Origin of the sequence: Streptomyces sp. RPT161 (assembly GCF_027533845.1) — a bacterium.
In the GTDB taxonomy this organism is placed as follows: Bacteria; Actinomycetota; Actinomycetes; order Streptomycetales; family Streptomycetaceae; genus Streptantibioticus_A; species Streptantibioticus_A silvisoli_A.
In genome coordinates, this window is record NZ_JAPZVN010000017.1 from 1 (window position 1) to 57671 (window position 57671).

Sequence of the window (57671 nt, forward strand, 5' to 3'; positions counted from 1 at the left end):
GACATCTTTTTATGGTTGACGACCACTGTTGGAGCGGTCATGCGATCGGGCGCCCCGCCCGTGAGCGAGTGCGGCCTCGGTGAGGGTGGTGGCGGTGCGTACGACGCTGGCGATGGCGTCGTCGGGAGTGAGTCCGCACAGGTCGGTGAGGGAGAAGAGGGCTTCGGCGCTGACGGTCACGGCGAGGTCTCGTCTGAGTTGGGCAAGTGCCTCGGGGTCTGTCGTGCCGAGCACGTCCCGCAGGGGTGCGAGCGCGTGGTCGATCAGTCCGAACCGGACGCCGGGCCTGGTGGCCGCGCCTTCGGGCCGGGTGATGGTGACCGAGATCATGGCGCGCACCGCCCCTTGGCGGGCGAGTACGCCGCGGAGCAGGAACTCACAGGCGAAAGCGACGCGTTCGACGGGGTCGTCGCGGCCCGCGACCGGTGCGAGCGCTTCGGCGGGGGACGGCCACGCACCGGCCAGGGCTTCGCTGATCAGCGAGGGGAGGTCGGGGAAGTACCGGTAGGCGGTGGCCTCGGATACCCGCGCCAACCGCGCGACCTCGGGCATGGTCACCTCGTGGCCGGTGCGGATGAGTTCACCGGCGGCCCCGACGATCGCCGTACGCGTGCGCTTCTTCTGGTTGGTGCGGCCGGTGCCGGTCTGCGTCGTCATCGGTGCGGCCTCCTTCTGTTCTGCGCAGCCATCCTATTGGCACCCTCTCATTATGAGAGCGCACTTGCACAACGAGAACGAGTGCCCTACCTTCATGAAAGTCAACTCTCACGAAGGAGCTGGGCGATGAACGAGGTTTCCGTGGTCGGCCCGGACGACGGCGAGACGATCCACCTGGGACCGACACAGATGCGCATCCTCGAAGACGGCAGCACCACCGGGCACCGTCTCGGGATCGGCGAGATCACCATCGCCCCGCACACCGAAGGGCCGCCCCAGCACCGCCACGCCCAACACGACGAGGGCTTCTACGTCGTGGCCGGAACGGTGCACTTCACCATCGGGCAGACAATCCATGTAGCCCCGGCCGGAACGCTCGCGATGATCCCGCCCGGCGCCCCGCACACCTTCGCCAACCTCGGCGACGAGCCGGCCGTGATGCTCAACACCTTCACGCCCGACCTGTACGTGAACTACTTCCGCGACCTGCGGGACATGATCGCCAGCGGCCAGGAGCTGACCGCGCAGGCGACCATCGAGACGATGGGCCAATACGCCACCGTCCCCGCCACCGACTTCGCGTAACGCCCCACACCAACGAGGAGAACGCCGATGACCAGCACCGTCCACACCCTCGCCCTCGCCGAGGGCGATCTCGCGATCACCGTCGACGACCAGGGCCAGGGCCACTCGTTCCTCCTGCTGCACGGCGGCGGTGGCCCACAGACGATCGCGCCTTTCGGTCAACTCCTCGCCGAGCAGCGGCCCGCGCGGGTCATAACTCCCGTCCACCCCGGCTTCGGCGGCACCGCCCGCCCCGACTGGCTCACCGACATCCCCACCCTCGCCCAGGCCTACGCACGGCTGCTCGACGAACTCGACCTGCACGACGTCACCATCGTCGGCAACTCCATCGGCGGTTGGATCGCCGCCGAACTGGCGCTGCTCAGCTCCGACCGGATCAGTGGCCACGTCCTCGTCAACGCCGTCGGCATCACCGTTCCCGGCCATCCCATCGCCGACATCTTCCCCCTGACGCCCGCCGAGTTGTCCAAGCTCTCCTTCCACGACCCCGCGAAGTTCGCCATAGACCCCGCCACCCTCCCCGAGGCCGCCCGCGCGGTGATGGCCGCCAACCGGACCGCCCTCGCGATCTACCAGGGCCCGCACGCCGCGGGCGACCCCTCCCTACGCGAGCGGCTGGCCAAGGTCACGCGACCGACCCTCGTCGTGTGGGGCGAGAGCGACCAGGTCGTCGACGCCGACTACGGACGCGCCTTCGCCGCCGCCATCCCCCACGCCGGCTTCGAACTGCTGCACAACACCGGTCACCTGCCGCAGATCGAGTCGCCCACCCAACTCCTGTCCATGGTCTGGGACTTCGCCGGACCCCACGCCTGAACCGGGGAGTGCCGCGTGTCCGGCGCTGCCGAACCCGGCCGCATGCAGCGGGTGTCGATGACGAGGCCGATGCGGCCGACTACGACGCCGAGGCTTTGAGGCCGATGCCGCGGAGCAACGCGGAGAACTCACCCCGCAAAATGACGACGCGCTCGCCCTCGTTGCCCCGCTGGTGCCCATGAGGCCGACCTGGCAGAGCAGGCACAGCGAACGGGATGAGGACGACTACCGCTGATCCAGGGCCTACGCGGTTCGGCGGGGTTTGGCCCCTCGCCCACGGTGGGCCGCGTGCCTCACCGTTGGCGAGGACGCGCCCATCTCGTGCCGTGAAAGGGCTCGTTCCAATCCAGGTGCAGCGTCTTGGACCACGCTCCATGAGCTGTGCGCCAAGCAGTTGCTCAAGCCGCTGGATCTGCCGACTCAACGACGGCTGGGCCAGGTGCAGTTCGGCCGCCGCTCGCCCGAAGTGCCTGTGTTCGGCGACAACCACGAAGTAACGCACAAGCCGCAAGTCGAGGTTCGGCGTCGTCTCAGCGTCAGACATGCCCGGAGGCGTCCCCGCCCGACCGTTAACTTCGGCGATGCTCATCCCACATGGACGATGACGGTCAGGTCTTGGACAGTGGCAAACCACCTGCCGCGATCTCGCAGGGTGCGGACCACGCGATCCGACGGCGGGTTCATGCCCGTGTGCACGGGAGCAGCCCCCCGACGATGACGAACACTTCGCCGCGCTGCGGCTGCTGCCGATATGCGACCGGGAAAAGGCGTTGGAATGCGGGAGATGGCCTCGGCCGCTCCCTCGGGGGCGGAGCGGCCGACGGCAAGGGTGGGCCCCTTGTTCAGGAGCCCGTCTCGGTCCCGGCGGCGTAGGCGGCCTGCTGCCGCGGCGACGCCGCCACGCGGTCGACGGGGCGGGTGGTCGTGAGAAGGGTGAGGACGAGGATGGCGGCGCCGCAAGCGGTGACGAGCCAGAAGGCAGGACGTGCGGCCGCGACGAAGCCCGCGTAGGTGCCGTGGTGGAGGCCGGCGGCGAGGACGGCGCCGAGAACGGCGACGCCGAGGGCCTGGCCGAACTGCCGGCAGGTGGAGACGACGGCGGCGGCCACGCCGGCCTGTTCCTGGGGCATGCCGGCCATGGCGGCGTTGGTGACCGGGGTGTTGGCCAGGCCCACACCGATCCCGATCAGGCAGTAGGCGGGAAAGAGCAGGATGTTGCGGGTCTCCGCGTCGGCGGCGGCGAGCAGCAGGCCACCGCCGGTGGTTGCGGCGCCGGCGAGCAGCAGCGGAAGACGCGGCCCGTACGCCGCGGTCAGCCGGCCGGAGATGGGCGAGGTGAGGATGTTCATGCCAGCCATGGGCAGCAGGTACGCCCCGGCGGCCAGCGCGCTCAGCCCTCGTACGTTCTGGAGATAGAGCGTGTTGAGGAAGAGGAATCCGCCGAGGACGAAGAACGAGCAGACCGCCATGGCACTCGCTCCGCTGAACGCGGCGCTACGGAACACCCGCAGGTCGACCAGGGGTTCGGGGCGCCGCCGCTCGTAGGGGATCAGGGCGATGAGCGCGGCTCCGGCCGCGACGGCGCAGCCAAGGGTCGCCGGAGCGCTCCAACCGGTGGCGGGCACCTCGATGATGGCGTAGGTCAAGGTGGCCATCAGGATGATGACCAGGAGTTGTCCGATCGGGTCCATCCGGCGCGGGGCGGCGGCACGGGACTCGGGGACGAAGCGGGCGGCGCACACCAGGGCCGCCAGTCCGATGGGCAGGTTGAGCCAGAAGATCGAGCGCCAACCCGCGGTCTGCACCAGTACGCCCCCTACCAGCGGCCCGGCCGCCATCGCGACCCCCATCACCGCGCCCCACACGCCGATGGCGCGGGCACGGTCCCGCGGTTCGGTGAAGACGTTGGTGATGATGGACATCGCCACGGGGTTGAGCATCGAGGCACCGATCGCCTGGAGGACGCGGAAGGCGGTCAGCCAGCCCAGGCCCGGTGCCAGTCCGCACAGCAGGGAGCCGAGGGTGAACACGGCGAGCCCGGTCTGGAAGACGCGGCGGCGACCGAGCCGGTCACCGGCCGAGCCTGCCAGCATCAACAGCGCGGCCAGCACGATCAGATAGGCGTCGGTGGTCCACTGGAGGCCCGACAGCGAGCTGTGCAGATCGCGTTGCATCGCGGGGAGCGCCACGTTCAGCACGGTGTTGTTGAGGTTGCCGATGAAGACGCTGGTGCAGCAGACGGCGAGCACCAGGCGGCGGCGCCGCACGTCGCGTTCCGCCAGTCCCGCGCCGTCACGAACCTCGACGGAGACTGCCCGCTCACCGTTGTGTAGTGGGCGTCCGTGCCCCCGTCCGTGCGTCACTTCCCGTCGCTCCCCCGTGGTTTGCCGCGCGGCCCGCGCGGATCCGGTAGCCGCCGCAGGGTTCGCGGCGCGCCCTCAGCTTGCCGCCCGCGCCGCTGCCCGGGGAGACCCCCGTTGGGGGCCCTGACAAGGCCCCCCAACCGCGGCCCGTGTCGATGCATACTGCACGGGTGGGCAGCAGAACCGAACTGGGGGAGTTCCTGCGGACCCGGCGCAGCCGGATCACGCCGGAAGAGGTCGGCCTACCGTCGTCCGCCGGGATCCGACGTACCGCCGGACTGCGCCGCGAGGAGGTCGCCATCCTCGCGGGGGTCAGCATCGAGTACTACCGGCGCCTGGAACAGGGAAAGCAGCAGCGGCCGAGCGGGGCGGTACTGGCGGCCATCGCGCAGGTGCTGAAGCTCAGTGAGGACGAGCACCGGCACCTGACCGAACTCTCCCGCTCCCGGCCGAACGAGGTGGCCGGACAGACGCATCAGCGCCGGGCGTCACGCACGGTGCGGGACGAGGTACGCCGCATGCTCGACGTCGTGCTGCCCTACCCGGCCTGCGTCCTGAGCCGTTCCAGCGACCTGCTCGCCGCCAACGACCCGGCGCTGTGTCTGTTCCCGGGCATCGAGGACTGGCCGGAGCGGCGTCGCAACACCGCCCGCTACGCCTTCCTGCATCCGGCCGCCCGGCAGCTGTACGGGAACTGGGACGACGTCGCCCGTGGCGTGGTCGCGCACCTGCGCACGGCGATCGTGCTGCATCCCGGTGCGCCGGAGCTTCAGGAGCTGGTGAGCGAACTCTCCGAGCACAGCCCGGAGTTCGCGGATCTGTGGCGGCGGTACGACGTACGCACCCGTACCAACGGACGCAAGGTGTACCACCATCCGGTGGCAGGCTCCATGACACTGACCTACGAGGCGTTCGACGTGGCTCGCAGCGACGGCCAGCGACTGGTCGTCTACCAGGCGGCGCCTCACACCCGGGACCACGACGCCCTGCTGCTCCTCGCCCGCCGACCGTCCCCGCTCGCCCCGACGGCCTGGGAGTACGCGGCTCAGGCGCGGAACGGTGCCGGCGAACTGACCGCCGACCGGGGTGCGCCATGACGCTCTGCTGACCGGCGGACTCGCCCATGGTGAGGCGCCAGGACGAAGCGGTGAGCATTCCGGTTCGCCCGGCCTGTTGCCCTGTTCCGCCGGTCCTTCGTGGTGCCGTCCCGGCTGCCCTTTCCTTCCACCACTCATGACGGACGCCAGCGGAAATCGGAACAGAATTCATTCCGAGCCCGTTTGCGGGGAGAGGTACACGCTAATCCGGACGCCCGGTACACTTTTGGTAGCGGCGACATTCTCGGCTACCTGCATTTCAACTACTCACGTTCAGTCGCTCCAGGTCACTACAGCAACTCCGCCCCGAATCCGACTTTTCCGCGATTCAGAACATTCCGCTTTCCTGTGTGCTTCGCCACTCTGGATTAACTCGATTATCCGGTGCTAGCATCCCTTTCATGACGCAGGTAACGCCTGATTCCGCAGACCGCTTCAGTGGTTTCGCGGAGCAATACGACCGTGTTCGTCCGCGTCCGCCGCAGGAGCTCGCGGACATGCTCCGGCAGTGGGCCGGAGTCGCGGAGCCGTCCGTCGTCGACATCGGCTGCGGCACCGGTCTGTCGTGCACCATCTGGCCCGAGGTGACCGGTGTGGAGCCGTCCGCCGAGATGCGGGCGATAGCCGCCAGACGTGGGGTGCGCGTCGTCGCAGGCTCCGCGGAGGACACTGGGCTGCCCGGCGAGTGCGCCGACATCGTGACGGTCAGCCATGCGCTGCACTGGTTCGACGCCGCGCGGGCCTTCCCGGAGATCGCCCGCATCATGCGGCCCGGAGCGGTCCTCGCCGCCTTCGACTTCGACTGGCCGCCGGCCGTCGATCCCGAAGTGGACGCCGCCTACCGGGAGTTCGAGGCGACCCACAACGCGCTGGAGGCCGAGCGCGGCCTACGTCCCGCTTTCGCGCCCAAGAGCGAGCACCTTGAGCGGCTGCGTCACAGCGGCCTTTTCCGGCACGTGAACGAAGTGTGCCTGCACATGAGGGAATCGGGCTCTGCGGAGCGTTTCGTCGCCGTCGCCGCGAGCCAGGGTGGAGTCGTCGCACTCCTTGAGGAAGGCGTGAGCGAGCACGAACTGGGCCTGACCCGGCTGCGCGAGGTCGCCGAGCGCCGTATCACCGAGCAGAAGACATGGTGGTGGACCTGCCGGGTCCGGCTCGCGGTGCGGTAAAGGGCCGCCACGGCCGCGTGCCGCGACGGAACGGCCGCGGAACGAAGCGGAGCGGATGCGTATCTAGGGGGAAAGGCCATGGGGGAACGCGTTGTCATGCCCGAGTGCCGAGGGTATCCGCGGTTATCGGAACTCGTCCGTAGTTGCCCCGGCGGTGCCTCGGTAAAGGTCTTCACCGACCCGTGCCCGACGCCCGAACTCCTCGAAGAACGCATCCGCGGCGCGGATACGGTGCTCCATTTCTTCCATGCGCCACCGCTTGCCGCCGAGGCGCTGCTGGCCGAGCGGCCGAGGAGGGTCGTCGTGGCTGGGCCGCACGGCGGTCCCGACATCTCCCTCCTTCAGCGAGCGGGGATCGAGGTGTACGACACTCCCGGGCTGGCGGCGGACTCGGTGGCCGAGTTCGCCATCACCCTGCTGCTGATGCTGGCCCACCGGATCCCCAGCGCCGTCGGCGCCGCCGGTGACATCCCGGCCGCGGGGCGGGAGCTGACGGGGAAGACGCTGGGCATCGTGGGCTGGGGACGCATCGGTTCCCGGACGGCCCGGCTGGCGCAGGGCATCGGGATGCGGGTCGCGGCCTGGTCGCCATCACTGGACGAGGAGACCGCGCGGGCCGCCGGGGTCCGGCGCCTGCCCCTGGACACCCTGCTCGGCGGCGTGGACGCGGTAAGTCTCCATCTGCGTCAGGCCCCGGGCACCCGGCAGTTGATCGACGCCCGCCGACTCGCCTTGCTCGGCTCCGGAACGCTGCTGGTCAACACGGCCCGCGCGGGCCTGCTGGACATGGCGGAGCTGCGCCGTCGGCTGGCCGCCGGCCTGGTCGGCGGCGTCGCCCTCGACGTGGCGGAGGTCGAGCCGCTGCCGCCGGATGACCCGCTGCGCACCGACCCACGGGTGCTGGCCACCCCGCACATGGCGTGGATGACCGACGAGGCCGTCGTCCGCTTCCTGACCGCCGCCCTCGCCTTCGCCACGACCGGGCGGGACACCGGCACGGTCCGGCGGGTCGCCTGACCCGAGGACCGAGCGGAACCGCACACGACCACATGAACCGCACCGCTGCCGGGAGCCGTCCGCCGTGGCCGCGGTGAACGACGAAGGGGGATACGGATGGCCTTTCCCAGCAGTCTGCCCGCGCCCACCCGCGACGCGGTTGGCGAGAACTTCGTGGCCCGGACCCTGAGCGCCCTGGCTCGGCAGCGGGAGTTGTGCCGTGACCCCCGCCCGGTCGCCGAAGGCGTACTGCGCGACCTACTGGACCAGGCCCGCGGCACCGCTTTCGGGCGGGACCACGAACTGGCGAAGGTCACCACCGCCGCACAATGGCGGCGGGCCGTGCCCATCCGGGGCTACGAGGCGTTACGGCCTTACGTCGAGCGGCAGTTGGCCGGGGAGGCGGACATCCTCACCCGCAGCGCGCCGTACGCCTTCCTCACCACCTCCGGGTCGAGCGGGCGCCCCAAGTACATCCCGACCACCCGGCACTGGCGGGACCGGTACCGGGGCCGTGGCCTGTACGCCCAGTGGGGCCTGTACTTCGAGCGGATCGGGGAGGCCCACCACGCCGCCGACCGCGTGCTGGACCTGTCCTGGGAGCGCACACCGGTCTCCCGCAGCAGGGGCGGCTTCCCCGTCTACAGCATCTCCCGGCGCCCGGCCGCGGTCGGCGCCGAGGACTGGGTGCCACCGTGGTATGACGCGCCCTGGCTGCGCGGGGACGACGAGGAGGAGTACGCCGACAGCCTCTACCGCAAGCTGTGCCTGCTGGCCGGGTCGGACGTCCGGATGGTGGTGACGCTCAACCCCTCCAAGATCGTGGGCCTGGCGGAGCAACTGGAAGGACGCGGAGCCGAGTTGGTGGACGACGTCGCCAAGGGCACTGTCTGCGGCCGGCCGGTGCCGGGGACACTGCCCGACCCGTGGCTGGCCCGCACGCTGGAACGCAGGCTGCGGCGACGGCCGGAGGGCCTGCGCCTGTCCGACCTGTGGCCCGGGCTGTCCCTGGTGGTCTGCTGGAACTCCGCCTCGGCCGGGCTGTACCGGGACTGGCTGGAGAAGGTCACGCCCGGCATCCCCAAGCTGCCGTTCAGCACCACCGGCACCGAGGGGATCGTCACCATCCCGGTGGACGGCCACCCTTCGGCCGGTCCGCTCGCCGCCGACCAGGGCCTCTTCGAGTTCGTTCCGTACGACGAAGGCGACGGCGGAGAGCCACTGGCGCCGTGGACGCAGACCCTGTCCCCGCAGGAACTGGAGACCGGCCGCTCCTACCGGCTGGTGATGAGCCAGGCCAACGGGCTGTACCGGTACGACGTGGGGGACGTCTACACCGCGCTGGGTACGGTGGGCGCGCTGCCGCGGCTGGAGTTCGTCGGCCGGGTCGGCTTCGGCAGCTCCTTCACCGGCGAGAAGCTCACCGAGGCCCACGTCTACCAGGCCGTCCGGGAGGCCCACGACCGCGCCTGGGGGAACCTGCCGGTGTTCACCTGCGTCCCGTGCTGGGGCACGCCGCCCGGCTACGTGCTGGCGGTCGAATGGACGGCGGGACTGGGCCGGTCCGAGCGCAAGGGGTTCGCAGCCGCGGCCGAAGCGGCTCTCCAGCGGTGCAACCCGGAGTACGCGGAGAAGCGCCGCACCGAGCGCCTGCGCCCGCTGCGCGTCCTGCCGCTGGCCCCCGGAAGTTTCCTCGCCATCGCGGAGGCCCAACGGCGCCGCGGCGCGGCGGCCATGCAGATCAAGCACCACTGGCTCCAACGCGACGGCGCCCTGCTGGAGTTGATCGAGGAACTCGGACTCGCCCTGCCCGAGTGACCCGTCCACCGGGCGACGAACACGACCCCGCCGAAAGGTGACCCATCGCTGTGATCACCCAACCTGCCTCCCCGACCTTTCACCGCGTCCGCACGACCACCGCTGCGGACGGTGTCCCGCTGACCGTGCACCAATGGGAGCCCGAGGAGCCGCGCGGAGCCGTCTTCTACGTGCACGGCCTGCAAAGCCACGCCGGTTGGCTGTTCGAGAGCGGGCCCGAACTGGCCGCCCGCGGCTGCGCGGTGTACGCCGCCGACCGGCGCGGCTCCGGAACCAGCGGCGGCCAGCGCGGTCATCTGCCGTCGGCGGAGGCGGTGCTGGACGATTACGCGGCCCACTTCGACGCGGTGCGGGACCGCTGCCCGCAGGGCGTGCCGGTCACCGCGGTCGGCCAGAGCTTCGGCGGCAGTGTCCTGGGCGCGCTGCTTTCCACCGGTCGCATCGCACCCGACGCCGTGGTGCTGTGCGCGCCCGCGCTGGGGCAGCAGTACCGTCGGCACGGACGCGACGGCATGGACCGGATCCGCGAGCGGACCGGCCTTCGCCGGTCCCCGGTCACGCTGAAGGACGAGGACTACACCGCGGACCACGGCTACCTCTCCTTCATGGCCAACGACCACCTGATGTTGCGTCAGACCACGGATGGTTTCCGCGCCGCCATGGTCGAACTTGAGCTGCTGTACCGCGAGTCGGGCCCGTGGCGCTGGCACGGACCGCAGGTCCCGGTGTACTACGCGCGGCCGGAGCGGGACGCCATCATCGACCTGGACGCGGTGGCCGAGGTGCTGTCCCGGTTGTGCCCGCAGGCCGTCGAGGTGCGGTTCGCCGCCGACCACCACTACCTGGAGTTCTCCGCGGTGCGGGACCGGTTCTGGGACTGGCTGGCCGGCGTGGCGGTGCCGGGGGCGGCCGGTCGGGAGGGCTGTCTGTGACCGCCGCGCTGGAGGTGCTCGCCGTCCACACCGCGACGGTGCCCATGAGACGGATCTTCGCGCACGCCAGCCACAGCCACTCCGCTACCCGGTCGGTGCTGGTCACCGTACGGCTGCACGGCACGGAGGGCTGGGGGGAGGGCGCGCCCCGGCCCTATGTGACCGGGGAGACCCTTCAGGGCGCGGCGCGCTGTCTGCGGAGCGTGGACCCGGCCGTGCTCGGCCCACTGCTGCCCGCCGACGACTTCAGCGGCGCGGTCGACGCGTTGTCCTCCCTGGACCTGCCCCGGCTGCTGGGCGGTTCGCGCCCGGCCCCGGCCGCCGCGGCGGCGTTGGAGACCGCGTTGCTGGACGCCCTGTGCCGACTGCACGGGCGGTCGATGTCCGACGTCCTGGACGCCTGCCGCTGGGCCGCACCGGTGCTGACAGCCGCGTCGGCGCGTCGCGTCGTCAGCGAGGTGGTGGACACCAGCCGTACCCCGGCCGAGCAGTTGGGGATGCTGCCGGCCGCGGCGCGCTCCCGGCTGCGCCATGTGAAGCTCAAGGCGCTGCCGTCCCCCGAGGAGACGGCGGAGCGCGCCCGGGAGGCGCGGCGACTGCTGGGGCCCGCCGTCCGGCTCTCCGTCGACGTCAACGGCGGCTGGTCGCCGCAGGCCGCGGAGGAAGGCGCCCGCCTGCTGCGGGAGTCGGCCGCGGTGGACTGGTTGGAGGAGCCGACCACGCCCAGGGACTGGACGACCCTGAGCCGCATCCAGAGCGGCGGCATGCCGGTGATGCTCGACGAATCCGCGGTGGACGCGGTGGACCTCGCCTGGGCGGTCACCACAGGTGCGGCATCGCTGATCAACGTCCGGATCTCCAAGTGCGGCGGTCTGCTCCCCGCGTTGCGCCTGGCGTCCCTCGCACACGGGGAGGGGTTGCGGGTGCAGGTGGGGGTTCAGGTCGGCGAGGTGGGTCCGCTGTGGTCGACCGGGCGGACGCTGGCGGCACGGCTGGCCGACGTCGTCGCGGTGGAGTGCGGGCGCCAGGACGAATGGTTCCCCACCCCGCTCACCGAGCCGCGCTACACCGTGGACCGCGATCACCATCTGGCCCCACCGCCACCCGGCCCGGGGCACGGGCTGCGTCCCGCCGCCCCCCTCGTTCCGCACCTGGCCGACGTGCCGACCGCGGAACCCGAGCAGCCGTCGACCGACTGAACCGGCAGTCCGGCGATGCGCACAACAACCGCAGTCAAGGTGACCAGGAGGACAGCACGATGCATCTCGCACGCGTGATGACAGAGCACGGCCCACGCTACGGCGCGGTCGACCCGAAGGAGCGCTCGGTCCGGATCCTCGCGGACGAGTGCTTCCCGCCCGGCCCGTCGCCGCAATTCACCGGGCTGAGCGTGCCGTTGGACGGGGCACGGCTGCTGGCGCCGGTGGCCCCCGGCAAGATCGTGGTCATCGGCCGCAACTACGGGAGCCGCGCAGACGCCGCCGACACCCTGGTGCTCCATCTCAAGCCCCCCACCGCCGTCACCGGACCCGGGGAGCCGATCCTGCTGCCCTCCGGTTCGAAGGACGTCCGGTACGAGGGCGAACTGGCCGTGGTGATCGGCAGCGTCTGCCGCGCGGTGGACCCCGACCAGGCCGAGGCCCACGTCTTCGGCTACACCTGCGCCAACGACGTCACCGCCTGGGACATCGGGACCGAAGGAGGGCAGTGGACGAAGGCCAAGGGCATGGACACCTTCTGCCCGCTCGGCCCCTGGATCACCACCGACGTCGACCCGGCGGCGGCCGTCATCACCACGCACGTCAACGGAGAACTGCGGCAGCACGGCAGCACCGCAGAGCTCACCCGTGCCACCGCCGTGCTGGTCTCCGAGGTCAGCCACCTGATGACGCTGCTCCCGGGCGACTTGCTGCTGACCGGCACCCCTGGGGGAAGCGCGTCCCTGGCCGACGGCGACGAGGTGACGGTCGCCATCGAAGGCATCGGTGCCCTGCGCAACCCGGTCGTTGGACGGTAGCGCGGCTGCCCCCGGCCACGGCGACTTCCAGGATCCACCTCGCGATGTTCGACCTCGTAAGCCGACGCCTCGCCCGAGATCTCATCCCGAACTGGCGCGAGAGATCCAGCGCGCCGCGGGAATCGATCCCCACCTCGCATCGACCCGTGGCATCCGTCAGTCGTTGTACGCGCGCTTCGCCCCCTCGCTCATCGCCGTGTTCTGGAAGGCGACGCACAGCCAACGTCCCTCCCGGCGGCGCAGCACGTACGTTTGGAACTTGTCGTAGCCGAGCGCGGGTTGGGGGCCGACCCCGCCGATCGTCGTCACCACGCTCGTGTCGACGTCCACGGTCCGCACGTCGATCGGCTTCACGATCATGCGGGTGCCCTTCTGCCACACGGTGAAGACTTCGTGGTGCGTCCGCTCGATCTCCGGCCTGCCGAGGATCGCTTCGCCGATGAACGCGATGTAGGAGGCGTCCTCGGAGAACTGGGCGGCGTACGCCTGTGCGTCACCGGCGTTCCAGGCCTCTCGCACCCGGTTGAGGAACGCTTCCACCGTCTCGTCACAACTGCTGGTCACGGTTTTCTCCTTGAGGTGTCAGGGCGGTCCGTGCTGGGGCGGCCTGCGACCGCTTGCCGGGGGCCAGCGCTACTTCGCTGCCGTTTGCTCCTTCGGCTCGGGTGCGGTACGCACCTCCGCGGGCTTGCCGCGCAGCGGCACTTCCTTCACGCAGACCGCGGCGGCGAGGCCGGCGGCCGCCACGATCGAGGCCACCAGGAAGATCTGGTGGGTGCCGTGCACGACCGCCCGCAGGTAGGCGTCCTCGGCCGCACGCGGCAGGTGTGCCAGTGCCGAGCCGCCCGCATGTGCGCCCTCACCGGGTGCGCCGTTGGCAGAGGCGTGGCCCTGGACGGCCCGGGTGAACAGGGCGCCGAACACCGCGACACCCAGGGAGCCGCCGAGCGTGCGGAACAGGTTGGTGGCGGCCGAGGCGGCGCCCATGTCGCGGAGTTCGACGCTGTTTTGCGCGATGGTGTTGGCCATCTGCAGGGCGAACCCGGTGCCGATGCCGACCAGGACCATGAAGGCGCTGGTGGCGGTTCGGGAGGTGTGGGTGTTCATCGAGGACAGCAGGCCCATGCCGATCGTGAGGGAGACCGCGCCGATGATGGGGAAGATCTTGTAACGGCCGGTCCTGGTCATGACCTTGCCGGCGATGTTGGAGGCGATGACGGTGCCGATCATCATCGGCAGCAACAGCAGGCCGGAGTTGGTGGCGGAGGCGCCCTGCACGGTCTGCTGGTACAGCGGCAGGTAGAGCGTGCCGCCGAACATGGCCACACCCGAGACGACGAGCAGCACCGCCGCCAGTGGGAAGTTGCGGCTGCCGGTGAAGATCCGAAGCGGCAGCAGCGGTTCGGTGGAACGCCGCTGGGAGGCGATGAAGGCCACGAGCAGCGCCACGGTGGCCGCGGCGAGCGTGAGTATCTGCCACGAGCCCCAGGCGTACGTGTCGCCCGCCCAGGTGGCCGCCATCACGATGGTGCTGACCATGGCCGTCATCAAGGTGATGCCCAGCCAGTCGATCACGACCTTGCCGCGCCGCATGTGCGGGACGTGCAGCAGCAGTTGGCACCACACGATGCAGATCAGCCCGACGGGCAGGTTGATGTAGAAGGCCCAACGCCAGCCGAGGTGGCCGGTGATGACCCCGCCTGCCAGCGGACCGCCGATGCTGCCGACCGCCATGACGATGGCGACCATGCCCTGGTAGCGGCCACGTTCCCGGGGCGGCAGCAGGGCGCCGATCAGCGCGAAGGCGCCCGCACCAAGGCCGCCCGCGCCCACGCCCTGCAGAGCCCGGAAGATGATCAGCTCGTTCATCGTCGAGGCCGTCCCGCACAGCGCGGACGCGCCCAGGAAGACCACGATGGAGGCCAAGAACATGCCCTTGCGGTTGTACAGGTCCCCCAACTTGCCCCAGATCGGCGTGGAGCAGGCGGTGGTGAGGGTGTAGGCCGTCACGACCCACGACAGGCTGTCCACACCGCCGATGTCGTTCACGATCGTGGGCATCGCGGTGCCGACGATCAGGCCGTCGAGCTGGGACAGCAGCAGGGCCAGCATGATGCCGAGCAGCACCCAGCGGATGTTCTTGGGGACAACGGGCTGCGAAACCCCGTCGGGCGGTGCGGACTTGGGTGCGGTCATGGTGGACCACTCCTTTCGGATCGGGGCGGCACGGGTCGCCCGACGTCGAGCGGGCGATACGGCTAGTCGGTGGAGACGGCGCCACGGCGCCAGACCGCCCGAACGGACAGACCGTCCTCGACGCGGGTCGTCGGGTCGCCGTCCACCAGGACGAGATCGGCCCGCGCCCCGGCGGCGATCCGACCGCGGTCGTCCAGGCCGAAGCGCCGAGCCGGAACGGAGGTGGCGGCGCGCAGCGCCTGCACGGGCGTCAGCCCGGCCTTGACCAGGAGGCGCAGTTCGTGGTGCAGGCTCGCGCCGTGCACCACCCCGCCGTGGGCGGGGACGGGGATGGAGGCGTCGGTGCCGGCGATGATGTCGACGCCTGCGCCGTGCAGGGCGGCCACGCTCGCCAGCACCTGGTCCAGACTGCCGTCCGGGTACTTGTTGAACGTGCCGCGCAGTGTGGCAAGCCACTCAGGCGGCAGCTTGGGGCCTACCCGCGGGTCGTCGGCCAGCGCCTGGCCGGTGCCTCCCATGAGGGAGGAGCTGACCACCAGGCACGGGGTGACGAAGATTCCGGCGTCGGCGATCGCCGAGACGATCTCCTCGGTGTGCGCTCGATCGATGAACAGGTGCGCCAGGCCGTCCACCCCGACCTCGATGGCCTGCTCGGTGGCGGCCAGCGTCATCGCGTGCGCGATCACCTTCTTACCCAGCAGGTGCGCCTCCGCCACGCCGGCCTTGAGCGCCGCCGTGCTGATCATGGGCAGCCCGGGGTGTCCCATCACGGTGCCCTCTTCGATCATGACCTTGATGTAGTCGGCGCCCTGGCCGGTCATCGCCCGGACGTGGGCCACCGCCTCAGCCGGGGTCGAGACCGACGGCGGTGTCCAGCCGCCCCCGCCAGGCCGGTGCTCGGCCAACTCGGCGATCAGCTCGTGGGGATGGCCGTCCTTCGCCATCAGGGCCAGCAGGGCCGAGCGCACGTCGGCGAGGTCGTCGTCCTCGTCGATCTCCTTGCGTTGCTGCGGCGTCCAGTAGCCCTGCATCTCCAGCTCCGTGGTCACGCCGAAGACCCGCGCGAGCCTCAGTCCGTCCAGCGAGGTGTGCACGTGTCCGTCGATCAGACCCGGCAGCAGCGTGCCGCCCCGGCCGTCGACAACCTCCGCCCCGGCGGGGGGCTCCTGGCCGATGGAAACGATCTCGGTTCCCTCGATTGCCACGGTCCGCTCGGAACGAACGTGTTCGCCGTCAAAGATCCGAACATTCGTAATGAACGTGGACATGAATCGCTCCTAATGGTCGACGGGGCGGCGACCTTCAAAGTGGGCGCTGACACGACCACCGTAACGAACATGTTCGCTACGAACAAGTTCGTTACGTCGGCCGCAGCAGGACATCCGGCCAGCAATTCCCGTACCAGAGGCCAGACCCGCTTACGCTCCGCCGCGAACAGGACCAGCCCAAGGCGGCGACACGCCTTCAGCGCCAGCCTGGCGTGCCGTTGAACGGCTTGGAGTCCGCGAACATGTTCGTTAGGCTGTTTCGCATGACAGCACGCACGGCCCCGAAGAGCCGCCGGGAGCGCCCAGCCAAGCCCGCCCTGAGCCGCGCCGGGATCGTCGCGACATCGGTCGCGCTCATGAGGAGCGAAGGACTGGAGCGGGTGACGATGCGCCGCCTGGCCCAAGAACTCGACACCGGACCGGCCTCGCTGTACGTGTACTTCCGCAACACGGCCGAACTGCACGCCGCGGTCCTCGACGAGCTGCTCGGCGAAGTCGACCTCAGCTCCGTGCCGGATGACGGGCCCTGGCGCGAGCGTCTCATCGACGTCCTCACGTCCTACATCCAGGTCCTGTACGAGCACCCGAGCCTGGCCCGCTCCGCCCTTGTAGCGCGCCCGCGGGGAGAGCACTACCTCGCCCTGCTCGAAGGGCTGCTGGCGATCCTCAAGTCCGGTGGAATCGAAGGCGAACGCGCAGGCTGGGCCGTCGACCTTCTCCTGCAGTTCGCCACCGCGGCTGCCGCCGAGCACGGAAGCCGACGCCAAGCACCGGAGGCGCAGGAGGAATGGACGGCCTTCACCGAGGCCCTGCGCGCGGCCCCACCCGAGCGCTACCCGCATCTGGCAGCGACGTTCGACGACCTGTTCACCGGTACCCCGCGCGAACGCCGCACCTGGACCTTCCAGGTCCTCCTCAACGGCATCCTCACCGCGCCCGCCCCGGACACCCGCCACGCGTGAAGGCCCGGGTGCGGCCGCCGAGTTGAACCAGCCGTCCGCCGCAGCGCGTAGAACTTTCGGCGGAAGCGGCGTCCGTGCGTCCATGACTCAGCCGACGAGTCCCATCACGACCGCGCCACCGAAGAACACCGCCGCACCACCCAATGACGTCGATGGCCGGTCCGGAGCCGCCGAAGGCGGAGTAGCCGTCCAGGTGCGGGCCCGGGATGTGCGGCCGCGCTCTGCGCACGTTCCAACAACTCCTGCGCCCCTGACGGATCTCGGGCCACCATCCGGCGGGCCGCCCCGACCAGGACCGACCGCAGCCGGGTTGGTGCAGGCCCTGCTGGGCCGTGTGTCGTCCGGTCGGTTTCACCCGCACCGAGCCTGCCCGCATCGGTCGCGGTGGTCCCGGGCTGTTCACCGTGCTGGGTCGGCATCGTCCGCTCCTCAGGCCTCAACGACCCTGGTGTGGAACGCCGTTCGGTCACGATGGCACTCCGCCGGGGCACGGCGGAGGCCCAGCAGGTACGGCCGTGGTGCGAAGTCGATTCAGCGGGCGCACCCCCGTTCGCTGAGCCAGGCGGTGATGTGGTCGGCGGCGGCGGGGGCGTGCTGGTTGATGAGGGTGAAGTGGTTGCCCGGCGTGGTGAGGGTGGTGGTGATGTGGGGAAGTGTGGTCTGCCAGGGGTGCGGTCCCGTGTCCGTCCCGGGCGAGACCGGGAGGGGCTCCGAGGCCTGAAGGAGCAGAGTCGGGAAGGGGGCGGGGTCGGGGGTCCAGGTGCGGATGAGTCGTTCGGTCCACGCGTAGGCGGACAGGGTGGTGGCGGTGTAGCCGCCGGTGAGGTGCTCGCGCTCGTACAGGCCGTGCCACAGGTGTGGAAGGAGCGCGCGGGCGACGGGGGTTTGCAGGTCGTAGGTGTCCAGGAGGACGACGGCCCGCACGGGGGTGCCGTGGTCGGCGAGGTAGCGGGCGGTGGCGTGGGCGAGGATGCCGCCGGATGAGGTGCCCAGGAGGACCACCGGCTCGGCGGCCTCGCCACCGGCCCCGGCGGTGCTGTCGCTGCTGGTTTCGGCCTCCACGGCCTGTGCCAGTCCTGCCACGAGTGCTTCGCGGGTGGCGGGCAACGCCTCGTCCGTGCCGAAGCCGGGGGGCGTCAGGCAGGAGATGGCCCAGTGTTCTGGGAGGGCTCGGGCGAGTGCGAAGTAGGTGTCCGGTCCGGTCAGGGGCACGATCGGGGCCACACAGATCAAGCGGGGGCCAGAGGTGCCGGCGGTGAGCCGGTCGACGGCAGGCGGGAGGGGCTCGGTGCTCTTGGGCCTGAGGGCGGCGAGATCGGACAGCAGGGTGTCGGCGTCGTCCAGGCGGCTGGTCCGTACGGCCTCGCGGTGGAGTCGGGCGACCAGGTCCGTCGGGGATGCGCCGACGGTGCCGCGGTCGGGCGTCGGTGAGGTGGCGAGGTGGTCCAGGAGGTGGTCGGCCAGGTCGGCCGGGGTGGGGTGGGTGAGGACGACGGTGCTGGGCAGGGCTGTGCCGGTCGCCGTGGCGAGCCGGTTGCGCAGGTCGACCGCCGCGAGGGAGTCCATGCCGTTGGCGCGGAACACCGTGTCCTCGGCGACCGCGTCGCCGGATGCGTGGCCGAGCGCTGCCGCGGCCTCGCTGCGTATCAGGTCCAGGAGCAGTCGCCGCTGCTCGGTGGGCGGCAGGCTCCGCAGCCGCGTGGTGAACTCGCCGTCGCCACGGGTGGCTGCGGGCTGGGTGAGGATTTGTGCCTCGGGCAGTTCACTGAAGAAGGGGTTGGGGCCGGCTGTGGTGACGACCGGTAGGTAGCGCTTCCAGTCGATGTCGGCGACCGCCAGCGCGCTCTCCTGCTCGTGGACTCCTTGGGCGAGGGCGGTCAGGGCCAACTCGCCATCGAGGAAGGACACCCCGGTGCGGAGGAGTTGCTCGCTGTCGGATTCGCTCAGTTGCCTGCGGGCTTCGTCCCAGGGGCCGAAGAAGATCGACGTCGCGCAGGCGCCGCGGGCGCGGCGCTGTGCCGCCAGCGCCTCCAGGTACGCGCCGGCCGCCGCCTGTGCGGCGTGCTCGCCCACCCCCCACATTCCGGCCACCGACGCGGGCAGGACGAAGGCGTCCAGTTCGCTGTCGTCGAGGAGTTCGTCGAGGTGCGCGGCACCGGTCACCTTGGTGTGCACCGCGTCGGCGACATGGTCGAGACCGGCCGTGGCGAGGGGGCCGAGGGCGCGGGTACCGGCCATGTGGACCACCGAGCGGACCGGGGTGCCGTTTGCTGAGAGCTCGTCGAGTACGGCGGCCACGGCCTCCTTGTCGGTCAGGTCGCAGGGCACCGCCTCGGCGATCGTCCCCTGGGCGTTCAGCTCCGCCACGAGCTCGGCAGCGCCGGGTGCGGCGGGGCCGCGGCGGCTGAGCAGTACCAGGTGTTCGGCACCCTGCCGGGCGAGCCAGCGGGCGGTCCTGCTGCCCAGGGCTCCGGTGCCGCCGGTGATCAAGATCGTGCCGCGGGGTGTCCAGGTGGCGGGCGCGTCGGCTCGTGCGGGTGCCTTCACCAGGCGCCGGACGAGGACGCCCGACAGGCGCACCGCCGCCTGCTCCTCCCCCGGCCCCTGCGAGAGCACCGAGGCGAACCGGCCGGCCGTCTCGGCGTCGAGCCGCTCGGGGAGGTCGGCCAGTCCGCCGCGCAGCGAGGGTGCTTCCAGGGTGGCGGTCCGTGCGAGGCCGACGGTCATGGCCTGACGAGGGTTGCGTACCGGGTCGGCCGGGCCGGTGGAGACCGCGCCGCGGGTCACCGTCCACAGCGGCACCCGGGTGCCGGAGGTCATGAGGGCCTGGGTCAGGGAGACGGTCAGTGCCAGGCCGGTGGGCAGTGCGGGCCGGTCGGCGTCGGCTTCTTCGGCCGTGGCGAGGAGCGAGAGCACTCCGGCCGCGCGGTCGAGGTCGCCGAGTCGTGCCGTGAGCGTCTCGGGGTCGGTGCAGGTCTCGTCGAGGACCACGCGGCGGAACCGGGCGCCGTGTGCGGTCAGGGCGTCCAGTACGTCCGCGCCGTCGGCACTGCTGGTGCTGACGACCAGCCAGGTGCCGGTCAGGGACGGGCTGGTGGGGACGCGCAGGGGCGTCCAGGCCGTCCGGTAGCGGCAGGTGCTGACCAGGGCGTGCTGGTCCTGCCGCTCGCGCCAGGCCGACAGCGCGGGAAGTACCGTGTCGAGGGCGGCCTTGTGTTCGGCTTCAAGACCGATGAGCGTGGCGAGGGCAGCGGCGTCCTGCTGCTCCACCGCCTCCCACAGCGGCCCGTCGGCGGAGCCGGGCGTGCGAGGCGCAGGGGTGGGCGGAGCGGTCCAGTAGGACTCGTGCTGGAAGGCGTAGGTCGGCAGGTCCACCACGCGGCCACCGGTCAGCACCGTGGGCCAGTCGACGGACACGCCGTGGGCGTGGGCCTCCCCCAGCGAGCGCAGGACGCGGTCCCATCCGCCGTCGTCCCGGCGCAGGGTGCCGAGGGTGACCGCGGGGCTGCCGGCCTTCTCGATGATCTCGCTGGTGCCGACCGCGAGCACCGGATGCGGGCTGACCTCGATCATGACGCCGTGCCCCTCGCGCACCAGGCCCGTCATCGTCTCGGCGAACGACACCGCCTGGCGCAGGTTGCGGCACCAGTAGCGGGCGTCCAGTTCCTCGGTGTCCAGGCGGCCTCCAGTCACCGTGGAGTAGAACGGCACCTGCGACGCGCGGGGCCGTACGCCGGCCAGCAGCTTCAGTAGTTCGGGCTCTATCTGGTCGATGTGCGCGGAGTGGGCGGCGAAGTCCACCCCGGGAAGCCGCCAGCGCATGAGACCGGCAGCGGACAGGCCGCGCTCGACCTCGTTCAGAGCGGCCGGGTCGCCGGAGACCGTCACGATCCTCGGGCCGTTGACCGCCGCGATCGACACCGCACCGGAGATCTGGTCCAGCACCGCCTGGACCTGCTCGGGCGGTGCCATCACCGACATCATCGCGCCGCTCCCGGACAACCGTTCACGGATCAGGCGGCTGCGCAGCGCCACCACACGGGCACCGTCCTCCAGGGACAAACCGCCGCTGACGCAGGCGGCAGCGACCTCACCCTGGGAATGACCGACCACCGCAGCCGGCTCGACGCCCAGCGAACGCCACACAGCGGCGAGAGAGACCATGACCGCCCACAGCACGGGCTGCTGCACATCGGGCCGCCCCTCAAGCGGAGGTGCACCGTCCGCACTGCGCATCACGCCGGTGAGTGACCAGTCGATGTACGGGGCCAGGGCCGCCTGGCACTCGTCGACGCGGGCGGCGAAGACCGGCGAGGCGTCCAGGAGTTCGGCCGCCATCCCGGGCCAGGCCGCGTCCTGGCCCGGGAAGACGAAGACCACCGGGCCACGTGCGGGCGCGGTGCCCCGCAGCACACCGGGATGTGCGGTGCCCTGGGCCAGGGCGGCCAGGCTCTCGCGCAGCGCCGTGCGATCGTCGCCGACCAGCACCGCCCGGTGCTCGAACGCGGTACGGGTCGTCGCCAGCGAGTACCCGACGTCGACGGGCCGCAGCTTGGGGTGGTTCTCCAGGTGGGTGAGGAGTTTGTGGGCCTGGGCGCGTAGCGCGGCGGCGGACTTGCCCGACAGCGGCCACGCCACCGGGCCGCCCGATGCCGGGCCCGCGGTGAGGGGGTGGTCGGCGGCCGCCGGGGCCGGTCCGGCCAGCGCGCCGGTCCCGCCCACGGGCTGTTCGGCGGGCGTGGGGGCCTGTTCCAGGACGGCGTGCGCGTTGGTGCCGCTCATGCCGAATGCCGAGACAGCGCATCGCCGTGGTCGGCCGAGAAGGGGCCATGGCACGGCTTCGGTCAGCAGGCGGAGCGCGCCCGCGTTCCAGTCAATGCGCGAGGACGGCTCGGTGACGTGCAGCGTCTTGGGCAGCCAGCCGTGCCGCAGCGCCATCACCATCTTGATGACACCCGCGACACCGGCGGCGGTCTGGGTGTGCCCGATGTTGGACTTGACCGAGCCGACCAGCAGCGGCGGGTTGTCGCCCCGGTCCTGGCCGTAGGTGGCCAGCAGTGCGTGCGCCTCGATCGGATCGCCCAACGCGGTGCCGGTCCCGTGTGCCTCGACGGCGTCGACGTCGGACGCGGCGAGCCCGCTGTTGGCCAGGGCCTGCCGGATCACCCGCTGCTGCGCCGGACCGCTGGGCGCGGTCAGCCCGTTGGAGGCACCGTCGGAGTTCACCGCCGAGCCGCGTACGACGGCCAGCACCCGGTGGCCGTGCCGCAGGGCGTCCGAGAGCCGCTCCAGCACCAGCAGGCCGGCGCCTTCGGCGATGCCCATGCCGTCCGCCGACTCGGCAAACGCCTTGCACCGGCCGTCCGGCGCCATGACCCGGTGCCGGCTCAACGAGACCAGCACGTCCGGGCCTGCCAGCACCGTCGCACCGCCGGTCAGAGCCAGGCTGCATTCCCCCGATCGCAGCGACTGGCATGCGAGGTGGAGCGCGACCAGCGAGGAGGAACAAGCCGTGTCCACCGTCACCGACGGCCCCGCCAAGTCGAACACATAGGCCAGACGGCCGGACAGCACGCTGGGGATCGTCCCGGTGAGCTGGTATCCGTCGGCGTCCGCCGATGCTCCCGCGCCGTAGGTCTGGGAGAGCGCGGAGACGAACGTGCCGGTCGTGCTTCCCCGCAGGGACGCCGGGTCGAGCCCGGCGCGTTCGAACGCCTCCCAGGCGAGTTCCAGCAGCATCCGCTGCTGCGGGTCCATCGCAGTCGCCTCACGCGGGGAGATCCCGAAGAATCCCGCGTCGAACTCGGCAGCCCCGTCCAGGAAGCCCCCCGCCGCCGCTGAGGTCTTGCCGGCCCGCTCCGGGTCGGGATGGTGGACATCCGGGTCCCAGCCGCGGTCGGCGGGCAGCGGGGCGACAGCGTCCGTGCCCGCGGCCAGCAGTTCCCACAGCTCCTCGGGCGAACGCACCCGGCCGGGGAACCGGCAGCTCATTCCGATGATCGCGATCGGTTCGGCATCGGGCGTCCCAGCCGCCGGGCCGCGCCTCGTGGCCGGGGCCGGCACGGCGCCCTGGTGCTGCTCGCCGGTCCCACCATCCAACTTGGCCCACAGGTGGTCGGCCAGTGCTTCGGGGGTCGGGTGGTCGTAGACCAGGGTCGAGGGCAGGCGCAGGCCTGTGCGTTTCCGCAGGGCGTTCCGCAACTGGTTGGCGGTCAGGGAGTCGAAGCCCAGGTCCTTGAACGACCGCCCGGCCCCGACCGCCGCCGGGCCTGCCAGCCCCAGCACCGCGACCACCTGCTCGCGCAGCAACTCCAGCAGACGGGTGCGGGCCTGATCGCCCGTCAGCCCGGCCAGCAGGTCGGAGGCCCGGGTGGTGGCGGCGGGGGTCCGACGGGCGGGTGCGGCCGGGACCAGGCCCCGGAAGACGGCGGGGACCGTGTCGCGCGCCCGCAGAGCTGCCCGGTCGACCCGGGTCGCCACCACCGACGCCCCGCGCGCCGCGCTCGCGGCGTCGAACCAGGCCAGTCCCTGCTCGACGGAGGACACCGGCAGCCCGGCCCGGGCGATCCTGTCCATCTCCGCGGCGCTCAGCCCGGCGGACATACCAGCGTCCTGCGGCCATGGCCCCCACCCGATGGACAAGCCCGCGAGGCCTTCCGCGGCACGCCGCTGTGCCAGCGCGTCCAGGAACGCGTTCGCCGCGGTGTAGGCGGCCTGACCCGCGTTGCCCAGGACGCCGAAGACCGAGGAGAACACCACGAACGCCGTCAGGTCGCGATCGCGGGTCAGTTCGTGTAGATGCCACGCGCCATCCAGCTTCGGGCGGAAGACCGTCTCCAGCCGATCCGGGGTCAGCGCCTGGATCAGTCCGTCGTCGAGCACACCGGCGGCGTGGAGGACGCCGGTCAGCGGGTGCTCGGCCGGGATGTCCGCCAGCAGGGCGGCCAGGGCTGCGCGGTCGGAGACGTCGCAGGCGGCGACGGTGACCCGCGCGCCCTGGGCGGTCAGCTCGGCCACCAGCTCGCCGGCGCCCTCGGTATCGGCGCCCCGGCGTCCGGCCAGCAGCAGGTGACGGACCCCGTGCTCGCTGACCAGGTGCCGGGCGACCAGCGCGCCCAGGCCGCCCAGACCACCGGTGACCAGCACGGTTCCCTCGCCGCCCCACACCGCTCCCGGCACTGCCGGGTCCGGGGCTGACAGGTCCGGTGCCGACGGGACCGCCGCTGGCGAGCCCGGAACGTCGGCGGGGGCCAGGCGAGGTACCAGCAACTCGCCATTGCGCAGCGCCAGTTGGGGCTCGTCGCAGCCCAGCACAGCGCGTCGCACCCCCGCGGCGGCCGATACCGGATCCCCGCCGTCCGCGGGGTCCACATCGAGCAGCACGAAACTGCCGGGGCTCTCCTGCTGGGCCGACCGCACCAGCCCCCACACCGCGGCGGCCACCACATCCGGCACCGTTCCGGGCTCGATGGCCACCGCCCCGCGGGTCACGAACACCAGCCGGGACGGCCGCCCGACAGCGCTCCCGCCGCCGTCCTCGCCCACCAGGTGCTGCCGCAGTACGTCGAGGACAGAGGTGGTGGCGGTACGGACCGCCTCCGGCACCGGCACACCGGCAGGCGTGACGACCGGGACCAGCGCCACTTCCCCGGCCGCGGCAGGGTCGTGCCCGCCAGTCTCCGGCACCGCGGCGGCGAGCACCGGGGCGGGCAGCCACTCCAGGCGCAGCAGCGACTGACCGGCCACGGGCCGCGGGGCTTCGACGCCCTGCGGCCGCAGCGTCAACGAGCGTACGGAGAGCACCGGGTCGCCTGCGGCGTCCGCCGCAGTCAGGGTGACGGTGTCCTCGCCTGTCCTGCGCAGCCGCACCCGCAGCACCGACGCGCCCACGGCGTGCAGGCTCACCCCGGACCAGGCCGCCGGCGACATTCCGCCCGGCGCGTCGTCGAGGCCGGTCAGCGACACCAGGGGCAGCACCGCGTCCAGGAGCGCGGGGTGCAGGCCGAAGGAGCCGGCATCGTCGGCGAGGTGCTCGGGGAGCCTGACCTCGGCCAGCACCTCCTCACCGGACCGCCAGGCCGTCCGAACGACCTGCCCCGCCGACCCACGCACCAATTCGGGCCGGGACTCGTGGAAGGCGTTCAGGTCGACCGGTACGGCGCCCTGCGGCGGCCACACCCGCCCGTCTTCGAGCTCGGCCCCCGGCGCGCCGGGGGCGAGGACGCCGGTGGCGTGTACTGTCCAGGGCGCTTCGGCGGTGTCGGCGGGCCGCGCGTGAACGCCCAGCGTGCGCCGGCCACCGTCGCCGGGGCCGCCGATCGCCACCTGGATCCGCACAGCGTCCCCGCCCGCCCCGGACAGCACCAGTGGGGCGGCCAGCGTGAGCTGCTCGACCACGCCGCAGCCGACCTCGTCGCCCGCCCGTACCGCCAGTTCCACGAAGGCGGCGCCAGGGAACACCGCATGGTCGGCCAGCCACGGCTGCTCCATGGCCGACAGCCGCCCGGTGCACAACAGGCCGCCGCTCTCGGGTAGTTCCACGACTGCGCCGAGCAGCGGGTGATCCGCACGGTCCAGTCCCGCCGAGAGCACCCCGGCCGCCGAGCCCGTGCCTGTGGAGGGGATCCAGTACCGGTCGCGCTGGAAGGCGTACGTCGGCAGCGCGATGCGGCGCGCCCCGGTCCCTGCGAACAACTCGGCCCACCGCACCGGCACGCCGCGCACGTACAGCCGGGCAGCCGCCGTCACCACCGTGGACTCCTCGCCACGGTCCCGGCCCAGCAGCGACACCGCCTCGACGTCCCCCACGTCGACCAGGGTGTCCTGGGCCAGCGCGGACAGGGTCGCGTCCGGTCCCAGTTCCACGAAGGTACGGGCTCCGGCCGCGGCCGCCGCGGCGACGGCGTCGGCGAACCGCACGGTCAGCCCGACATGCTCAACCCAGTAACCGGAGGTGCAGATCCGCTCCGCGCCGATCTGCTGCCCGGTGACGGTCGAGACGATCGGGATACGAGGCTCGCCCAGGGCCAGGCCCTCGACGACGGTGCGGAAGTCGTCCAGCATCGGGGTCATCAGCGGGGAATGGAACGCGTGGCTGACCTGCAACCGCGTCACCTTACGCCCGTCGGCCGCGAACCGGTCCGCGATCGCCTCGACCGCGGTGGTCTCTCCGGAGACCACCACCGCCTGCGGGCTGTTGACCGCGGCCAGCCCCACACGCCCCCCGGAAGCGGCGAGCAGCGGCGCCACCTCGTCCTCGGTGGCCCGCAGCGCGACCATGGCGCCGCCTTCCGGCAGCGCCTGCATCAGCCGTCCGCGGGCGGCGACGAGCGTGCACGCGTCCGGCAGGGACAGCACCCCGGCCACGTGTGCCGCCGCGATCTCCCCCACCGAGTGCCCGACCAGCACATCGGGCACCGCCCCCCAGGACTCCACCAGCCGGAAGAGGGCCACCTCCAGGGCGAACAGCGCGGGCTGGGCGTACTCGGTACGGTTCAGCAGCTCCATGTCGTCGCCGAACACCACGTCGCGCAGCGGCCGCTCCAACTGCTCGTCCAGCAGCGTGCGGACCTCGTCCCACGCCGCCGCGAACACCGGGAACCGGGCGTAGAGGTCGCGGCCCATGCCCAGCCGCTGCGCGCCCTGACCCGCGAACAGCAGCGCCACGGGGCCGGGGTCGCCGACCACGGTGCCCTCGGCCACCCGCGCGGCCTGCCCGGCACCGTCCTCCATGCCGTCGGTGCCGCCCGTCTCGACCAGGAGGACCGCTCGGCACTCCAGCTCGGAGCGTGTCGTCGCCAGCGAGTAGCCGACGTCCGGCGCCGCCGCGCCGGTCTCGGCCACGAAAGCGGCCAGCCGCTCCAGCCCGGCCTCAAGCGCCGCCTCGGTACGGGCCGACACCGGCCACGGCACCACGGCGGGCCCGGCCTGCGCCGGTAGCGCGGCCGGTGCAGGCGCGGCGGGACGACCGGGCCGGTCCTGCGGCGGCTGCTCGATGATGACGTGCGCGTTCGTGCCGCTGATCCCGAACGACGACACACCCGCACGGCGGGGCCGCTCGACCCGCGGCCACGGAACGGTCCCGGTGAGCAGTTCCACCGCGCCGGCCGACCAGTCCACCTGCGACGACGGCGCGTCAACGTGCAGCGTCCGAGGCAGCACACCGTGCCGCATCGCCAGGATCATCTTGATGACGCCCGCGACACCGGAGGCGGCCTGGGTGTGCCCGATGTTGGACTTCAGCGACCCCAGCAGCAGCGGACGGTCCCGGTCCTGCCCATAGGTGGCCAGCAGCGCCTGGGCCTCGATCGGGTCACCCAGCCGGGTACCGGTGCCGTGCCCCTCCACCGCGTCCACGTCCGAGGGCACCAGGCCCGCACCGCCGAGGGCCTGGGTGATCACCTGCCGCTGCGAGATCCCACTCGGCGCGGTCAGGCCGTTCGAGGCCCCGTCGGAGTTGACCGCGGAACCGCGCAGGACCGCCAGCACGTGGTGGCCGTCCCGGATCGCGTCCGAGAGCCGTTGCAGCACCAGGATGCCCACGCCCTCGGACCATCCGGTCCCGTCCGCGGCCTCCGCGTACGCCTTGCAGCGGCCGTCGGGCGACAGACCGCCCTGCCGGGCGAACTCCACGAAGATCCCCGGCTCGGACATCACGGTGACACCACCGGCCAGCGCCAGGGAGCACTCGCCGGCCCGCAGCGCCTGCGCCGCGAGATGCAGCGCCACCAGCGATGAGGAGCAGGCCGTGTCCACGGTCAGCGCCGGACCCCGCAGCCCCAGGGCGTAGGCGATCCGGCCGGAAAGGACGCTCGGCGAGGTGCCGGTCAGCAGGTACCCCTCCGCGTCACCGGAGCTGTCCTTCAGCCGCGGACCGTAGTCCTGGGCCATCGCCCCCACGAACACCCCGGTCCGGCTGCCGTGCAGTGACGACGGGGCGATCTCGGCCCGCTCCACCGCCTCCCAGCTCACCTCCAGCGCCAGCCGCTGCTGCGGGTCCATCGCCTGCGCCTCACGCGGCGAGATGCCGAACAACGCCGCGTCGAAACGGTCCGCGTCGTACAGGAATCCGCCCGGCCTGCCGGTCGCCAGCAAGTCCGGTGCCCACCCACGGCCCGTGGGCATCTCGGAGATGGCGTCCGTCTCGGCGGAGACCAGGTCCCACAGCTCCTCCGGCGAGGTCACCCCGCCCGGGAAGCGGCAGGCCATACCCACGATCACGACCGGTTCGTCCGCCTCGACGGCGCCAGGCTCCGGCGACACGCCGCCGGTTGCCGGGCCGGTGGACTGGGCGGCCAGATGTTCCGCGAGCCGGTCAGGCGTGGGGTGGTCGAACAGCACGGTGTTGGCCATCCGCAGCCCGGTCGCGGACTTCAGACGGGTCACCAGCTCCACCGCCATGGCCGAGTCGAAGCCCAGCTCCCGGAAGGAGTGCGCCGGGTTCATCCGGTCCGCGGAGGAGTGGCCGAGCACCACCGCCGCCTCGGTACGCACCAGTCGCGCCAGACCGGCGCGCGTCCACGCGGCGTCGGATCCCGGGCGAACCGGCTCCACAACGACGGCCTGCCCGGCCCCTGCCACCGGAGCGACGGCCGCTCCCGCGGCACCACCGGGCGGCTCGGGGAGCCAGTAACGCTCCCGCTGGAACGCGTACGTCGGCAGTGCCACCCGTCGGGCGCCGGTCCCGGCGAACGACCGCGACCAGTCGACCGGCACACCACGGACGTACAACTCCGCCAGACAGGTCAGGAACCGGTCCCTGCCGCCCAGGTCCCGGCGCAGCGTGCCGACGGCCACCGCCCGGGCGTCGGCAGCGTCGATGATCTCCTGGATTCCGCCGGTCAGTACGGGGTGGGAGCTGACCTCGACGAAGAACCGGTAGTCCTGTCCCAGCAACGCCCGCACCGCCGGTTCGAAACCGACGGTCTGCCGCAGGTTGCGGTACCAGTACCCGGCGTCCATATCGGTGGTGTCCAGCCACGCGCCGGTCACCGTGGAGAAGAACGGCACCTGTGCACGGCGTGGGCCGACACCCTCCAGCGCGGCCGTCAACTCCTCACGCACCCGCTCGACCTGTGCCGAGTGCGAGGCGTAGTCCACCGCGATGCGGCGTACCCGTACGTCGGCGCCCGCGAGTTCGTCGAACAACGCGTCCAGCGCCTCCAGCTCACCGGAGACCACCACCGAGCCGGGCCCGTTCACCGCCGCGACCGAGATCCGGCCGTCCCAGCGGTCCAGCCGTGCCTCGACTTCGGCCTGCGGCAACGGCACCGACAGCATGCCGCCCTCCCCCGCCAGCCGGCGGGCGATGATCCGGCTGCGCAGCGCCACGACCCGCGCCGCGTCGTGAAGTGACAGCGCACCGGACACGCACGCCGCCGCGATCTCCCCCTGCGAGTGCCCCACCACCGCGTCCGGGACCACCCCGTGCGCCTGCCACAGCGCCGCGAGGGACACCATCACCGCCCAGGAGACGGGTTGGACCACATCCACCCGCTCCAGCGACGGCGCTCCCTCGGCCTGCCGCAACACCTCCAGCAGCGACCAGTCCACATGGGGTGCCAGCGCGGCAGCGCACTCGGCCAGCCGCTCGGCGAACACCGGGGACTCCGCCATCAACCGGACACCCATGCCGGCCCACTGCGAACCCTGGCCGGGGAAGATGAACACCGTCCTGCCCTCGACGTCGGCGGCTCCCCGCACGACGCCGGGCGCGGACTCACCGTCGGCCAGCGCTGCCAGCGCGCCCAGTGCACCCGTCCGGTCCGGCGCGAGGACGACAGCGCGCTGGTCGAATGCGGTCCGGGTGGTCGCCAGGGAGAAACCCACGTCCACCGGATCGAGGTGCTGGTTCTCCTCCAGATGGCAGGCCAGTCCGGCGGCCTGCGCGCGCAGGGCGTCCCGGGTCCGCCCCGACAGCGGCCACGGCACGGTGCCGGTGGCGTCGTCGGCGCCCGCGGTCGCAGGCGCGTTCCCGGCCGCCGGCTCGGCGGCGGACACGATCAGGTGGCAGTTGGTGCCGCCCATGCCGAACGAGGACACCCCGGCGAGTGCCCGGCCGTCGCGGTAGGGCCAGGGACGGGTCGCCGTCACCACGTCCAGGCGCCACTCGTCGAAGCGGATCCGCGAGTTGAGCCGTTCGAAGTTCAGGCTCGCCGGCAGCTCGCCCTTCCGCAGCGACAGCACGACCTTCACCAGGCCGGTGATGCCCGCGGCGCCCTCCAGATGCCCCACGTTGGTCTTCGCCGAACCGACCAGCAGCGGGCTGTCCCCGCGGCGGCCCACCCCGTAGACGGCACCGAGCGCCTCCGCCTCCACCGGGTCGCCCACCCGGGTACCGGTCCCGTGCAGCTCCACGTACTGCACCTCGGCCGGGTCCACGCCCGCACGTCGGCACGCCGCCCGCAACACCGCCTGCTGCCCCCGCGGATCGGGCGTCGTCAGCCCCTCGGCCGGGCCGTCGTTGTTGACCGCGCTCCCCTCGATGAGGCAGTAGATCTCATCGCCGTCAGCCAGTGCCCTGGCCAGCGGCTTGAGCAGCACCATCGCCGCGCCCTCGCCGCGGACGTACCCGTTGGCGCGCTCGTCGAAGGTGAAGCAGCGGCCGTCCGCGGACAGGGCACCGAGTTGGTCCGCCGCCACCGCGCTGTCCTGTACCAGGTTGAGGTGGACGCCGCCGGCCAGCGCCGTCGCCGACTCCCCGCGCCGCAGGCTCTCGCACGCCAGGTGCACCGCCACGAGCGACGACGACTGCCCGGTGTCCACCACCAGGCTCGGCCCCCGGAATCCCAGGAAGTAGGAGATTCGGTTCGCGATCACGCTGCGGTTCAGCCCGGTGAGGGTGTGGTGCCCGACGGCCGCCGGTCCCCTGCGCCGGTCCAGTGCGCTGTAGTCGTCCGCGGTCACGCCGACGAACACGCCGGTGTCGCTGCCCCGTACCGCGGCCGGCAGGACGCCCGCGTCCTCCAGGACCTCCCAGCCCAGTTCCAGCGCGAGACGCTGCTGCGGGTCCATCGACCGTGCCTCACGCGGAGAGATCCCGAAGAACTCGGCGTCGAAACGGTCGACTTCGCCCAGGAAGGCACCCCGGCCGGTCCTGTCGGAGACCGCTGCCTCGTCGCTCCACCGACCCGGCGGCACCTGCGCCACCGCGCTCACCCCGCCCGCCAGCAGCCGCCAGAACCGCTCGGGATCCTCTGCGGACGGCAACCGGCAGGCCACTCCCACCACCGCGATGGCGTTGTCCCTCGCACGGAGGCGCTCAGCGGACATGGACTCGGATCGGCTCACGGCACCGCTCCCCCAACTCTTCGTCTCAGCAGCTCGGCAGGCACGGCGGGCTCGGCGGGGAGAGAGCACGTGCCGCCACGGGCCGTTCTCCAAGAATCCGGCGGCACAGGACTGCCGTTCGAGTCGTGATCAACAATGCGCGATACTACAGGGATACCAGGGCAATACCAATAACTTTCGTTTTATCCTCGGCACACTCGCCCGACACCTCGACCTTTGCAGTTGCACACAGCGCCTCCGCCGCTACCCAGCGCGATGAAAAATCCGAATACCCCGAGCCCGACAAAACTCTTCCCGTGGCATTATTGTTGGAACACCGTCGGCCCGACAGGGCTTCCGCGGCCGAGTCGCCCGCCCCTGAGATGCCGACACACGAGCGAGCCCAAGGGGGAGGGAATGCGGCCCAGGATCGATCCGCAGGACGTGGACGAATTCGCCGTCACACCCGCCGGCCAGGCCTACGCCCGGACGGCGAAGGAGTCGCTGAACGGGCTCCTCGCGGACAGGCCCGCACCGAACGTCATGCGGACCATCGCCAACCACCCGACGCTGCTGCCCGCGATGCAGCCGCTGATGGCGCACGTGGCCGGCGAGGTCCTCCCGGCGCGCGAGCGCGAACTCGTCATCCTGCGCACGGCATGGCGCTCCCAGGCCCCGTACATCTGGGCCCACCACCACGCCGCGGGACTCTTCGTCGGGCTGAGTGAGACGGAGATCGCCCGGGTCGCCTCGGAGGACACCTCCGAGTGGACACCCTTCGAGGCCGCCCTCCTGGTGGCCGTCGACGAGCTCCACACCAGGTCCGTGATCTCGGACAGCACCTGGAAGCAACTCGCCGAGCGCTACGACGAGGAGCAGTTCCTCGAACTGCTGGCCCTCGCCGGGACGTACAAGACGCTGGCCTTCATCCTGAATTCCTCCGTCGCCCCGATCGACCCCTGGCTGGAACGCCCGGCGGTGCTGCCCGCGGACCCGGTGCAGATGAAGTCGGGAAGGCATGCGCGCCCACAGGGGCCGCGTCCGCCGACGCGGGGTAACGAGGCATGGAACCGGCGCATCGTGCTGCAGAACGGCGCGGGGCTCTCCCTGCTGACACCGACGGCGGCCCACCCCGAACCGCCTCTGCACGAGATCCTCGTCCGCTACCCGGACCTGCTGTCCACGGCCGCGAACGCGCACGACGCCGGCTCGCGGCTGCTGCTGATCCGCAGGACTCCCGCGGACGTCATGCCGGACACGGACGGCTACTCCTTCAGCGCCACCCATCTGTTCGCCGACGCCAAAGGCGTGCCGACCATCGTCGAAGTGGTGGAGCCGCACGACACGTGGAATGCGAACGACGCCCTCGGAAAAACACTCGACTACGCGGGCAGTGGGGCGCGGCACTGGCCGCTGCACATACTTCAGCGGTCACTCGACTACACAGCACAGCTGTACAGCAGCACCGAAGAGAATTTGCTACTGCAAATAGATTGCCCGATCGACAAGAGTTCGTTTCTGCGCACCCTCGAAGCGAATCTTGCCGTCGGCAGACTCCGTATGGCCATCGTGGCCAGTCAATTTCCGCCGGAATTCAACCGGGTCATCGAATTCCTCGGCCAGCAGCTCTACCCCGCGGAGGTGTACGGCGTCGAACTGCGCCGCTACTCCGACGGGGCCCACGCCGCGTACGTGCCGAGGGTGGTCGGCTGAGCGCGGCCCTCGCGGTGAGCGAAGGAGGCGGCCCGGCAGACCCCGGGCCGACCCCGGTCGGCCGTTCACTCCCGCGTTCGCCGCTTCTTCCGGATCAGCGTGATGCCGTCCGCCATGGGGACCAGGGACATCTCCACCCGCGGGTCGTCGCGGACCAGCGTGTTGAACGCGCGGATCGCGGTGGTGTCCGGGTCCTGGGCATCGGGGTCCACGACCTTGCCGAAGAACAGGGTGTTGTCGACCACGATCAGGCCGTGGTCGCCGACGAGGGTCAGCGCCAACTCGTAGTAGCCCGGGTAGCGCTGCTTGTCGGCGTCGATGAAGACGAAGTCGAACGTGCCGGGGCCCTCGTCCGCGACGAGGGACTTGAGGGTGTCCGTCGCATCACCGACGCGCAGGTCGATCCGCCCGTCGACGCCCGCCTTGGTCCAGTACTCGGCGCCGATCTGCGGCCAGCGCTCGGTGATGTCGCAGGTGACCAGCCGTCCGCCGGGCGCGAGCGCGCGGGCCAGGCACAGGGTGCTGTACCCGGTGTACGTACCGATCTCGAGGATCCTGCGGGCCGGGGTGAGACCGGCCAGCAGTGTCAGCAACTGCCCCTCCTCGGGCATGACCTGCAACGCGCTGCCCGCGGGGAGTTCCGACGTCGTCTCGCGCAGCTGCCGCAGGACCTCGTCCTCGCGCAGGGAGGACTTCCGGATGTACTCCGAGAGCCCGGCCGGGAGACCTAGCTGGTTCGCCATGCGTCATCCATCTTCTCTGATCGGACCGGTCGAGGGCGCGCCCGCGCTCAGGCGCTGAAGGCTGACGGTGTGCAGCTTCATCGTGGGCGGCGGGGCGCAGGGTGCCGGAAGCAGATGCAGCCGCTGGATGTCTTGTTGAGCGGGCGCGGGCAGCCCGGCCCGGCAGTCGCAGGACTCGTCGGTGAAGCCGGCGAGGCGGTAGGCGATCTCCATCATCCGGTTGCGCTCGGTGCGCCGGAAGTCGGCCACCAGGTGGACGCCCGCGTGGGCGGCCTGGTCGACGAGCCAGCCGAGGATCACCGAACCGGCGCCGAACGACACCACGCGGCACGATGTGGCCAGCAGCTTCAGATTCCAGACGCCCGCGTGCTTCGCCAGCAGTTGGAGGCCGACCGCGCCGTGCGGCCCGAACCGGTCGGTGAGCGTGGTCACCAGGACCTCGTGGTGTGGATCGGCCAGCAGGGTGCGCAGATCGGAGATGGAGTAGTGCACTCCCGTGGCGTTCATCTGGCTGGTGCGCAGCGTCAGTTCCTCCACGCGGGACAACTCGTCCTCGGTGGCGCGTCCGATGCGCATCTCCAGTTCCAGGGAACGCAGGAAGTCGTCGCTCGGCCCCTGGAACTCCGCCTCGGCCGACTTCCGCAGGAATCCGGCCTGGTACATCTGCCGACGGCGGCGCGAGTCCACCGTCACCGTCGCCGGGCTGAACTCCGGCAGAGCGGCGAGCTCTGGCAACCGCTCGGCGTCGTAGCAGCGGACCTGCGGCAGATGGAACTCGACTTCTGCCCGCTCCGCCGGCTGGTCGTCGACGAAGGCGATGGTGTCGAGCGCGAAGTTGAGCTCGTCGGCGATCTCCCGCACCGAGTCCGACTTCGGACCCCAGCCGATGCGCGGCAGGACGAAGTACTCGGCGACGCCCAGCGCCTCCAGTTGCTTCCATGCCTGGTCGTGGTCGTTCTTGCTGGCGACCGACTGGAGGATGCCGCGGCTGTCCAGCTCGGTGATGAGCTCGCTGACGGAGTCGGCGAGCTTCACGTCGCCGTCCTCCAGCAGCGTGCCCTGCCACAGGGTGTTGTCGAGGTCCCAGACCAGGCACTTCACGATGGGGGTCGGTTCAGCCACCGGTTCTCCTTGGCTCATGTCGCCGTCTCATCTCGCCGTCATGGACACCGCGTGGTCGGAAAGGATCAGCTGGCAGATCTCCGTACTGCCCTCGATGAGCTCCATGAGTTTCGCGTCGCGGTAAGCGCGCTCGACCGCGTGGCCCTCGTGCGCGGCCGCCGAACCCAGGACCTGCACGGCCGCGGCAGCGCCCTGCGCGGCCTGGACGGCGCTCACCTGCTTGGCGAGGACGGAGGCGACGACCATGTCGGGAGAGCCGCTGTCCCAGCACCGGCTGGCGTGTTCGCACATCCGGGTGGCGATCTGCTCACCGGTCAGCAGGTTCGCCAAGTGGCGGCCGACGAGCTGGTGTTGGGCGAGCGGTTTGCCGAACTGCCGCCGTGACCGGGCGTGTTGACGGGCGGCGTCGAGGCAGGCCCGGAGGATGCCCACGCAGCCCCAGGCGACCGAGATCCGCCCGTACGCCAGCGCGGTCGTCACCAGGAGCATCAACGGCTGCCCGCCGCCGAGTACCGCGCTGGCCGGCAGCCGCACGTCGTCGAGTCCTACGTCCGCGTGGCCCGCCGCCCGACAGCCGGACGGCCGCGGGACCCTGGTCACGGTGACGCCCGGAGCCGACGCCGGCACCACGACAGCGGCCGCCCCGGAACCGTAGCGCCCGACGACGAGGATCATGTCGGCGTATTGGGCCGCGGTCGTCCAGACCTTCTGTCCGCGGACGACGACGGCGTCACCGTCGGGTTCGATGGTGGTGGTCATCGCCGACAGATCGCTGCCCGCCTCCGGCTCGCTGAACGCGACGGCGGCAAGTTGGTCACCGGCCAGTTTCGGCAGGTACTCGGCGTGCTGCTGCGGGTTGCCCAGGCGCTGGATCGTCCACGCCGCCATGCCCTGAGAGGTCATCACGCTCCGCAGCGAGCTGCACCGGCTGCCGACGTACGCGGTGAACTCACCGTTCACCGCGCTGCTCACCCCGAGTCCGCCAGAGGCCTCCGGCACCTCCGCGCACAGCAGGCCGCGGGACGCCAGTGTGCGCAGCGCGTCGTCGGGAATCAGACCGGCCCGGTCCCACTCGGCGGCCCGGTCACCGATCAGATCGTCGACGAACTCACGGGCGTCTGCGAGCGGTTCAGGCATCGGCGGCCTGCTCGGCACCGTTCAGTCGCAGCACGAGAGCGGTCATGGCCTGGACGGAACGGAAGTTGTCCCGCTTGAGGTCGTCCCCCAGGATCTGCACGGAGAACGCCTGCTCCAGGTGGACGACGAGCTCCATGGCGAACAGCGAGGACACCAGCCCGGACTCGAAGAGGTCCTGGTCGGCGGGGACGTCCGCGCCGACCCGCTTCGAGACGAACGCCGTGATCGCCTGCCCGATCTCCTCAGCGGTGGTTACCAGGTCCTGGCTCACGAAAGCACCTCTCCGTAGTCATAGAAACCGCGCCCCGTCTTGCGCCCCAGATCACCGCGGCGCACCTTCTCCATGAGGAGTTCGCAGGGCTCGAAGGTGGAATTTCCGGTCCGCTCGGCGAGAATCCGAAGAGCGTCCGCGAGGTTGTCGAGTCCGATCAGATCGGCGGTGCGCAGCGGACCGGTCGGATGACCGAGGCATCCGTGCATCAGCCGGTCCACGGCCTCGACGCTCGCGGTGCCCTCGGCCACGATTCTGGCCGCTTCGTTGATCATGGGATGCAGCAGCCTGCTGGTGACGAATCCCGGCGCGTCGCGAACGACGACTGTTTTCCTCCCCAGCCGCTCGAGAAAGGAAAGGGTGGCGGCCATGGCGTCGTCGCCGGTCTGCGGGCCGCGGACCACCTCGACCATCTCGATGAGGTAGGCCGGATTCATGAAGTGCACCCCGGCCAGTTCCGCGGGTCGTTGCACCGACTTCGCGAGTTCGGCGATGGGGATACCGGACGTGTTGGTGATCAGCGGGACGCCGGCGCGGACCGTGCCGGAGATCTCCGCCATGACCTGCGCCTTGAGCGAGGCGTCCTCGGTAATCGCCTCGATCACCAAGGCGGCATCCGCCGCGTCCCCGCTCGACAGCGTTGTCGTCAACGTTCCGAGGGTCCGTCCGGCAGGGAAGGCGCCCATGAGTTGCCCGTGCCGCGTTTGCTGCGTGATTTCCGCCCGGGCGTCCTGCAGTACATCGTCAGAGACGTCAACCAGTACGACGTCCACCCCGCGGCCCAGCGCCAGTGCGGTGATGCTGCGGCCCATGACCCCTGCACCGAACACAGCAATCGAATCCGATTGCATATTCGCTAACACCTGCCACCAATCTTCATGTGCTTGAGCACGCCCTGACACGAGGACGGCGCGGACGGCCACAGCCTCCGGTCTCACAACCCTGACAGGAAAGCCTTTTCAGATCCTCGACGCGAGGGACCGGTAGCCGTCGATCGAATTGGTCGACTTCTCCCGAAAAATTGTGGGCGACGGTCCTCTTCGGGCCAACCCCTAGCCGCCCCAGTGCCAATCGGGGTGACCACCCGTCACCCCCCCTGCGCAGGTACGGTAATTCATCCGCCCAGGTCAGGGCCTGATCACCGGCTTCCTCCGGTGCCCGCGCTCCTCCGCCGACTCCACCGGACAGGCCTTCAGCCCACCATGATCTCTCGTGCTACTTCGCCTGGTCTACCTCGCCGCGGCCAACGCCTTCGCGCTGCTTCGGCTCCCGCCGATGCGCAGAGAGCTGTCCGTCAGAGGTCCGGCGCGATGTGATGGGCGAGGGCCACTGCCATCGTCCGCTCTGCCCACGCGTCCTCCACAGCGATGCCCACCGGCAGGCCACATGCCACGCCCCCCGAGCGGTTGGGCGGACCGATGGCCTTGCGATTTCAGGGGTACTAGCCTCGCCAGGAAGCCGTGCGCACTGGAGGGGGCAGCGTGAGATGTCGTGCCGCTGTGATCAGCCTCATCGCCGCCGCCCTGCTCGGCGCCTGCGCCGGTCCCGGACACGCGAGGCCACTGTCGGCACGCCGATCGAGTCGGCCCACACCACAGCCAACTGGGCGCCCGCACTGGCATCTTGCCTTCACTGACACGTTCAACACACCGGTGCCCGAAGGTGCCTTCTCGGACTGCAAGCACCACGTCGACACCCCGGCGGCATACTGCGGCGGCCTGCCGACGGCCGTGGCCACCAATTGGTGGGCGTATCCGGCAGGCTGGCCGGACACCGCGACACAGCGCCACTACGCGGTCGGCGGCTACTACGACCCGGCCACCACGCTCTGGATATCAGGCGGTCAACTCCACATCCGCATGTGGCGCGGAGCCACCGGTCCGGTTCACTCGGCGACCATCGTGCCGAAGCGGCTCATGGGACTGCGGTACGGCGCGTACGAGGAGAGGTGGCGGGTCTCCCACATCGCCGCGGGGTACAAGAGCGCGCACCTGCTCTCGCCGACCGACAACAACAGGTGCCCCAACTGCGAGGTCGACTTCCCCGAGGGAGAGTGGACCGGCGGAATCTACGCGTACGCCCACCACATGAACGCGGCCGACGGCGAACAGGACGGCTTCGGCATCCGCGCGACCTGGGGTCAGTGGCACACTTCGCGGATCGAGTGGACTCCCGGCGACCTGCGGTTCTACCTCGACGGCAGATTGGTCGGCGAGTCCCGCACGGCGGTTCCCGACACGCCCGCGGACTGGGACATCCAGAACGAGACCGCGCTGAACGGCCGGTCCCCCGCCCCCAGCTCATGGGCCCAGATGGACATCGCCCGGGTGCGCGGTTGGTCCTGGGGCTGACGAGCCCGGTCCGTCGGCGCGCCCGTCCACCCGCGACTCTCCACTGTCGCCACCGCGGTGGCGGAGACCGGCCCGGTCCCACTCGGCGGCCCGGCCCGCGACCAGACACGCACGGATGGGCCGAATGGCTCAATTCCAGACCTCACGCGGTCTGGTCACCCTGCCCGAATGGCACCCGATGGAATGGTGAGCCAGGTGATTCGAGCATCTGATGGCGTCCCAGGAGCAGCGCGGTGAGTATCCTCAACGAACCCCAGGGTGGCGCCGTCGGCGGGGCCACCGAGCTGCCGCCGGTACGGCGAAAGCAGCCGGGCAACGAGATCGTGAAGTGGCTGACCACCACCGACCACAAGACGATCGGCACCCTGTACCTGGCGACGTCGTTCGGCTTCTTCCTCCTCGGCGGCATCATGGCGCTGCTGATGCGCGCCGAGCTGGCCCGCCCCGGACTGCAGATCATGACGACCGAGCAGTTCAACCAGGCGTTCACGATGCACGGCACGATCATGCTGCTGATGTTCGCGACGCCGCTGTTCGCGGGCTTCACCAACTGGATCATGCCGCTGCAGATCGGCGCGCCCGACGTGGCGTTCCCGCGGCTGAACATGTTCGCCTACTGGCTGTACCTGTTCGGCTCGCTGATCGCGATCGGAGGCTTCCTCACTCCGCAGGGCGCGGCTGACTTCGGCTGGTTCGCCTACTCGCCGCTCACCGACGCGGTCCACTCGCCGGGGGTTGGCGGAGACATGTGGATCATGGGTCTGGCCCTCTCCGGCTTCGGCACGATCCTCGGTGCCGTCAACTTCATCGCCACGATCATCTGCATGCGCGCTCCGGGCATGACGATGTTCCGGATGCCGATCTTCTGCTGGAACGTGCTGCTGACCGCGGTGCTGGTAATGCTGGCCTTCCCCGTGCTGGCCGCCGCGCTGCTCGTGCTGGAGGCGGACCGCAAGTTCGGTGCGCATGTCTTCGAGCCTGGCAACGGTGGTGCACTGCTGTGGCAGCACCTGTTCTGGTGGTTCGGACATCCCGAGGTCTACATCATCGCGTTGCCGTTCTTCGGCATCGTCACCGAGATCATTCCGGTCTTCGCCCGCAAGCCGGTCTTCGGCTACATCGGCCTGGTGGCCGCGACCATCACCATCGCCGGTCTGTCCATCACGGTGTGGGCGCACCACATGTACGTCACCGGTGGTGTGCTGCTGCCGTTCTTCTCCTTCATGACGTTCCTGATCGCGGTACCGACCGGTGTGAAGTTCTTCAACTGGATCGGCACGATGTGGAAGGGGTCACTGAGCTTCGAGACACCGATGCTGTGGTCGGTCGGCTTCCTTGTGACGTTCCTCTTCGGTGGTCTGACCGGTGTCATCCTGGCCGCGCCGCCGCTGGACTTCCACGTCTCCGACTCGTACTTCGTCGTGGCGCACTTCCACTACGTGGTGTTCGGCACCGTGGTCTTCGCGATGTTCGCCGGATTCTACTTCTGGTGGCCCAAGTTCACCGGGAAAATGCTCGACGAACGCTTGGGCAAGTTCCACTTCTGGACCTTGTTCATCGGCTTCCACACCACCTTCCTCGTCCAGCACTGGCTGGGCGTCGACGGCATGCCACGGCGCTACGCCGACTACCTGGCGGCCGACGGCTTCACCACACTCAACACGGTCTCCTCCATCGGCTCCTTCATCCTCGGCGGATCCACGCTTCCTTTCCTGTACAACATCTGGAAGACCGCCAAGTACGGCAAGCCGATCCAGGTTGACGACCCGTGGGGTTTCGGGCGTTCGCTGGAGTGGGCGACTTCCTGCCCGCCGCCGCGGCACAACTTCCTGACGCTGCCTCGCATCCGCTCCGAATCTCCGGCCTTCGATCTGCACCACCCCGAGATCCCCGAACGCGAACTGGCCCCTGGCCTCGAACCCGCCCCCATCAGCGGAGAACAGCAGCCCGGAAGCGAACCCGGCGACGGTCAAGAAGGAACCGACAGGTGAGCACCGAAGCCAGCAGGACCAACAGGCGGCCGTCTGAAAGCGACCCGCATGACGGTCTGGACATCACCGAGATCGAGTCGTACCTGTCCCGGCAGGCCGAGATCAGCCAGGCCCAGCATTTCGCCGAGCGATTCGCCGACCGGATGCCATGGCTGACCGCCTCGCAACGACAAGACGTCATCCGCCACTACATCGCGGACAGGCTCCACCTCATGGACCACATCGCCTCGTGCTACCGCCACCAGCACCATCTCGACGCCCTGCGATTCCGATCGCAGAAGATGCGCCTGATCGCCACGCTGCTAGGTGTGATCACCGTCACCGCGGGCACCGTGGCGATGCTGGCCGAGATGCTAGCGGCACAACACTGAGCAGCCTGTGGTCGACGACCACCTGTCAAGGGCTGAGCCTGTACGTCTGACGGCCCGACATGGCAGACACCATGTCGGGCTGTCAGACGTTCAGCAGGTGAACGAGTGAGTTCGAGTCACCTTTCGCGGCCGTGAGGTGACCTGGCTGGATCCCTTACAGCGTGCCCGACTCCTTGATGGCGATCTTGGCGCTGGTGGCGCCGTTGCGGGAGCCGAGGGACTCGATCTTCTTGACGATGTCCATGCCCTCGACGACCTCGCCGAAGACGACGTGCTTGCCGTCCAGCCAGTCGGTGACGATGGTCGTGATGAAGAACTGCGATCCGTTGGTGTTGCGGCCCGCGTTGGCCATGCTGAGCAGGCCCGGACGGTCGTGCTTCAGCTCGAAGTTCTCGTCCTCGAACTTCTCGCCGTAGATGCTCTTGCCACCGGTGCCGTTGTGGTTGGTGAAGTCACCGCCCTGGAGCATGAAGTCCGGGATGACGCGGTGGAACGTCGAGCCCTGGTAGCCGTAGCCGTTCTCGCCCGTGGCCAGCTCGCGGAAGTTCCGCGCGGTCTTCGGCACGACGTCGTCGTACAGCTTGAACACCATCCGGCCCAGCGGCTCGTCGTTCACGGTCACATCGAAGTAGACGTTGGCTCCGGTCTCGGCCATGCCTGCGCTCCTTCATTTGGATATCGGAAAATCTTCGAGCTGGGAGCTTAACGTCCTGACGTGCGCATTTCGTGACGGGGTTCAGGGTGTCGGCGCGGTGGCGGCGTGGGCCGATGCCCTGGTGCAGAACGAGAGGGCCCTCATCACGCTCGACGCCGCTGATCCATCCCTCGCCGGATGGGGACCTGGGCCCCGGTCGCCCCGCCATGCGCACGACCCAGACGCATGGGGCGCCCCTTTCACGCTCGTCATTCCCCCCGGGCCTCAGCGGCCCCGCTCCCCGCGAGGTACCGAGGCCCTGGGCTGCGACACCTCGGCGCCGACGGCGGCGTCCTGATCATTGACGCCACCGGTTTCGCGAGGAAGGGCACCGTCTCCGCCGGAGTCCAGCGCCAGTACTCCGGCACCGTCGGGCGCACCGAGAACTGACAGATCGGCGTTCTCGCGGTCGACTGCCGATGTCCTATGCATGATCGGCTCGGGCTTGACGGCGGCGGTATTCGGCTGCCCTGGCCATGTAGTTCCTGTGCTCCTGGGCGTGGTCCGGGGGAAGGTGCGGGGCGTCTGGGGACGTGGTGGCGAAGAACCCCCGGAGTGCGTTGTTGGAACCGGTGGCGAGTTCGCCGGACCGGGGGAACATCGTTGCTTCGTAGCGTGTGATGGCTTTGTCGATGGCGTCCTCCTTGGCGATGGCCTGCGCGAGTTCGGCGGCGTCGAGGAGGGCCAGGTTGGTGCCGTGTCCGCCGAAGGGCGCCATCAGGTGGGCGGCGTCGCCAATGAGGGTGACGCCGGGGAGGTGGCTCCAGGTCAGGGGGGCGGGCAGGGCCCAGAAGGAGCGGGGTACGTAGTCGCTGTCGTTGTCGGTGAGCAGCGGACGCATGGTCGGTGACCAGCCGCCGAACTCCCGCAGGAGGAAGGCGCGGACGGTGGCACGGTCGGCGAGGTCCAGGCCGGCTTCGGTGTGCCATTCGGCTTCGGCGCGGAAGGCGATGTAGCCGCGGACCATGTTGTTGCTGTTGCGCTGGACGATTATCGCGCGGCCGTCGTTGTCGTTGGTGAACATGTGGCCGTCACCGACGAGCGCGGCGATCTCGGGGTGGCGGTTGTCGACATCGTCGAAGCGGACGTCGAGGAAGCAGACCCCGAGGTACTGCGGCACCGCGTCGGTGAGCAGGGGACGGACCTTCGACCACGCTCCGTCGGCCCCGATGACCAAGTCGGTTTGCACGCGGGTGCCGTTGGCGAACTCCAGGTGGTGTGTCCCGTCACCGGCCGGGACGGCCTGGAGCAGTTTGTGTCCCCAGCGGACGGTGCCGGGCTTGAGGTGTTCGAAGAGCATGGTGCGCAGTTGGCCGCGGTCGATCTCGGGGGCTGCCGTGTCGCCCTCGGCCGGGATGTATTCGGCCAGGAGGGTGCCGTGGTGGTCCCGGCGGGTCTTTGCCTGGCCTTCGAGGCGGGCCAGCGCCATGAAGGCGTCCATCAGGCCGGCGTCCTCCAGGGCGATCTGGCCGGCGTCGGCGTGCAGGTCCAGTGTGCCTCCCGGGTCTCGGGAGTCTACGGCGGCGTCGGCGTCGTAGACGGTTGGCTCGATGCCGTGCTGTTGCAGGATGCGGGCGCACATCAGTCCGGCGGGTCCGCCGCCGATGATCGCGATGCGGGGTGTGGTGGTCACGGGTGGAATCCCTCTTCTGTAGGGAGTGGTCGTCCGCCGCGGTGGTGCCGGTGCACGCTGTCGTCCTGCGGCCTCGCTGCGCGGCCGTCGGGATGGGAACGTGCCGTGAGGTGTGGCGGATTGGTGAGGGACGCGGTGCTCGGGTGATGGCAGGCGGCAGCCGTCGCCGCCCGGCGGAACATCCTCCGGTCGACCTCGGTCGGGCGGCCGGACACCAACACCATAAGTGGAGTCGATTAAAAAGCGCAATCGGTAAACTTAGGGATCGGATGCACTAGCGTAGTGATGTGACCGAGAGGGGGCGCTGAACGCAAGAAGGCCGCGACCCGCCAGGCGTTGGCGGACGCGGTGCTGGGGCTGCTCCTGGCGCGCGACTACGACGCGGTCGGCGTGCCGGACACCGGAACGCCGACGGGGACCGTGCGGAAGGAAGGCAAGCGGGCTCTCGACGAGTTGCAGCGGCGGCTACGCAGCGCGCCGGGCCGGGACGACCCCGAAAACACCACGCCCACAAGCTCGTTGACATCCCGCATGCCAAGTCGCGATGCCAGTCACGCCTCGTCACCAGCGAAAGTCAGGCAGAGCCCAGTTCATGACGCTCCCGTACCGAGATGCAGCCTGACCAGCGTGGATGCACTTCCGGCATCCACGGGGTCGGGGTGCTTGTCATCTTTGGGTGCCTGGTTCTCGCGCTGGTAGGCCTCGGAGGAGGGTGTCGAGGAACAGCTCGAAGCGAGGGGCGCCGTGGCCGAGGTCGAGGGGGTTTTCTTGGGCGGCGAGCCAGCTCACGACGGAGGTGATGAAGATGTACCAGCTCTGCTCGGCCAGGTCGGGCCGGACTCCGGCGTTCGAGAAGGCGGTGATGACCTCCTGCCGGAGTCGCCCGAAGGAATGGGAGGTGTGGCGGTGTGGTCGTGAGGTGCGGGTGGCGTAGCCGGGCACGGCGAGGAACTGGTCGTGCATCGCCCAGGCGACGGCCGCCAGCCAGGGCCGCCAGCTACGGCCGCGGGGGCCGCCGGGGGGAAGGATGCGCTCAATCATGACCTCGCTGATGAGGTCGAACACCTGGTCGCGGTTCTTGACCCAGCGATAGAGGGCGCCGTGGGTGACCCCCAGGCGGGCAGCCAGGTCCCGCATGGTCAGCGTGTCGAGGTTGCCGACGGAGAGTGCGGCGTCCACGATCCGCTCGCGGCTGATCTGCGCGGGACGCCCCGGACGCTGCCGGGCTGGAGTGGAATCAGCCATGGTCAGGACCATACAAGAACAACCAGCGACAGGCGCTCGCAGCGAGGATTCCTCAACAGAAGAGGGCCACCAGGAGTTAGTAACCGTTGGCCAAAAACATTTGTGTCCACTGGTCACAAACGGTGCTAGGCTCGCACCGCGTCCGGTTCAAGCTGGACATCACGACAGCCTTGGGAGGTAGCGATGGCGGAAGGCAGCGCGGTTCAGGGCACTGCGGCTGGGGGGTTCGAGTCGGTACGGGACGAGTTCGCCGCGGTCGCTGCCGCCGAGGGCGGCGACTATGCCGCGCAGGTGGTGGGATATCGGCACGGCGAGCTGGTCGTGGACCTGTGGACCGGCCCCGAGATGACCGGTGATTCACTGCTCGGTGCGTACTCCGCGAGCAAGGGTGCCGCGCACCTGGTCGTCGCGGCGCTTGTGCAGGACGGTGTGCTGGACCTTGAGCAGAAGGTCAGCCACTACTGGCCGGAGTTCGCCGTTGAAGGCAAGCGGGACATCACCCTGCGCGAGTTGCTGGCGCACCAGGCCGGCCTGGTCGGTGCGGATGGTGGGTTCACCCTTGAGGAACTCGCCGATGACCGGATCGTGGCGGAGCGTCTGGGCGCGCAGCGCCCGTACTGGCGGCCGGGTAGCGCGTTCGGCTACCACGCGCTGGTCATAGCGGCGCTGAGCGGTGAGGTGGTGCGCCGCGTCACGGGTCGCAGCATTCAGAGGCACTTCGCCGAGCGCGTACGTGACGCGTTCGCGGTGGACTTCCATCTCGGGCTGCCGGAAGACCAGGAATCCCGTTTCCTCAGCGCGCAGCCGATGCTGGCGACCCCCGAGCGGCTCGCCGCGTTGGCGGCGGGCACGACCGCCGCCAACAGCCTGCCCGGTATCGCCTTCAACCGGAATCATCCGCAGGGCCCGCAGGTGTGGGAGTTGCCGAACTTCCAGGCGGTCCGGACCAATGGCCCGGCCTCGTTTGGCGGTGTGGCCTCGGCGCGCGGCCTGGCCCGGATGTATGCGGCCTCGATCAGTTCGGTGAACGGTGCGGCGCCGCTGCTGAAGCCGAACACCGCCGCGGCGTTCGGACAGATCCAGTCCATCGGTTACGACGTGGTTCAGCGTGCGCAGAAGGCGTTCGCGATCGGCTTTCACGCCACGTCCGAGTACTACCCGGTGCTGGGCCAGGGCGCGTTCGGGCACAGCGGCGCGGGCGGCCAGCAGGCCTTCGCCGATCCGCGTAATGGTCTGGCGTACGGCTACACCCGTCGGCGGACCCCCTTCCCTGCCGCTGCCGCCCCGGAGAACGACCGCCTGATCCGCGCTCTGTACACCGCAGCCGACGCACTCCACTAGCCGGGCGCCGTCGATCCCCCACATCGGTCGCGAACCGCTCCATCTCTTCGGCCGAGACGGGACCGCGGAACTCGCGCAAGTCGCGTGAAACTCACGGGCGTCACACCGCGCGCCGCGCGTTCGCGAAAACTGAAGGCGCTTCGGGATGAACCCACGAGTCGGCAACCCTGATAAGGGGCGGTCGGCCCGTCGGTTCGCGTCAAGCCGCCGGTCCCTCACTCGCGGCCACGCCACGCCGCACGGCGCCTCGCGGACCCAGCCGAGCGCTCGGCCCCCGCCGCTCTCGGTGCCGGGGTCTACCTCGCCTTCCGACGTGAGATGGAACGCTCCTTCGCCACCACCCGATCCGTCGAGGAACATCCCGCGCGGCTCGGCACTCCCCTCGACCCCTGCGATCGTCGATCCGGGTGGGGTCGCCCAACTGGACACACGCCGACGCGACCGGCTCGGCCGCACCCTCCACGAGCATCGACATCCGGCTTGACCAGCGTGGACTTACATTCCGGCACCCTCCACCGTCACGTCAGCCGTCACCGACCACACCAAGGCCGACGGTCGGCCGACGGCCCTGCGTTTAATCAACACCGAAGTGGAGCCTGCCCGCAATAGGGGTTGGATAGGGGGCCAACAAGGGGTTGGCCTACCGGCAACAGGCGTGAAACATGTGCGGGGCACCGACGTCAAACTTGCGGGTATGCAAAAGGAGTTGACGATGCATCATTCACCCTTGGCTGGAATGGCCATGGGTGCACACTTGGCGATGGCACCGACAGGGACCGCCACCGCTGCGGTCGCTACCGCCCCGACCACGGTCACCACCGACCAGCGCTTCCACTACGGCGGCTCCAACCGCGCTGGCCGGGCGTACGGTTCGCGTGGAGCCTGTAACGGCATTCCGTTCGGCAAGGACGCGAACCAGGACTGACGCCCCAACGGGCAGCATTTTCCCTTTCGGTAGCTCCAGGGAATGGTCTGCGTTCCGAACCTGCCCAACGCACTGGGCTGATCCGAAGGTCCGAGCGAGCAGATGAGTCGGAGCCAAGGCGTTCTGTCCGCTTCGCCGTGCGGCCGCGCAACGGCGAAGCTCCGCGAAATCGCCCTGTCCACACAACGCGTCACGGAAGGTTACGATGACCAACTGCCAATCCTTTGCCGACGCTTACACGATCGGCCTGCGCGACATTCTCACCGAAGGGCGGGAGGTTCCCTCGGTGCGTGATCCGCTCTCCAAAGCCTCTGACTTCGGCCGCAACGACCGGCCGTACCGGGAGCTGATCGCCTACCAGAGAGGAATTCAGGATCCGACCTCCTGTCTGGCGGTAAGTCCGCATCTACCGATCAACCTCTCCTACTGTTTCGGGCTGCTTGCCTGGTCCCTCGACGGCCGCAACGACGTCGGCACTCCGGCGTACTACCGCCGCGGCGCGCACGAGTACTCCGACGACCAGCACACTCTGAGCGGTGCCTTCGGGCACCGGCTGCTGACCGCCAACGGCAACCAGTTGGAGGAAGTGGTCGGCCGCATCGAGCGGGACCCGGCGCACCGCCGGGCGTTCGCTCTGGTGTTGGAACCTGAGGACAACTTCCGCCAGTCACGCGAATACCCCTGTGCCGTGGGTGTCCACCTGTTCCTCCGGGACGGCGCACTGACCTGGCTCACCGTGATGCGGGCGCAGCAGGCGCTGACCGTGCTGCCTTACGATGCGTTCCTTTTCATGGGGATGCAGCAATACGCGGCATCGCTGCTGAACGTGCCCTGCGGTCCCTACATCCACCAGTCGGGCACCTTCCACTTCTACGAGAACGAGGCCGGCCTGGCCAACAAGATCGTCGAGGAGCCCGCCCTGGCGGCCAGCCTGCCCGCGTTCCCCGGTACCACGGACGGTGCCCGGGAGACCGCACGCGAACTCATCGACTTCGAACTCCGACTGCGGCAAGCCGCGGAGGCGGGCGATGTCTCCGTGGTCGACGCCATCGCCCAGCGCAAGGCGAACACCGACTTCGCCGACGTGGCTCGTGCCTGCCTGGCCACTCATGCCTATCGAAAGCTCGGCGACACGACGACCCTCGTGACCAGCCCGGCATCGAGTGACCGGGTCGCGGACCTGATCGCTGCGATCTGATCGTGCGCGAAGAACGGGATCCGCAGGTGAGGATGACGGTTCGCACTCCCCTGGAGCCCCATTGCGCTGACCGGCGGAGCGCACAGCAGGGTCTCACGGAGCGCGTCACACGACGACGGCAACTGTTCGAGTCGGCCACAGGACAGCCTGTTTACCACTACCCGGTCATGGCGGCCTTGGTACCGGTTGCCACGAGCAGAGGCGGGGAGATCGCCTACCCGGGTGACCCGATGTGCCTCTACTCCGCTCTCACGCTCACCATACGGCGGTCGGTCGCACGGATGCAGTCGGGATTACCGGATCAGCCTTCACCCGACGACGTCTATCCGGACTGGGGGCGCTATCCGGGCGATGAGTACCGCCGCGCGGCGAACGGCCCGCGGGACTCGCTGATCGCCGAGAACCCGACGACGGACGGCCACATCTTCGATCCTCGCGTCTGGGACGACGTGGCACGCGACCGGCTGGTCGCGGAACTGCGGGCGCTCCAGCCCAAGGTCGTTCTGCTCAGCGCGGTGTCGGCGGCCCACCGGTACGCACTTGAGATGGCCGAGCTGGCCAAGGCCCACGTCCCCCACTGTGTCGTGGTCATTGGCGGCAGACACGCTGACGAAACGATTCGCTACAACCGCACCCTGGGGACCGCCGAGCTGTCGTGGAGTAGCACCGTCGAGGTCATCCGTGACGGCCGTGCCCGTCAGGTTGTCGACTTCGTGGTCGCCGGCGACGGGGCACCACTGCTCGACCTGCTGCTGCAAGCGGTCTCACTGGTCGCGACGCCCGGCTTCGGTCCCACCCGGGCCGAAGAGGTGCTCGACGCCATGAGTTTGTTGGCGTCCGCCGACGAGGATCTGGCCGGATCCGGCACCGTGGTGGCCCTCTGCCCGGACGAGACGCTCGTGCAGCCGGTGCTGGGGCGCCGCCTCACCTCGACGGAACTGCCCTCTCCCTACGAGGCGTTCTCCATCCGCGCCCGATTCGGCATCTTCACCCAGGCCAACAGCTCAGTGCTCGGCAGTCGAACGGCGCACATGATGACCCTGGACGCCTGCCCGTTCAAATGCACCTTCTGTTCGGAGAGCATCCAGGTCTCCAACCGGCCCACCCGCTTCGCGGTCAGTGAGACCCAACACGCCGCCGCCCGAATCCAGCAACTGATCCACTGGGGTGCGGAGGCCGCCTTCTTCGACGACCCCGTCTTCTGGGGCGGGAACTGGAAGGCGATCACTGATTTCTGCCATGACCTGATGGATCTGTGTGCCGGGCAACCCGCAGATGTCCCCTTCGAGTGGGGCGCGCAACTCACTGTGGACGTCGTCCTCAACCGAGCAAAGTCCGCGGAGGTCAGCGCCGGGCTGGACCTGATGCGCCGCAGCGGCTGCACGTACATCTACATCGGTATCGAGAGCATGGCCCAACGCGTGATGAACAACGTGGGCAAGAACCTGCTGCGCCGCAACCCGGAGGCGTGGGTGAGCAAGGTGCGCGAGGCGCTCACCACGATCAGGAGCCATGGCATCCGGGTCGGCAGCTCGGTGCTCTTCGGGCTGGACGGCGAGGATCGGGAGACGATCAAGGAGACGATCGAGGAGATCGGCCGACTGATAGACGACGAACTACTCATCATGGCAAGCCCCAACATCCTCACCTACCACCCGGGCACCGCCATAACCGCCGCACACGGGCAGGACCGGCTGGACTACCACTCGCGTAAGGACAACCGGCCGCCCTTCACCTACTTCGAGGAGGCATACCCCGAGGTGGTCTCCAAACTGCTGACGGAGGACGACATCTGGTACATCCACGAGGCAGCGGCCAAGAGGTGGGGCAGCGTCCGCAACAGCGCGGCCGAAGCCCTGACCGGAGTGGTGTCATGAATCACGCCATGGAGAACAGGCCCGAGGGAGGGCAGATGCTCGACGTCGATCACAAGAGCTACTGGGGAAACTACTACTCCTACTTCCCCGCGCTGTCGCGGTACATCCCGCTGGGAGAGTACGCCCGTCGGGTCCGGCCGCGGGCCTGCGTACTGGGCATCTCCGACGGCAAGTTCGCCCTGCCCCTCCTCCGCGCCGGATGGGAGGTCGTCGGCGTCGAGACCGACCAACTCTTCCTCAACGGTGGCGAGTTGGACCTCGTCGACGGCCACCACGACATCGTGGGCCTGTACGACCGCATCGCCGCCGAAGGCTTCGAGGACCGGTGCAAGGTGGTGGAGCAGGACTACATGACCCTGCCCGCCGAGGCGGACTTCCAACTGGTGATGGGCAGCGGCCTGTGGTCGATGCCGCCCAACCGTCAACACACGCTCCGCGAACTCGTCCACCATGCGATGAACATGGTCGCACCAGGCGGAATCTTCTTCGGCGAGTATCTCATCGCCCTCAACGACGATGAGAGGCAGTGCGGTTACTACCCGGACACCGCGGGCATGCAGGAGATCGTCACCCGCCCGGGCTGGGAACTCTTCGAGAACGCCGACCTCGGTATCCGCGGGGAGAGCCATCTCGGGTACGAGCAATGGCACTACCACCGGTACGCGGCAGCCATCGTCCACCGTATGCCGCTGCCCAGCGCGCCCACGCCCAAGTGACGTCCATGGCCGACACGCATCACAGCGGCTGTCCCCGTGCACGCGGGGGCAGCCGCCCGGCTGTTGTGGTCACCGATCTCGACTACACCCTGCTGCGGTCGGACGGAACGGTGAGTGAGCGTGCTGTCGCCGTGCTGCGCGAAGCGGCGGCGGACGGCGCCCGGATCGTCTTCGCGACCGCCCGTCCTGCCTGGTCGGCTCGCACACTCCTGGCCGCCGCCTCCGGCATGAACGCCGCGCTGGTGTCGTCCAACGGCGCGGTCGTCAGCGAGTTGGACAGCGGCCGGGTGCTGCGTACCCGTGCGATGGCTCCCTCCACCGCGCGTGCCGCGATCGCGAGGCTCGGCTGGGACACGTGGGCCGCCGATCGGGAGAACGATCGACTGCTCGGCCCCGGTTGGCCGGACGTCCTGGCCAGTGGTGCGGCGACGGCCGAACGTGTCGCCACGCTGCCAGACGGGGCCGCCATCCTGTGCGTGATGGTGCACGGCGGCACCGACGTTCCCCCGGAGGCGCTCGGCAGGAGGGGCGATGTGGTGTGGACGTCGTCCAGCCCGGGGCTGCTGGAGATCTCCGCGCCGGAGGCGGACAAGGTGTGCGCGGTCCAGTGGATTCTCGACGACGCCGGTATCGGATGGGGTGAGGTGGTGGCGTTCGGTGACGCACCGAACGACGCGGGGCTGCTCGCGGCCGCGGGGCTCGGAGTCGCGGTGGCCAACGCGTGTCCGCAGATCCTCGCGCTCGCGGACGCGGTGACCCGGCACCATGACGACGAGGGAGTGGCCAAGTGGCTGGAAGGGGAATGCCTGTGCCCGGCGTAGGGGACGTAGCGCGCCCGCGCAAGGTGTGGATCGTGGGGGGTCCGGGCTGCGGCAAGTCGACACTTGCCAACGCCCTCGCCGAGTCGGCCGGTGTGCGACCGGTCGCCTTGGACGCGCTCTACTGGGGGCCCGGCTGGACTCCGGTGCCCACGGAGGAGTTCGTCGGCCTGCTGGGGAAGGAACTGGACGCGGAACAGTGGATCGTCGACGGCCAGTATCCGGATGCGATCACAGCCTTCGCCGATCGGGCGGACTGCCTGGTCTGGGTCGACCCGCCGTTCGCCGTGGCCTGGTCCCGACTGCTGCGGCGCACGCTGCGTCGCTGGATACGCCGGGAGCGGCTTTGGGGCGGCACACGCGAGACCCTGTGGAGTGTGATCGGGCCCCGTTCGATTCTCTGGTACGCGCTCAAGGTCCGCGCGTCCCAACGGCAGGCGAACCAAGAGCTGTTCGACCAGTTGGCGGACAGCGGAGTCCTGCTCCTCCATGCCCGGGGCAACGATGTACGGTCGCTGGTCGGACGGATCACGCGTTGACCCGGCTCCTCGGCCCTTCGCCGCCTTTCTCGATCGATCTCCGCTATCTCCACAGGAGTTGCCCATGCACGTTTCCTCCTACGACTCCTTCAGTCGGCTACCGGCGGCTGACTGGGACGCACTGACGACAGGCGCCACCATTTACTCGACCAGCGGCTTCCTGGGAGTGCGCGAAGAGGAGTTGCCGCAAGGGGCCAGCGGTCACCACCTGTTGGCACGTGATGGGAGCGGCAGGCCTGTGGCGGGCCTTGAGACGTACGCTTTCCCACGTCCGCCGCACCTGCTCTACACCCCTGCCGACATGCTGGCCGGATTGGTCGACGAGGAACGGCATGCCCGCCTCGCCGCCCGGCCGTTGGCCATTGCCGCGGGCTGGTCGGAGTTCCGCGGCCAGTTGCCGGGACGTGACGGGGTCACACCGCCGGAGCGCGCGTCGGCAGTCGACGCCTTGACCGCTGAGGCGTTCCGGTTCGCCGCCGAGGCCGGTGCGAGCGTGCTGGCGTACTACTACCTTCCGCGCGAGGAGGCGCTGGAGGTGGCCAGAGCCCATGCCGACGCCGGTGCGGTACTCCTCTACCACGATGTGGAGACCGTGCTGCCGGTCGGGCTGTGGCGGGACCTGGACGAGTATCTGGCGTGGCTGCCGTCCGGGCGGCGGCCGAGGGCCCGGCGTGAGGCCAGGGCGTTCCGGGACAGCGGGCGTACCATCCGCGAAGTGCGGTTGCCCGAGGTGGTCGGGGAGATCGCCCCGCTGAACAGTGCGTTGATGCACAAGCACGGGCATGACTACGACGAGAAGCGTGCCGCGACCGTCTACGACCGCCAGGGCCGTTATCTCGGCGGATGCAGCACGCTCCTGCTGGACGAGGACGCCGGACGGCCCGTCGGCTTCGCCCTGCGCTACCGCCAGCGCGACATGCTCTACGCGCGGGTCGCCGGCTTCGACTACTCGGTGCCGAACGTGGCGGACTACTTCAACCTGGTCTTCTACCACCCCATCGCGCAAGGCACCGGGTGCACCGACCGTGCGATCCACCTCGGACTCGGCACCTTTCAGGCCAAGTTGGCGCGCGGTGCCCAACCTCATCCGCTCTACAGCGTGTTCGTGGGGGTCGACAGGCCGCTGGACGCGGATGAGACCAGGGTTCGCGAGCGCAATCGCGCCGGCACGGCGGCGTTTGGCGCTGAGTACGGCCAGTTCGTGGTCGGCGGGCTGAACACCGACGACTGGCTGCTGGATTCCTAAGTCGATGAACGCAGATCAATGGGAGCAAGGCATGACCGACCTTCACGAGCTTACAGCGGAAGAGATCGAACTTCTCCCGTCCGAAGAGGACGTGCGGACCTACCAGGAACGTGGCTGGTATTTGTCCAAGAAGCTTCTCAGTGACGCAGAGACCGATGCCCTGACCGAAGCCAGTGAGCGCTACTACGCGGGCCACCGCGATCGCTCACTGCCCGTACGGCCGGACCGGCTGGCCGACTGGCAGCCCGCCGACGGCGAGGTGCAGCGCAACAACGACTACATCCACTACCAGGACGAGACCATAGCGAAGATCCTCCGCAAGCCTCTCATAGGAGCTGTCGCCGCCCGCCTTTCGAAGTCATCGGAGATGAGGGTGTTCCAGGCCACCCTCATCTACAAGCCGCCGATCGCCGACGAGGCGTCCAACATCGTCTCCTGGCATTTCGACAAATACTTCTGGCCGACCTGCTCCTCGGACAACATGCTCACGGCTTTCATCCCGTTCCATGACTGCACCGAGGAGTCCGGCACGATCAGCATGGTGAACGGAAGTCATCTCTGGACTCACCGGCACGGCGCCAACCGGCCGACGGGCGACCCGGAGGACCTGGGACGCGAATACCTGCTGCGGGGTGACGCCGAGCGCAATGGCGCGACGGTGGAGAAGGTCCCGGTCCACATCCCCAGGGGCCATATGACCTTCCATCACTGCCTTCTCTACCACGGTAGCGGGGCGAACCGCAGTCCCCGGCCTCGCCGGGCCATCTCGTTCCACCTGCAGGACGGGGCGAACGCGTACCGCGACTACCGGCACTCGGACGGCCGCCAACAGCCCTACAAGCACGACACCTTGGTCCGCAGGACAGCCACCGGCGTGCCGGACTACGCCGACCCGGAGTTCTGCCCGGTGTTGTGGACTTCCGGTGCGGGTGACGTCTCCGCTACGACGGCCTGACGGCGCTCAGTTGCCACTCCTTGTCGCCCGTCCCGCCGCCGGGTTGTTGAAGCACTCGGCGGCCGGGGGCGACGGCTCCCGGTCGGCGGCGTGGCCGCGTAGCGGCACCGACGCGCCAGGGTGCGCGCTCCGGTAGTGCCAGAGCTCAGCGGTGGGCCATTTCCGAGGTCGCCGCGGAGGCGTCGTCGCCGGTCACTCGACCGTCCTGGTCGGCGGTGAGCAGCTTGCGTAGCGACAACGCCAGCAGCGAGGCTGCCAGACAGCCGGTCACGACCAGGCCGACCCAGACCGTACCGCCGCCGGAGCCAAGGAGGGGGCCCGCGGTGACGGGGCCGATCACCCCGCTCACACCGAAGATCATGGAGCTGATGGAGTTGTAGCGGCCTCGTAGTTCGTCGGTGGCCAGGGCGTTGGTGACCACCGGCAGCACCGGCGAGAGCATGGTCTCACCGATACCGAAGATCGCGGCGCAGGCTGTCACCGAGAGCGCGGCCAGTATCCGGTGGTCGGCGGCGACGAAGCCACCCACGCCGAGCGCCAGCCAGGCGATCGCGAACGTCGCGCCCACCGCGGCGAGTACGGCCGATCGGCTCCGGCGGTGGAGCAGACGGATCACCAGAAGCTGGGAGGCCACTATGACCACCGTGTTCCCCGCCAGCGCCCATGCGACGATCCGAGGCCCCACATGCAGGACGCCTACCGAGTAGGCGGAGAATCCCACCTGGATCTGGGCGTAGCCACAGGTGGTGATCACCAGTAGGAACAGCGTCAGCCGCCGGAACGGACGATCACGTAGGAGGGCGAGATAACCGCCGGAGGAGCGGCCGTCGTCGGCCGCCGCGCTGTCCCGGCCGGAGCCCACCGGATTGCCGACCCCCGGCAGCGCAAGCAGGACCAGCACCGGCGCGAGGAAGCTCACCGCGTCCAGCACGTAGAGGATCTGGAACGTGACCGGCTGGGATGTGCTGACCATCGCGCCCGCCACCAACCCACCCACGCCCAGGCCCAGGTTGAGCAGGGTGAACTGCAGCCCGAAGGTCCGCTGCCGTTCCTCCTCCGCCGTCAGTGAGGCGAGCATGACGGACTGCCCGGACAGGATCGCCGAGTTGCCGACGGCGATCAGCGACGCCGCCGCGAAGGCCGCCGGGGCGGAGTGGACGAACGCCAGCGAACCCGTGCCGGCCGCCTCGGCGACCAGGCAGGGCAAGACCACCCGCCGCGCCCCGAACCGGTCGATGAACGCGCCCCCGACCGGCGACAGGACCAGACTCAGCGCGCCGGACCACCCGATCACCAACCCGGCGAACGTGCCCGACAGGCCGCGCACTTCGGTGAGGTAGATGAACAGGAAGGGCAGCGTCAGGCCACGGCCCACCGCGGACAGGAGGGTGCCGACCAGCATCCATCGGGCCTCCGGACGCCGGGGCAGGACAGGATGGGGCATGGTCTGAACCTCCGTTGCGAACTGGCAGGGCGGGAGACCTGGACTTCCCCATGGCCGCTCGGCGATCCGGATGGCCAACAACCCCTCGGCTGAGCGCCGCGCCACCGTGACGCCGTCCCCCTCGGCGTACGTGTGCCAGAGGCTACAGGAGGCCGAGCGGGGGTGCGGGGCGGGCGGGTCCTTGAGGAGTGGTCCGCGCGCCCGGACGTTGTGGCAGGCTGGGCGCGGCCCGTCAGTTGGGGAGAGGGAGTGGTGCCCGTCATGAGTCGGCTCACCGTCGCCGTCGTGCAGGCCGGATCCTGCCTGTTCGACACCGCCCGGACCCTGGCCAAGGCGCAGGCCCTCATCCGGCAGGCCGCGGCGACCGGCGCCCGTGTCGTCGTACTGCCGGAGGCGTTTCTCGGCGGCTACCCCAAGGGCCTGGACTTCGGCGTCACCGTCGGCGCGCGGTCCGCGGCCGGGCGCGAGCAGTTCCGGCGCTACTTCGAGTCCGCGATCGACGTACCCGGCCCGGAGAGCGAGGCGTTGGGCGCGCTGGCCGGGGAGTTGGGCGTCCACCTGGTCGTCGGAGTGGTGGAACGCGGCGGTGGAACGCTGTACTGCACGGCACTGTTCTTCGGCCCTGACGGCGCCCTGCTCGGCAAGCACCGCAAGCTGATGCCCACCGGACTGGAGCGGCTGATCTGGGGCTTCGGCGACGGATCCACCATGCCGGCCGTCGACACCGGCGAGGTCCGGCTGGGCGCCGCGATCTGCTGGGAGAACTACATGCCGCTGTTCCGAACCGCCATGTACTCCAAGGGGGTTGAGCTGTGGTGCGCCCCCACGGTCGATGACCGTCCGGTCTGGCAGTCGACCATGACCCATGTGGCGCTGGAGGGCCGCTGCTTCGTGCTCAGCGCCTGCCAGTACCTGCGCAGAGCGGCGCTGCCGGACGACGTCCACCCCGTCCAGGGCGACGACCCGGACACCGTGCTGATCAACGGGGGAAGCGTCATCATCTCCCCGCTGGGCGAGGTCCTGGCGGGGCCACTGCGCGACGCCGAGGGCGTGCTCACCGCGGAACTCGATCTGGGCGAACTCGCCCGCGCGCGCTTCGACTTCGACGTCACCGGCCACTACGCCAGGCCGGATGTCTTCACGCTGCTGGTGGACGACCGCGCGAAACCACCGGCCAGCCGGATGCGGGAGGGCACGCCGTACGACGACGGCGTGCCCTCCAACTCAGGCCGCGGCCTCGGCGATCCGCTCCACCCGCGGTGACGCCGCCCGCGCATAGTCCCGGGTGTCCAGGGAGAGCGAGACATCCAACTCACCGGCGTTGAAGAACATCCGTGGATGCTCCAACAGGTCGGGATCTACCACCAACTCCAGCGCCGGATCGAACGAGAACGGCACGATGGAGCCGCTCACCGACCCCGACAGCCGCTCAGCGGTCTCCCGCTCCACGAAAGAGACGTGCTGCGCCGACCACAACTCCCGGACCCGGCCGAGGTCGACCCGACGGTCACCGGGCACCACCGCGAGCACGTAGTGCGACTTCTTCTTGGTCAACTTCACCCGCATCACCACGCACTTGGCGGCCTGCGACAGCGGATTGCCGCGTAGTGTGCTGACCACGTCCGTACGGCCCTCAGCCTCGTGCTCGATCACCTGGTACGCGGCGCCGTGCTCGTCGAGCAGCGCCACCAGCCGGTCGAAGACACGGGTCTCCTGCTGGACGGGGACTTGCTCGGTCATCCCCACACCACCGCGTCCTGGAGCCGGTCGTCGCCGAAGCCGATGAAGAATCCCATGGTGAGCCGGTCAGAGCCGTGCACCCGCTCGATCGAGTGGTAACGGGTGGGGTTTATCAAGTAGACGTCCCCGGCGCTCGGCTTGAACTCATGGCACGGCACACCGTCGACCACGGCCTCGTCATAGCCGAGCCCGCCGGGGATCTTGTGCGCCTCGTCCGCGGGTTGCCACTCCTTCTGGTAGATCCGCAGCTCACCGCCCTCGTCGCACTCCTGCAGGCACACCACACAGCTGAGTTGGCAGGCCAGATCGGCCAGGGCGATCCCGGTGCCCTTGGCGTCGCGCATGATGTTGTCGTTGTGCAGTGGGTTGCGCACCCCGTCCGCGTGGATGCGTACCACCGACGGCGAGTACAGCCGCCCGTCGGGTTCGCTGGCCGGTTCGACCGAGCCCAGCCCGA

At 70.0% G+C, this 57671-nt stretch carries 41 protein-coding genes and 2 pseudogenes (1 of these 43 running past the window's edge); 25 read left to right on the forward strand and 18 right to left on the reverse strand.

What is annotated here, in order from left to right; translation table 11 throughout:
* Positions 1–9: 9 nt before the first annotated feature.
* Positions 10–657 carry a TetR/AcrR family transcriptional regulator gene (locus tag O5O46_RS26310; RefSeq protein WP_269858067.1) on the reverse strand — a complete coding sequence of 216 codons (648 nt, stop codon included), beginning with the start codon at positions 655–657 and terminating at the stop codon, positions 10–12.
* Positions 658–783: 126 nt separating this feature from the next.
* Here O5O46_RS26310 and O5O46_RS26315 point away from each other — a divergent pair, with 126 nt between their 5' ends.
* Together O5O46_RS26315 and O5O46_RS26320 are read left to right on the forward strand one after the other, a co-directional pair.
* Entirely contained in the window at positions 784–1242 is a 459-nt protein-coding gene (locus O5O46_RS26315; protein WP_269858068.1) for a cupin domain-containing protein, read from the forward strand.
* 27 nt (positions 1243–1269) lie between these two features.
* Positions 1270–2058: an alpha/beta fold hydrolase gene (locus O5O46_RS26320; RefSeq protein ID WP_269858069.1), complete on the forward strand. Its 789-nt coding sequence runs from the start codon at positions 1270–1272 to the stop codon at positions 2056–2058.
* Positions 2059–2424: 366 nt separating this feature from the next.
* Here O5O46_RS26320 and O5O46_RS26325 read toward each other — a convergent pair.
* Positions 2425–2602: pseudogene (locus tag O5O46_RS26325) on the reverse strand (helix-turn-helix domain-containing protein); the annotation flags it as partial.
* A 298-nt stretch (positions 2603–2900) separates the two neighbouring features.
* Entirely contained in the window at positions 2901–4340 is a 1440-nt protein-coding gene (locus tag O5O46_RS26330; RefSeq protein ID WP_443072632.1) for an MFS transporter, read from the reverse strand.
* 251 nt (positions 4341–4591) lie between these two features.
* On the opposite strand from O5O46_RS26330, the gene O5O46_RS26335 reads away from it, so the two are divergent.
* The 7 genes from O5O46_RS26335 to O5O46_RS26365 all read left to right on the forward strand — a co-directional run bounded on the left by O5O46_RS26335 (position 4592) and on the right by O5O46_RS26365 (position 12450).
* A complete protein-coding gene (locus O5O46_RS26335) occupies positions 4592–5518 on the forward strand; it encodes a helix-turn-helix transcriptional regulator (protein WP_269858070.1) in 927 nt (308 codons plus the stop codon).
* 497 nt (positions 5519–6015) lie between these two features.
* Entirely contained in the window at positions 6016–6687 is a 672-nt protein-coding gene (locus O5O46_RS26340) for a class I SAM-dependent methyltransferase (RefSeq protein ID WP_269858071.1), read from the forward strand.
* A 96-nt stretch (positions 6688–6783) separates the two neighbouring features.
* Positions 6784–7704: an NAD(P)-dependent oxidoreductase gene (locus tag O5O46_RS26345; protein ID WP_269858072.1), complete on the forward strand. Its 921-nt coding sequence runs from the start codon at positions 6784–6786 to the stop codon at positions 7702–7704.
* 96 nt (positions 7705–7800) lie between these two features.
* Complete coding sequence (locus O5O46_RS26350; RefSeq protein ID WP_269858073.1) at positions 7801–9501, forward strand: GH3 auxin-responsive promoter family protein; 1701 nt, start codon at positions 7801–7803, stop codon at positions 9499–9501.
* A 50-nt stretch (positions 9502–9551) separates the two neighbouring features.
* Entirely contained in the window at positions 9552–10433 is an 882-nt protein-coding gene (locus O5O46_RS26355) for an alpha/beta hydrolase (protein ID WP_269858074.1), read from the forward strand.
* Complete coding sequence (locus tag O5O46_RS26360; protein ID WP_269858075.1) at positions 10430–11632, forward strand: enolase C-terminal domain-like protein; 1203 nt, start codon at positions 10430–10432, stop codon at positions 11630–11632. The genes O5O46_RS26355 and O5O46_RS26360 overlap by 4 nt, the downstream gene beginning before the upstream one ends.
* Before the next feature lie 59 nt (positions 11633–11691).
* A complete protein-coding gene (locus O5O46_RS26365) occupies positions 11692–12450 on the forward strand; it encodes a fumarylacetoacetate hydrolase family protein (protein WP_269858076.1) in 759 nt (252 codons plus the stop codon).
* A gap of 156 nt (positions 12451–12606) precedes the next feature.
* On the opposite strand, the gene O5O46_RS26370 is transcribed toward O5O46_RS26365, so the two are convergent.
* The 3 genes from O5O46_RS26370 to O5O46_RS26380 form a co-directional block, all read right to left on the reverse strand.
* A complete protein-coding gene (locus tag O5O46_RS26370; protein WP_269858077.1) occupies positions 12607–13014 on the reverse strand; it encodes an SgcJ/EcaC family oxidoreductase in 408 nt (135 codons plus the stop codon).
* 69 nt (positions 13015–13083) lie between these two features.
* Complete coding sequence (locus O5O46_RS26375) at positions 13084–14646, reverse strand: MDR family MFS transporter (RefSeq protein ID WP_269858078.1); 1563 nt, start codon at positions 14644–14646, stop codon at positions 13084–13086.
* 62 nt (positions 14647–14708) lie between these two features.
* Positions 14709–15914 carry an amidohydrolase family protein gene (locus O5O46_RS26380; protein WP_269858079.1) on the reverse strand — a complete coding sequence of 402 codons (1206 nt, stop codon included), beginning with the start codon at positions 15912–15914 and terminating at the stop codon, positions 14709–14711.
* A gap of 263 nt (positions 15915–16177) precedes the next feature.
* Between O5O46_RS26380 and O5O46_RS26385 the strand changes: the two genes are divergently transcribed.
* Positions 16178–16876 carry a TetR/AcrR family transcriptional regulator gene (locus O5O46_RS26385; protein WP_269858080.1) on the forward strand — a complete coding sequence of 233 codons (699 nt, stop codon included), beginning with the start codon at positions 16178–16180 and terminating at the stop codon, positions 16874–16876.
* A 531-nt stretch (positions 16877–17407) separates the two neighbouring features.
* On the opposite strand, the gene O5O46_RS26390 is transcribed toward O5O46_RS26385, so the two are convergent.
* Positions 17408–31147 carry a type I polyketide synthase gene (locus O5O46_RS26390; protein ID WP_443072633.1) on the reverse strand — a complete coding sequence of 4580 codons (13740 nt, stop codon included), beginning with the start codon at positions 31145–31147 and terminating at the stop codon, positions 17408–17410.
* A gap of 414 nt (positions 31148–31561) precedes the next feature.
* On the opposite strand from O5O46_RS26390, the gene O5O46_RS26395 reads away from it, so the two are divergent.
* Positions 31562–32857 (forward strand): carboxymuconolactone decarboxylase family protein, encoded by a 1296-nt coding sequence (locus tag O5O46_RS26395; RefSeq protein ID WP_269858082.1) that lies wholly within the window; start codon positions 31562–31564, stop codon positions 32855–32857.
* A 65-nt stretch (positions 32858–32922) separates the two neighbouring features.
* Here O5O46_RS26395 and O5O46_RS26400 read toward each other — a convergent pair whose 3' ends face one another.
* From O5O46_RS26400 to O5O46_RS26420, 5 genes are read right to left on the reverse strand one after another with little or no spacing between them, the layout of a single operon-like run.
* Positions 32923–33600, reverse strand: a complete 678-nt coding sequence (locus O5O46_RS26400) for an O-methyltransferase (protein WP_269858083.1) — start codon at positions 33598–33600, stop codon at positions 32923–32925.
* Positions 33601–33603: 3 nt separating this feature from the next.
* Positions 33604–34722 carry an HAD-IIIC family phosphatase gene (locus tag O5O46_RS26405; RefSeq protein ID WP_269858084.1) on the reverse strand — a complete coding sequence of 373 codons (1119 nt, stop codon included), beginning with the start codon at positions 34720–34722 and terminating at the stop codon, positions 33604–33606.
* 27 nt (positions 34723–34749) lie between these two features.
* Positions 34750–35859, reverse strand: a complete 1110-nt coding sequence (locus O5O46_RS26410) for an acyl-CoA dehydrogenase family protein (RefSeq protein ID WP_269858085.1) — start codon at positions 35857–35859, stop codon at positions 34750–34752.
* Positions 35852–36130, reverse strand: coding sequence for a phosphopantetheine-binding protein (locus tag O5O46_RS26415; protein ID WP_391858262.1), 279 nt, complete (start codon positions 36128–36130; stop codon positions 35852–35854). Before O5O46_RS26415 ends, O5O46_RS26410 begins: the two co-directional genes overlap by 8 nt.
* A complete protein-coding gene (locus tag O5O46_RS26420) occupies positions 36127–36981 on the reverse strand; it encodes a 3-hydroxyacyl-CoA dehydrogenase family protein (RefSeq protein ID WP_269858086.1) in 855 nt (284 codons plus the stop codon). Before O5O46_RS26420 ends, O5O46_RS26415 begins: the two co-directional genes overlap by 4 nt.
* A gap of 801 nt (positions 36982–37782) precedes the next feature.
* On the opposite strand from O5O46_RS26420, the gene O5O46_RS26425 reads away from it, so the two are divergent.
* From O5O46_RS26425 to O5O46_RS26435, 3 genes are all read left to right on the forward strand, one after another.
* The gene (locus O5O46_RS26425; protein ID WP_269858087.1) at positions 37783–38481 is read left to right on the forward strand and encodes a glycoside hydrolase family 16 protein; all 699 of its coding nucleotides are present in this window, start codon (positions 37783–37785) and stop codon (positions 38479–38481) included.
* A gap of 233 nt (positions 38482–38714) precedes the next feature.
* Entirely contained in the window at positions 38715–40472 is a 1758-nt protein-coding gene (gene ctaD / locus O5O46_RS26430) for an aa3-type cytochrome oxidase subunit I (RefSeq protein WP_269858088.1), read from the forward strand.
* Entirely contained in the window at positions 40469–40843 is a 375-nt protein-coding gene (locus O5O46_RS26435) for a hypothetical protein (protein WP_269858089.1), read from the forward strand. Before ctaD ends, O5O46_RS26435 begins: the two co-directional genes overlap by 4 nt.
* 154 nt (positions 40844–40997) lie before the next feature.
* Here the strand turns inward: O5O46_RS26435 and O5O46_RS26440 are convergent, their stop codons facing one another.
* On the reverse strand, positions 40998–41498 hold the full coding sequence (locus O5O46_RS26440; RefSeq protein ID WP_269858090.1) for a peptidylprolyl isomerase: 501 nt from the start codon (positions 41496–41498) through the stop codon (positions 40998–41000).
* Positions 41499–41723: 225 nt separating this feature from the next.
* On the opposite strand from O5O46_RS26440, the pseudogene O5O46_RS26445 reads away from it, so the two are divergent.
* Positions 41724–41924 (forward strand): annotated as a pseudogene (locus O5O46_RS26445) (transposase); the annotation flags it as partial.
* Positions 41925–41961: 37 nt separating this feature from the next.
* Here the strand turns inward: O5O46_RS26445 and O5O46_RS26450 are convergent.
* Together O5O46_RS26450 and O5O46_RS26460 are read right to left on the reverse strand one after the other, a co-directional pair.
* Positions 41962–43170 (reverse strand): FAD-dependent oxidoreductase, encoded by a 1209-nt coding sequence (locus O5O46_RS26450; RefSeq protein ID WP_269858091.1) that lies wholly within the window; start codon positions 43168–43170, stop codon positions 41962–41964.
* Positions 43171–43836: 666 nt separating this feature from the next.
* A complete protein-coding gene (locus O5O46_RS26460; protein WP_269858092.1) occupies positions 43837–44415 on the reverse strand; it encodes a TetR/AcrR family transcriptional regulator in 579 nt (192 codons plus the stop codon).
* Between the two features lie 183 nt (positions 44416–44598).
* Between O5O46_RS26460 and O5O46_RS26465 the strand changes: the two genes are divergently transcribed.
* The 9 genes from O5O46_RS26465 to O5O46_RS26505 all read left to right on the forward strand — a co-directional run bounded on the left by O5O46_RS26465 (position 44599) and on the right by O5O46_RS26505 (position 54030).
* Positions 44599–45756 carry a serine hydrolase domain-containing protein gene (locus O5O46_RS26465; protein WP_269858093.1) on the forward strand — a complete coding sequence of 386 codons (1158 nt, stop codon included), beginning with the start codon at positions 44599–44601 and terminating at the stop codon, positions 45754–45756.
* A gap of 760 nt (positions 45757–46516) precedes the next feature.
* A complete protein-coding gene (locus tag O5O46_RS26470; protein WP_269858094.1) occupies positions 46517–46681 on the forward strand; it encodes a hypothetical protein in 165 nt (54 codons plus the stop codon).
* A 205-nt stretch (positions 46682–46886) separates the two neighbouring features.
* Entirely contained in the window at positions 46887–47879 is a 993-nt protein-coding gene (locus O5O46_RS26475) for a thymidylate synthase (protein ID WP_269858095.1), read from the forward strand.
* A 281-nt stretch (positions 47880–48160) separates the two neighbouring features.
* The gene (locus O5O46_RS26480; protein ID WP_269858096.1) at positions 48161–49756 is read left to right on the forward strand and encodes a B12-binding domain-containing radical SAM protein; all 1596 of its coding nucleotides are present in this window, start codon (positions 48161–48163) and stop codon (positions 49754–49756) included.
* 35 nt (positions 49757–49791) lie between these two features.
* Positions 49792–50472 carry a hypothetical protein gene (locus O5O46_RS26485; RefSeq protein WP_269858097.1) on the forward strand — a complete coding sequence of 227 codons (681 nt, stop codon included), beginning with the start codon at positions 49792–49794 and terminating at the stop codon, positions 50470–50472.
* A 5-nt stretch (positions 50473–50477) separates the two neighbouring features.
* Positions 50478–51293: an HAD family hydrolase gene (locus tag O5O46_RS26490; protein WP_269858098.1), complete on the forward strand. Its 816-nt coding sequence runs from the start codon at positions 50478–50480 to the stop codon at positions 51291–51293.
* Positions 51294–51325: 32 nt separating this feature from the next.
* Positions 51326–51829 (forward strand): hypothetical protein, encoded by a 504-nt coding sequence (locus tag O5O46_RS26495; RefSeq protein ID WP_269858099.1) that lies wholly within the window; start codon positions 51326–51328, stop codon positions 51827–51829.
* Between the two features lie 64 nt (positions 51830–51893).
* Complete coding sequence (locus O5O46_RS26500) at positions 51894–53075, forward strand: peptidogalycan biosysnthesis protein (protein WP_269858100.1); 1182 nt, start codon at positions 51894–51896, stop codon at positions 53073–53075.
* A 31-nt stretch (positions 53076–53106) separates the two neighbouring features.
* A complete protein-coding gene (locus O5O46_RS26505; protein WP_269858101.1) occupies positions 53107–54030 on the forward strand; it encodes a phytanoyl-CoA dioxygenase family protein in 924 nt (307 codons plus the stop codon).
* A gap of 145 nt (positions 54031–54175) precedes the next feature.
* Here the strand turns inward: O5O46_RS26505 and O5O46_RS26510 are convergent, their stop codons facing one another.
* Entirely contained in the window at positions 54176–55474 is a 1299-nt protein-coding gene (locus O5O46_RS26510) for an MFS transporter (RefSeq protein ID WP_269858102.1), read from the reverse strand.
* A gap of 261 nt (positions 55475–55735) precedes the next feature.
* On the opposite strand from O5O46_RS26510, the gene O5O46_RS26515 reads away from it, so the two are divergent.
* A complete protein-coding gene (locus O5O46_RS26515) occupies positions 55736–56737 on the forward strand; it encodes a nitrilase-related carbon-nitrogen hydrolase (protein ID WP_269858103.1) in 1002 nt (333 codons plus the stop codon).
* Here O5O46_RS26515 and O5O46_RS26520 read toward each other — a convergent pair.
* Complete coding sequence (locus O5O46_RS26520) at positions 56699–57214, reverse strand: YbaK/EbsC family protein (protein ID WP_269858104.1); 516 nt, start codon at positions 57212–57214, stop codon at positions 56699–56701. The two genes, O5O46_RS26515 and O5O46_RS26520, sit on opposite strands and share 39 nt — an antisense overlap.
* A protein-coding gene (locus O5O46_RS26525) for a 2OG-Fe(II)-dependent halogenase WelO5 family protein (RefSeq protein WP_269858105.1) crosses the window boundary here: on the reverse strand, positions 57211–57671 show its 3' portion. The gene runs 349 nt beyond the window's last position; only the last 461 of its 810 coding nucleotides appear in the window; the start codon falls outside the window, past its right edge; its stop codon occupies positions 57211–57213. The genes O5O46_RS26520 and O5O46_RS26525 overlap by 4 nt, the downstream gene beginning before the upstream one ends.

Bases quoted from the DNA above. Each gene is read 5' to 3' on its own strand.
- O5O46_RS26485 (WP_269858097.1), top strand. From the start codon at position 49,792: ATGCTCGACGTCGATCACAAGAGCTACTGGGGAAACTACTACTCCTAC.
- O5O46_RS26515 (WP_269858103.1), top strand. From the start codon at position 55,736: ATGAGTCGGCTCACCGTCGCCGTCGTGCAGGCCGGATCCTGCCTGTTC.
- O5O46_RS26315 (WP_269858068.1), top strand. From the start codon at position 784: ATGAACGAGGTTTCCGTGGTCGGCCCGGACGACGGCGAGACGATCCAC.
- O5O46_RS26400 (WP_269858083.1), bottom strand. From the start codon at position 33,600: ATGGCGAACCAGCTAGGTCTCCCGGCCGGGCTCTCGGAGTACATCCGG.
- O5O46_RS26380 (WP_269858079.1), bottom strand. From the start codon at position 15,914: ATGTCCACGTTCATTACGAATGTTCGGATCTTTGACGGCGAACACGTT.
- O5O46_RS26350 (WP_269858073.1), top strand. From the start codon at position 7,801: ATGGCCTTTCCCAGCAGTCTGCCCGCGCCCACCCGCGACGCGGTTGGC.
- O5O46_RS26475 (WP_269858095.1), top strand. From the start codon at position 46,887: ATGACCAACTGCCAATCCTTTGCCGACGCTTACACGATCGGCCTGCGC.
- O5O46_RS26470 (WP_269858094.1), top strand. From the start codon at position 46,517: ATGGCACCGACAGGGACCGCCACCGCTGCGGTCGCTACCGCCCCGACC.
- O5O46_RS26320 (WP_269858069.1), top strand. From the start codon at position 1,270: ATGACCAGCACCGTCCACACCCTCGCCCTCGCCGAGGGCGATCTCGCG.
- O5O46_RS26310 (WP_269858067.1), bottom strand. From the start codon at position 657: ATGACGACGCAGACCGGCACCGGCCGCACCAACCAGAAGAAGCGCACG.
- O5O46_RS26345 (WP_269858072.1), top strand. From the start codon at position 6,784: ATGCCCGAGTGCCGAGGGTATCCGCGGTTATCGGAACTCGTCCGTAGT.
- O5O46_RS26520 (WP_269858104.1), bottom strand. From the start codon at position 57,214: ATGACCGAGCAAGTCCCCGTCCAGCAGGAGACCCGTGTCTTCGACCGG.
- O5O46_RS26465 (WP_269858093.1), top strand. From the start codon at position 44,599: ATGGCGGAAGGCAGCGCGGTTCAGGGCACTGCGGCTGGGGGGTTCGAG.
- O5O46_RS26365 (WP_269858076.1), top strand. From the start codon at position 11,692: ATGCATCTCGCACGCGTGATGACAGAGCACGGCCCACGCTACGGCGCG.
- O5O46_RS26420 (WP_269858086.1), bottom strand. From the start codon at position 36,981: ATGCAATCGGATTCGATTGCTGTGTTCGGTGCAGGGGTCATGGGCCGC.
- O5O46_RS26440 (WP_269858090.1), bottom strand. From the start codon at position 41,498: ATGGCCGAGACCGGAGCCAACGTCTACTTCGATGTGACCGTGAACGAC.
- O5O46_RS26340 (WP_269858071.1), top strand. From the start codon at position 6,016: ATGCTCCGGCAGTGGGCCGGAGTCGCGGAGCCGTCCGTCGTCGACATC.
- O5O46_RS26505 (WP_269858101.1), top strand. From the start codon at position 53,107: ATGACCGACCTTCACGAGCTTACAGCGGAAGAGATCGAACTTCTCCCG.
- O5O46_RS26410 (WP_269858085.1), bottom strand. From the start codon at position 35,859: ATGCCTGAACCGCTCGCAGACGCCCGTGAGTTCGTCGACGATCTGATC.
- O5O46_RS26510 (WP_269858102.1), bottom strand. From the start codon at position 55,474: ATGCCCCATCCTGTCCTGCCCCGGCGTCCGGAGGCCCGATGGATGCTG.
- O5O46_RS26385 (WP_269858080.1), top strand. From the start codon at position 16,178: ATGACAGCACGCACGGCCCCGAAGAGCCGCCGGGAGCGCCCAGCCAAG.
- O5O46_RS26375 (WP_269858078.1), bottom strand. From the start codon at position 14,646: ATGACCGCACCCAAGTCCGCACCGCCCGACGGGGTTTCGCAGCCCGTT.
- O5O46_RS26460 (WP_269858092.1), bottom strand. From the start codon at position 44,415: ATGGCTGATTCCACTCCAGCCCGGCAGCGTCCGGGGCGTCCCGCGCAG.
- O5O46_RS26480 (WP_269858096.1), top strand. From the start codon at position 48,161: ATGCAGTCGGGATTACCGGATCAGCCTTCACCCGACGACGTCTATCCG.
- O5O46_RS26490 (WP_269858098.1), top strand. From the start codon at position 50,478: ATGGCCGACACGCATCACAGCGGCTGTCCCCGTGCACGCGGGGGCAGC.
- O5O46_RS26500 (WP_269858100.1), top strand. From the start codon at position 51,894: ATGCACGTTTCCTCCTACGACTCCTTCAGTCGGCTACCGGCGGCTGAC.
- O5O46_RS26390 (WP_443072633.1), bottom strand. From the start codon at position 31,147: ATGTCCGCTGAGCGCCTCCGTGCGAGGGACAACGCCATCGCGGTGGTG.
- O5O46_RS26395 (WP_269858082.1), top strand. From the start codon at position 31,562: ATGCGGCCCAGGATCGATCCGCAGGACGTGGACGAATTCGCCGTCACA.